Origin of the sequence: Variovorax sp. RCC_210, assembly GCF_041355175.1 — a bacterium.
Lineage (GTDB): Bacteria > Pseudomonadota > Gammaproteobacteria > Burkholderiales > Burkholderiaceae_C > Variovorax.
The window spans coordinates 1-57671 of sequence record NZ_JBFUPJ010000013.1 but is presented as its reverse complement, the minus strand read 5'-3'; the positions used below and the strand labels follow the sequence as shown (position 1 = coordinate 57671).

General features: G+C 64.9%; 47 protein-coding genes (1 of these 47 running past the window's edge). 35 read left to right on the top strand and 12 right to left on the bottom strand.

Features of this window, described 5'->3' with window-relative positions:
• From AB6807_RS28690 to AB6807_RS28620, 15 genes are all read left to right on the top strand, one after another.
• Positions 1 to 1368, top strand: partial view of a murein L,D-transpeptidase family protein gene (locus AB6807_RS28690; protein ID WP_371087227.1) — the 3' portion only. It extends 105 nt beyond the left edge of the window; only the last 1368 of its 1473 coding nucleotides appear in the window; the start codon falls outside the window, past its left edge; its stop codon occupies positions 1366 to 1368.
• Positions 1369 to 1802: 434 nt separating this feature from the next.
• Positions 1803 to 1982 (top strand): Flp family type IVb pilin, encoded by a 180-nt coding sequence (locus AB6807_RS28685; protein WP_371087226.1) that lies wholly within the window; start codon positions 1803 to 1805, stop codon positions 1980 to 1982.
• 35 nt (positions 1983 to 2017) lie between these two features.
• On the top strand, positions 2018 to 2500 hold the full coding sequence (locus AB6807_RS28680) for a prepilin peptidase (RefSeq protein ID WP_371087225.1): 483 nt from the start codon (positions 2018 to 2020) through the stop codon (positions 2498 to 2500).
• Positions 2501 to 2565: 65 nt separating this feature from the next.
• Positions 2566 to 3558: a Flp pilus assembly protein CpaB gene (gene cpaB / locus AB6807_RS28675; RefSeq protein WP_371087224.1), complete on the top strand. Its 993-nt coding sequence runs from the start codon at positions 2566 to 2568 to the stop codon at positions 3556 to 3558.
• Between the two features lie 41 nt (positions 3559 to 3599).
• Positions 3600 to 4964, top strand: a complete 1365-nt coding sequence (locus tag AB6807_RS28670) for a type II and III secretion system protein family protein (protein WP_371087223.1) — start codon at positions 3600 to 3602, stop codon at positions 4962 to 4964.
• 34 nt (positions 4965 to 4998) lie between these two features.
• On the top strand, positions 4999 to 6285 hold the full coding sequence (locus AB6807_RS28665; protein WP_371087222.1) for a CpaE family protein: 1287 nt from the start codon (positions 4999 to 5001) through the stop codon (positions 6283 to 6285).
• Positions 6286 to 6290: 5 nt separating this feature from the next.
• Complete coding sequence (locus AB6807_RS28660; RefSeq protein ID WP_116909430.1) at positions 6291 to 7607, top strand: CpaF family protein; 1317 nt, start codon at positions 6291 to 6293, stop codon at positions 7605 to 7607.
• Positions 7600 to 8595: a type II secretion system F family protein gene (locus tag AB6807_RS28655; protein ID WP_371087221.1), complete on the top strand. Its 996-nt coding sequence runs from the start codon at positions 7600 to 7602 to the stop codon at positions 8593 to 8595. The genes AB6807_RS28660 and AB6807_RS28655 overlap by 8 nt, the downstream gene beginning before the upstream one ends.
• Entirely contained in the window at positions 8592 to 9542 is a 951-nt protein-coding gene (locus AB6807_RS28650) for a type II secretion system F family protein (protein ID WP_371087220.1), read from the top strand. Before AB6807_RS28655 ends, AB6807_RS28650 begins: the two co-directional genes overlap by 4 nt.
• The gene (locus AB6807_RS28645) at positions 9539 to 10486 is read left to right on the top strand and encodes a hypothetical protein (protein ID WP_371087219.1); all 948 of its coding nucleotides are present in this window, start codon (positions 9539 to 9541) and stop codon (positions 10484 to 10486) included. Before AB6807_RS28650 ends, AB6807_RS28645 begins: the two co-directional genes overlap by 4 nt.
• The gene (locus tag AB6807_RS28640; protein ID WP_371087218.1) at positions 10483 to 10914 is read left to right on the top strand and encodes a DUF3613 domain-containing protein; all 432 of its coding nucleotides are present in this window, start codon (positions 10483 to 10485) and stop codon (positions 10912 to 10914) included. Before AB6807_RS28645 ends, AB6807_RS28640 begins: the two co-directional genes overlap by 4 nt.
• Before the next feature lie 39 nt (positions 10915 to 10953).
• A complete protein-coding gene (locus tag AB6807_RS28635) occupies positions 10954 to 11430 on the top strand; it encodes a TadE/TadG family type IV pilus assembly protein (RefSeq protein ID WP_371087217.1) in 477 nt (158 codons plus the stop codon).
• Complete coding sequence (locus tag AB6807_RS28630) at positions 11427 to 11921, top strand: TadE/TadG family type IV pilus assembly protein (protein WP_371087216.1); 495 nt, start codon at positions 11427 to 11429, stop codon at positions 11919 to 11921. Before AB6807_RS28635 ends, AB6807_RS28630 begins: the two co-directional genes overlap by 4 nt.
• Positions 11922 to 11976: 55 nt before the next feature.
• The gene (locus AB6807_RS28625) at positions 11977 to 14082 is read left to right on the top strand and encodes a TadG family pilus assembly protein (protein ID WP_371087215.1); all 2106 of its coding nucleotides are present in this window, start codon (positions 11977 to 11979) and stop codon (positions 14080 to 14082) included.
• A gap of 32 nt (positions 14083 to 14114) precedes the next feature.
• On the top strand, positions 14115 to 15539 hold the full coding sequence (locus tag AB6807_RS28620) for a sigma 54-interacting transcriptional regulator (RefSeq protein WP_371087214.1): 1425 nt from the start codon (positions 14115 to 14117) through the stop codon (positions 15537 to 15539).
• A 144-nt stretch (positions 15540 to 15683) separates the two neighbouring features.
• On the opposite strand, the gene AB6807_RS28615 is transcribed toward AB6807_RS28620, so the two are convergent.
• The 7 genes from AB6807_RS28615 to AB6807_RS28585 all read right to left on the bottom strand — a co-directional run bounded on the left by AB6807_RS28615 (position 15684) and on the right by AB6807_RS28585 (position 28952).
• Entirely contained in the window at positions 15684 to 17288 is a 1605-nt protein-coding gene (locus AB6807_RS28615) for a TolC family protein (protein WP_371087213.1), read from the bottom strand.
• Positions 17285 to 18601 (bottom strand): HlyD family type I secretion periplasmic adaptor subunit, encoded by a 1317-nt coding sequence (locus AB6807_RS28610; protein ID WP_371087212.1) that lies wholly within the window; start codon positions 18599 to 18601, stop codon positions 17285 to 17287. The genes AB6807_RS28615 and AB6807_RS28610 overlap by 4 nt, the downstream gene beginning before the upstream one ends.
• 39 nt (positions 18602 to 18640) lie before the next feature.
• Positions 18641 to 20458 carry a peptidase domain-containing ABC transporter gene (locus AB6807_RS28605; RefSeq protein WP_116909440.1) on the bottom strand — a complete coding sequence of 606 codons (1818 nt, stop codon included), beginning with the start codon at positions 20456 to 20458 and terminating at the stop codon, positions 18641 to 18643.
• Positions 20459 to 20549: 91 nt separating this feature from the next.
• Positions 20550 to 20879 carry a hypothetical protein gene (locus AB6807_RS28600; RefSeq protein WP_371087211.1) on the bottom strand — a complete coding sequence of 110 codons (330 nt, stop codon included), beginning with the start codon at positions 20877 to 20879 and terminating at the stop codon, positions 20550 to 20552.
• A complete protein-coding gene (locus tag AB6807_RS28595) occupies positions 20876 to 24049 on the bottom strand; it encodes a glutamate ligase domain-containing protein (RefSeq protein WP_371087210.1) in 3174 nt (1057 codons plus the stop codon). The genes AB6807_RS28600 and AB6807_RS28595 overlap by 4 nt, the downstream gene beginning before the upstream one ends.
• A 109-nt stretch (positions 24050 to 24158) precedes the next feature.
• Positions 24159 to 24662, bottom strand: coding sequence for a peptidoglycan-associated lipoprotein Pal (gene pal / locus AB6807_RS28590; protein ID WP_371087209.1), 504 nt, complete (start codon positions 24660 to 24662; stop codon positions 24159 to 24161).
• 81 nt (positions 24663 to 24743) lie between these two features.
• On the bottom strand, positions 24744 to 28952 hold the full coding sequence (locus tag AB6807_RS28585) for a hypothetical protein (protein ID WP_371087208.1): 4209 nt from the start codon (positions 28950 to 28952) through the stop codon (positions 24744 to 24746).
• A 310-nt stretch (positions 28953 to 29262) separates the two neighbouring features.
• Between AB6807_RS28585 and AB6807_RS28580 the strand changes: the two genes are divergently transcribed.
• A complete protein-coding gene (locus tag AB6807_RS28580; protein WP_116909445.1) occupies positions 29263 to 29697 on the top strand; it encodes a DUF1841 family protein in 435 nt (144 codons plus the stop codon).
• A gap of 68 nt (positions 29698 to 29765) precedes the next feature.
• Here AB6807_RS28580 and AB6807_RS28575 read toward each other — a convergent pair whose 3' ends face one another.
• Positions 29766 to 30776 carry a LysR substrate-binding domain-containing protein gene (locus AB6807_RS28575; protein WP_116909446.1) on the bottom strand — a complete coding sequence of 337 codons (1011 nt, stop codon included), beginning with the start codon at positions 30774 to 30776 and terminating at the stop codon, positions 29766 to 29768.
• Between the two features lie 115 nt (positions 30777 to 30891).
• On the opposite strand from AB6807_RS28575, the gene pcaH reads away from it, so the two are divergent.
• Both pcaH and pcaG read left to right on the top strand, forming a co-directional pair.
• A complete protein-coding gene (gene pcaH / locus AB6807_RS28570; protein WP_116909447.1) occupies positions 30892 to 31629 on the top strand; it encodes a protocatechuate 3,4-dioxygenase subunit beta in 738 nt (245 codons plus the stop codon).
• A gap of 20 nt (positions 31630 to 31649) precedes the next feature.
• On the top strand, positions 31650 to 32261 hold the full coding sequence (pcaG, locus tag AB6807_RS28565; protein WP_371087207.1) for a protocatechuate 3,4-dioxygenase subunit alpha: 612 nt from the start codon (positions 31650 to 31652) through the stop codon (positions 32259 to 32261).
• Between the two features lie 106 nt (positions 32262 to 32367).
• Here the strand turns inward: pcaG and AB6807_RS28560 are convergent, their stop codons facing one another.
• Positions 32368 to 33060, bottom strand: coding sequence for a cytochrome c (locus AB6807_RS28560; protein ID WP_116909449.1), 693 nt, complete (start codon positions 33058 to 33060; stop codon positions 32368 to 32370).
• A gap of 150 nt (positions 33061 to 33210) precedes the next feature.
• Here AB6807_RS28560 and AB6807_RS28555 point away from each other — a divergent pair, with 150 nt between their 5' ends.
• The 15 genes from AB6807_RS28555 to AB6807_RS28485 all read left to right on the top strand — a co-directional run bounded on the left by AB6807_RS28555 (position 33211) and on the right by AB6807_RS28485 (position 49864).
• Complete coding sequence (locus tag AB6807_RS28555) at positions 33211 to 34065, top strand: MoxR family ATPase (protein WP_093130390.1); 855 nt, start codon at positions 33211 to 33213, stop codon at positions 34063 to 34065.
• Positions 34066 to 34069: 4 nt separating this feature from the next.
• A complete protein-coding gene (locus AB6807_RS28550; protein ID WP_116909450.1) occupies positions 34070 to 34315 on the top strand; it encodes a hypothetical protein in 246 nt (81 codons plus the stop codon).
• 70 nt (positions 34316 to 34385) lie between these two features.
• Positions 34386 to 34973 (top strand): GNAT family N-acetyltransferase, encoded by a 588-nt coding sequence (locus AB6807_RS28545; RefSeq protein ID WP_371087206.1) that lies wholly within the window; start codon positions 34386 to 34388, stop codon positions 34971 to 34973.
• A gap of 17 nt (positions 34974 to 34990) precedes the next feature.
• On the top strand, positions 34991 to 36178 hold the full coding sequence (locus tag AB6807_RS28540; protein ID WP_116909452.1) for a VWA domain-containing protein: 1188 nt from the start codon (positions 34991 to 34993) through the stop codon (positions 36176 to 36178).
• Positions 36179 to 36287: 109 nt separating this feature from the next.
• On the top strand, positions 36288 to 38240 hold the full coding sequence (locus tag AB6807_RS28535) for an autotransporter assembly complex family protein (RefSeq protein ID WP_371087205.1): 1953 nt from the start codon (positions 36288 to 36290) through the stop codon (positions 38238 to 38240).
• Between the two features lie 8 nt (positions 38241 to 38248).
• Positions 38249 to 42376 (top strand): translocation/assembly module TamB domain-containing protein, encoded by a 4128-nt coding sequence (locus AB6807_RS28530; protein WP_371087204.1) that lies wholly within the window; start codon positions 38249 to 38251, stop codon positions 42374 to 42376.
• Between the two features lie 648 nt (positions 42377 to 43024).
• Positions 43025 to 43531, top strand: a complete 507-nt coding sequence (locus AB6807_RS28525) for a hypothetical protein (protein ID WP_371087203.1) — start codon at positions 43025 to 43027, stop codon at positions 43529 to 43531.
• Between the two features lie 80 nt (positions 43532 to 43611).
• Positions 43612 to 44589, top strand: coding sequence for a replication initiation protein (locus AB6807_RS28520; RefSeq protein WP_371087202.1), 978 nt, complete (start codon positions 43612 to 43614; stop codon positions 44587 to 44589).
• A gap of 338 nt (positions 44590 to 44927) precedes the next feature.
• Positions 44928 to 45158, top strand: a complete 231-nt coding sequence (locus tag AB6807_RS28515) for a hypothetical protein (protein ID WP_371087201.1) — start codon at positions 44928 to 44930, stop codon at positions 45156 to 45158.
• Entirely contained in the window at positions 45151 to 45510 is a 360-nt protein-coding gene (locus AB6807_RS28510; RefSeq protein ID WP_371087200.1) for a hypothetical protein, read from the top strand. The genes AB6807_RS28515 and AB6807_RS28510 overlap by 8 nt, the downstream gene beginning before the upstream one ends.
• Complete coding sequence (locus AB6807_RS28505; protein ID WP_371087199.1) at positions 45507 to 45899, top strand: antirestriction protein ArdA; 393 nt, start codon at positions 45507 to 45509, stop codon at positions 45897 to 45899. Before AB6807_RS28510 ends, AB6807_RS28505 begins: the two co-directional genes overlap by 4 nt.
• 55 nt (positions 45900 to 45954) lie before the next feature.
• Positions 45955 to 46530, top strand: coding sequence for a hypothetical protein (locus AB6807_RS28500; protein ID WP_371087198.1), 576 nt, complete (start codon positions 45955 to 45957; stop codon positions 46528 to 46530).
• A gap of 275 nt (positions 46531 to 46805) precedes the next feature.
• Positions 46806 to 47342, top strand: a complete 537-nt coding sequence (radC, locus tag AB6807_RS28495; RefSeq protein ID WP_371087197.1) for a DNA repair protein RadC — start codon at positions 46806 to 46808, stop codon at positions 47340 to 47342.
• 82 nt (positions 47343 to 47424) lie between these two features.
• Positions 47425 to 48720: a helix-turn-helix domain-containing protein gene (locus AB6807_RS28490; protein WP_371087196.1), complete on the top strand. Its 1296-nt coding sequence runs from the start codon at positions 47425 to 47427 to the stop codon at positions 48718 to 48720.
• Entirely contained in the window at positions 48713 to 49864 is a 1152-nt protein-coding gene (locus AB6807_RS28485) for a beta family protein (protein ID WP_371087195.1), read from the top strand. Before AB6807_RS28490 ends, AB6807_RS28485 begins: the two co-directional genes overlap by 8 nt.
• 161 nt (positions 49865 to 50025) lie before the next feature.
• On the opposite strand, the gene AB6807_RS28480 is transcribed toward AB6807_RS28485, so the two are convergent.
• From AB6807_RS28480 to AB6807_RS28470, 3 genes are read right to left on the bottom strand one after another with little or no spacing between them, the layout of a single operon-like run.
• On the bottom strand, positions 50026 to 51213 hold the full coding sequence (locus tag AB6807_RS28480) for a GIY-YIG nuclease family protein (RefSeq protein WP_371087194.1): 1188 nt from the start codon (positions 51211 to 51213) through the stop codon (positions 50026 to 50028).
• Entirely contained in the window at positions 51206 to 53326 is a 2121-nt protein-coding gene (locus AB6807_RS28475) for a DEAD/DEAH box helicase (protein WP_371087193.1), read from the bottom strand. The genes AB6807_RS28480 and AB6807_RS28475 overlap by 8 nt, the downstream gene beginning before the upstream one ends.
• Positions 53323 to 56121 carry a class I SAM-dependent DNA methyltransferase gene (locus AB6807_RS28470; protein WP_371087192.1) on the bottom strand — a complete coding sequence of 933 codons (2799 nt, stop codon included), beginning with the start codon at positions 56119 to 56121 and terminating at the stop codon, positions 53323 to 53325. Before AB6807_RS28470 ends, AB6807_RS28475 begins: the two co-directional genes overlap by 4 nt.
• A gap of 418 nt (positions 56122 to 56539) precedes the next feature.
• On the opposite strand from AB6807_RS28470, the gene AB6807_RS28465 reads away from it, so the two are divergent.
• On the top strand, positions 56540 to 56980 hold the full coding sequence (locus AB6807_RS28465; protein WP_371087191.1) for a hypothetical protein: 441 nt from the start codon (positions 56540 to 56542) through the stop codon (positions 56978 to 56980).
• On the top strand, positions 56977 to 57621 hold the full coding sequence (locus AB6807_RS28460; protein ID WP_371087190.1) for a hypothetical protein: 645 nt from the start codon (positions 56977 to 56979) through the stop codon (positions 57619 to 57621). The genes AB6807_RS28465 and AB6807_RS28460 overlap by 4 nt, the downstream gene beginning before the upstream one ends.
• Positions 57622 to 57671: the final 50 nt, after the last annotated feature.

Sequence of the window (57671 nt, the reverse complement as noted above, 5' to 3'; positions counted from 1 at the left end):
AAGGGTGCCGAAAAGAATGGCGGCAGGGCGGCCAGGTCCGCAGGCGCGGGCGCCGGTCGCTCCGCCGCCGGCGCGCGGGCTTCCGCGAAGGAAGCCAGGGGCGCCAGGGCTCAGCAGGCCCAGGCGCAGTCCCAGCAAGCGGCCCGTGGCAGGAAGAACGCTCAGGCCGCAGACAGCCGCGCGGTCGCAGCTACGGCCGCCACGGCCGCTGCGTCCGCCAGGCCCACGCGCCGCGCCGCCGCCGCCCCGATCCAGGAAGCCGGCAACGCCGAGGCCCGGCTGATCGCCGTGTACGAGATGTTCGGCCGCGGCCAGGCGCGCCCCGCACTGGCCAAGGCGCGCGACCTCGTGCGCGACTACCCGAATTTCCAGCTCGCGCAGCTCGTCTACGGCGATCTGCTCGCGGCCCAGGTGCCGCCGACCAACGCCCTGCCGGACACCGCCAGCATCGCCAAGATGCGCGGCAACCCCGCCATGAGCGACCTGCACGAAGAGTCCAGGCGCCGCCTGCAGGCCCTGCGCGACCGGCCACCGCCGAACACCGTGCCTTCGCAGTTTTTGGCGCTGTCCACGCGCAGCCGCTACGCCATCGCGGTCGATGCCTCGCGCTCGCGGCTGTACCTGTTCGAGAACACCGACAAGGGCCTGAAGCTCACGGCCGATTACTACATCTCCGTGGGCAAGTCGGGCACCGACAAGCTCGCCGAGGGCGACGCGCGCACCCCGCTGGGCGTGTACTACATCACCAGCAGCCTGGACCCCAAGTCGCTCAAGGACTTCTACGGCGCCGGCGCCCTGCCCATCAACTACCCCAACCCGTACGACGTGCGGCGCGGGCGCACCGGCGGCGGCATCTGGCTGCACGGCACCCCGCCCCAGCAGTTCGCGCGCGCGCCGCTGGCCAGCGACGGTTGCGTGGTCATGGCCAACCCCGACCTCAAGCAGCTTTTGCGCAAGGTGCAAATCGGTGCAACCCCGGTGGTGACCGCGCGCAGCCTGCAATGGATCACTCCGCCGCAGGCTGAAAAAGAAAGCCAGTCAATTACCAGCGCAATCAATGGCTGGAAAGAAGCCCGTGCCGCCGGCAATGAAGCGCAATTGAAGAAATTCTATTTGCCCGAATTCCAGCGCAGCAGCAAGAAGGCAACTGAGGGAATTGCAGCCGTCGACGACGAAGTGAAATACGCGCAGGGCAAGCGCGTGCAACTCAAGGACCTGTCGTACCTGCACTGGCGCGACGGCGACGACACCATGGTGGTTACCTTCGGCGAGGTATTCGAAGGTGACCGCAGCGGGCGCTCACGGCGCCAGTACTGGCTGCGCCAAGGCAGCGAGTGGAAACTGTTCCACGAAGAGATCCTGGGCTGACGCCCGGCTGATTCCCCCTTCTGAACCCCTGCGACCACCGGGGGCACCCCGCTGATTCGTGACTTTTTGCTCACGATTTTTGGCTTTCTGCGCTGTTACATCTGGCCCTTTGTGGCCTCGTGCTACGTAACACGTAACGCGTTTGTCCCCGTAACGCGCCCCTTTTGGACGTTCCGTGTGACGTAACACGCCCTCCCATCTTCATGGGAGGTGGGACGCTGCCTACAGAGGGAAGAATGACTTTCCGAGCCGACGACCAGCCGATCAGGTATTGCCTGGTACCACCTGGCGAGAGGCTGGCAGCCATCCTGCTTCTCCTTCCCCGTAGCACGACGAGTGCTGGCGACTTAGGGGTAACTGTTGTTGATACACAGAGTTACTCGGGATAACATTCACCTCGCTAGCCTTTGTTAACACTTCCTAAAGGGGAAATCATGCTCAGCTCTATTACTCGTTTTTTGCGCGATGAAGAAGGTGCGACTGCAATTGAATATGGAATTATTGCGGGGCTTATTTCGGTCGTGATGATCACAGCGATCACCGGCACAGGCGGCATTGGAGCAAAGCTGACGTCCATTTGGACCAACATCAAGACGGCCATTACTGCTGCATAAAGGTGCGTGCCCAAGCAATAGCATCGGTCTATTTGATGTGGTTGCTCCTCATAGCCACCTATGACTTCAGGCAACGCAGGGTCCCCAATTGGCTTGCGCTCGCAGGCGCCGTCATGGCGCTCACGGCGCTTGCCACCGGGGGCGGCCCCCTCGAGAACGAGTGGAAGCCCTCCCTGCTTGGCGCGGGCGTTGCGTTCGGGGCATTGCTGCTTTTTTATGTCTTCGGGCTTATGGGAGCTGGCGACGTGAAGTTTGCTGGCGCCCTTGGACTTTGGGTCGGCCTCGGGTCGCTGCTCCCTATCTGGATCATCGGAAGCCTTCTCGCCGGCTTGCATGCCGTGCTCTGGTTGGTTCTCCAGCGCTGGCCCCTCATGCCCAGGCTTTCGCAGATGCTTTTCGGGTCGCCATCGTCGGCTGTCGGCAGTACGCCATCGACGCGTGTGCGCTTCATTCCTTACGCGGCCTATCTCGCACTGGCCGCAGCGGTCTGGATGGTTTGGGGCCGACAGAGCGGATAAGCCGCTTGTCACCACGAGTTGTTCATCGATAGCTCTCCCGATTCCTCCCTCTCGACACGCCGTTCATGATCAATCTCACCAAAATCATTGCAGCCATTCTTGTGCTCCTGGCCCTCGCGCTCGGCGGCTACGCATGGATGCTCAGCCGCCAGGCCCCACCGCCCGTCGTCGCTGCCCCGGCTTCTGGAACCGCTCCCGCCGTCAAGCCAACGCAGAGCCAGACCTTCGCCGTGGTTGTCGCCACCAAGCCTTTGCCGGCGGGCCAAGCGATCGCCGCCGATTCACTCCGCGTGGAGCAACTGACGATCAACCCTGCAGGAGCTTTCCAGGAAACGGCGCCTCTCGCAGGACGCGTGCCGGTGATCGATCTCGGTGAAGGAACGCCGCTTGTCGAAGGCCAATTGGTCTCGGGACTGGCCCTGCGTGTTTCCGAAGGCGAACGCGCCATCGCCATCAAGGCCGATGAAACGATGGGCGTCGGCAACAAGGTTCAGCCAGGCGACTTCGTCGACGTATTCGTGATGCTCAAGTCTGATGGCAAGGACATCGACCGCAGTCAAGCGCGCCTGCTGCTCTCGCGCAAACGAGTGCTCGCCTATGGCAGCGTATCCATCGACGGTCTTGCCTCTAAGTCCGACAAAAGCGGCGCAGCCCAACAAGCTCAGCGCAGCGAGCCGGCCAGAACTGCCGTACTCGCGGTACCTGTGGACGACATCAACCGCCTGACGTTGGCCGAAAGCAGCGGGCGCCTGCTGCTTGCATTGCGCAATCCCACTGACATGTCCGAGCCTGATCCGAAACTCTTCGCCGAACTGCCTACAGCACTCCAGCCGCTACAGCCCAAGGCCGGCGAGGCGCGCCGGCCGCCGCTTGAAGGCCTGGACCGCGCGCAAGCCGGTCTCACCGCCGCCGACTTCGCGACGGGAGGCCAGCAGACCGCAGTACGAATGCCCGCCATCGCTGCGGCGCGAGCACCAATGGCTGTCACCAACAACGTCCGCCGCGGGCTTCAGGTCGAAGTCATTCGCGGCGACCGCAGCGAAACCGTTAATTACTGATCAGCGCAAAGCCCACGCATTCCATGCAGGAAACGAACAAGATGAAGCTCGCACATCGCGCGAAAGCAACCGCCTCGGCGCGTCCTCTGCGGCCTACTCTCGCAGTGTTGTGCCTGCTGGCACCGGGTGCATGGCCCGTGTTGTCAACAGCAGCCGACGCAGAGGCAGTGGCGTCACGTCCAGCGCTCCCACTGCGGGTCGACGCCGGCACGCAGAAGGAACTGCTGCTTGCCAGAGGCATTGAGCGCATGGCCATTGCGGATGAAACAGTCGCTGGTGTTTCGTTGACCCGACAGTCGCCCAATTCGCCAGCTGCACGCATCATCGTCACGGGCAAGGCCGCAGGCAGGACCACGCTGATGGTCTGGGAAAAAGGTCAGTCGAACGCCACCGTGTATGCGCTGGAAGTGCGGCGCCGCGCTTCCACTTTGACCGGCTCGCTCAACAGCATGGACGCTCACCAGGATGCGCGTGAAGCAGCCTCGGCAGCAGGCGGAGAAAAGACGATGTTGATCGACCGCTCCGTTGTTGACGTGCGCAGCAACACGGTGCAAGTAGAAGTCAAGATCGTCGAGTTCAACCGCAGCGTCCTCAAGCAAGCCGGCCTCAACATCTTCAGCACTCGTGCAAATTCCAACGGCTTCAGCTTCGGCGTCTTCACGCCGTCGTCGCTGGGCTCGGTGTCCTTCGCCTCCAACGGCGCCATCACGGGCGAGTACAACAACCCGCTCGCGCAAGCCTTCAGCCTGCTGTTCAACTTCGGCAAGGCAGGCCTCGGCCTGAACGTCGGTTTCCTCGAAGGCAACGGCATGGCGCGCGTGCTGGCCGAACCAACGCTGGTGGCTTTGTCGGGCCAGAGTGCGAGCTTCCTGGCGGGTGGCGAACTGCCGGTGCCGGCACCGCAGGGCCTGGGCACCACCAGCATCGAATACAAGCCATTCGGCATCGGCCTCACGCTCACGCCGACCGTGTTGTCGAATGAACGCATCGTGCTCAAGGTGGCCCCCGAAGCCAGCGACCTCGACTACACGAACTCGCTGAGCATCAATGGCGTCGCGGTCCCCGCCATCAGCACCCGCCGCGCCGACACCACCGTCGAACTCGGCGATGGCGAGAGCTTCATCATCGGCGGCCTCGTCAGCCGCACCACGACCTCGAACGCCGACAAGGTGCCCCTGCTCGGCGACATCCCCGTGCTCGGCGCCTTCTTCAAGCAGAACAAGTACCAGATGAGCGAGAAGGAGCTGGTGATCCTCGTCACGCCGCACTTGGTGAAGCCCATTGCACGCGGCACCGACCTGGCGCCGTACCTGCCCGGCGGCGCGGAGCAACGTGACGGCCCGGTGTGGCGCGCGCACCTGCTCGGCCCGGCATCCGGCACCACCGTGCCCGGCTTCTCGCGTTGAACAAAAAGAACACGCACAGCCGGTGGCCGATGCCATGAATGCTCCCCGCGACAACCTTCCCGAGACAGGCACCGAGACCTATCTCTTCGCCTCGTCCAGCGGCAGCCACATCACGTGGCTGACCGATGCACTCGGCAAGCTGGGCTCGGTGGTCGTGCTCGCACCCGATACGAAGTCGATCGACGAACGCATCGCACTGCTCGGCCCGGTGGCGGTGTTTCTCGATTTCTCGGGTGACAACGCCGCAGCCGCCATCGAGCTGCACCAGCGCCTCAAGCGCGACTGGCCGACCTTGCCCGTGCTGGCCACCGGCGTCTCGGCCGAGCCGGCGTCCATGCTCGCCGCGCTGCGCGCCGGCGTCGACGATTTCATCGACATGGCCGCGCCACCGGACGACGCCGTCAACACGCTGCGCAAGCTGCTCGACCGCCGCAGCAGCACGCAAGGCGGCATGCGCGGCTGCACGCTCGCGCTGCTCGGTGCGCGAGCGGGCATCGGCGTGACCACGCTCGCCACCAGCCTGTCGCTGATGCTCAACGACATGCTGTCACAAGTCACTCGCCCGCCGGGCCGCAGCGTGCGCCACGGCGTGGCCCTGCTCGACCTCGGCCTGCCTGCGCGTGACGGATTGCTCTACCTCGACACGCAGAGCGGCTTCAGCTTCGTGGACGGCGTGCGCAACCTGCGCCGCCTCGACCAGACCCTGCTGCACACCGCGCTGGCACACCACACGAGCGGCGTCGCGGTGCTGCCGCTGCCGCTGCCGACGAGCCTTGCGCAGATACGAGAGATCTCGCATGCCGATTCGGTCGCGCTCATCAAGCGGCTGGGCGATTTCTTCGACTTCCAGGTGGCCGATCTCGGCGGCTTCTCGACCATCGATTTCGTCGCGCAGACCGTGCAGGCCGCGCAGCGCAGTTGGGTCGTGTGCGACCAGAGCATCGGCGCCATCGTCTCCACGGCGAACATGCTCAAGGAATTGCGCGCACGCGGCATCGAGACCGACCGGCTGTCACTCGTGGTCAACAAGTTCGACAGCCATGTCGGGCTGTCGGCCAAGGACATCGCCGAGCGGCTCGAGCTGCCGTTGCGCCATGTGCTGCCCGGGCGCAGCACACAACTGATGGCGGCCGCGAGCCGCGGCGAGATGCTGGTGCGCACTGCGCGCAGCGATGCGTACTCGCAGGCCGTGACCGGCCTCGCACGCAGCCTGCACCAGGAATACATGTCGGAGTCGGGCCAACCACCGGCCAAGGATCCACGCTGGGTTGCGCTCATGTCGCAAGTCACCGGCCTGTGGAAGAGTTCACACGAAGGTTGAGGCCCATGTCCACAGATATCGAATTTGCCGACGACGACCAGGCGTTCGTCAACTCCCAGCAGTTCCAGGACATCAAGAGCTGGACGCATGACCATCTGCTGAGCCGCATCGAGGAACTCGGCGCGGAGTTCGGCCGCTGGTCGCGTGCGTCCATCCAGCAGTTCGTCGAGCTCGAGGTCGACAGCTTCGTGCGCCTGCGCCGCGTGCCGATCAACGACCGCGAGATGCAGCTCATCTCCGATGCGCTGACGAAGGAGCTCGCGGGCTTCGGGCCGCTGGAAGACCTGCTGAACGATCCGGCTGTGGAAGACATCCTGATCAACGGCTACCAGAACGTGTACGTGTCTCGCCACGGCATGCTCGAGCGCGAGACGGTGCGCTTCGCCGATTCGGAGCATGTGATGCGCATCGTGCGCCGCATCCTCGCGCCGCTCGGCCGCCGGCTCGACGAGTCGAATCCGATGGTCGATGCACGCCTGCCCGATGGCGGGCGCATCAACGTGATCATCGAGCCGCTGGCCATCGACGGCCTGTCGGTGTCGATCCGCAAGTTCCGCAAGGAGCCGCTCACGCCGGCCGACCTGGTGAAGCTCGGCACCTTCGATGCGAGCATGGCGCAGCTGCTCGAAATCGCGGTGCGTGCGCGCTGCAACATCCTGGTGAGCGGCGGCACCAGCTCGGGCAAGACCTCGCTGCTCAATGCGCTCGCCAGTTTCATCCCGGCGCGCGAACGCGTCATCACCATCGAGGACACGGCGGAGCTGTCGCTGGGCACCAGCCACGTCGTGCGCCTGGAAAGCCGCCCCGGCGGCTTCGACGGCACGGGCGTGGTGTCGATCCGCGACCTGTTGCGCAACAGCCTGCGCATGCGCCCCGACCGGATCGTGGTGGGCGAAGTGCGCGGCGCCGAAGTCATCGAGATGATGCAGGCCATGAACACGGGCCACGAAGGCTCAATGGGCACCATCCACGCGAGTTCGCCACGTGAATGCCTCTATCGGCTGGAGATGCTCGCGGGCTTTGCGGGCTACCAGGGCAGCGAAGTGAGCCTGCGTCGGCAGATTGCCAATGCCATCGATTTCATCGTGCAGATCGGGCGGCTGTCGAACGGACAGCGCCGCATCATTTCGCTGAGCGAAGTGACGGGCGTGAACGACAACGTGGTCGCGATGCAGGAGCTGTACCGCTACGAACCCGTCGCATCGCCTGACGGTGAAGAGCGCGACCGGTGGGTGTCGCTGGGCATTGCACCTCACTCGCCGAAGATCACGCGGTTCAGGCAGTCGCTGGCGCGCGCGCAGCAGGGGGACGGCCGTGCGTGAAGGGCTGCTCGTCGTCTTTTGCATCGCGCTGCTGTTCGCGGCGGGTGGGCTGCTGCTGTGGCAATGGGCGAAAGCGCGACAGGCACGGCAGGCAACGGAGCGGCATCTGAACCAGCAGATTCTGGCCAGTGCAGCAGGATCAGCGGCGGCACCGTCGTTATCGCGAGAGATGCCAGGCGAGGGCTTTGTCGCCGGCGTGATGAAAGACCCATGGCTTGAAGGCGAGGCCAGCGCGGCCGCAAAAGCCATACCCACCGGACTTTTGGAACGAGCCTTGCCCGACCGGCTGGCCGGTGTGATCGAACCGCGCTCAGCCGCCCTGGCCATCGGCGCCATCTTGGCGCTTGCGTCGCTGGCCGGCCTTTTTGGTGGTTGGTTGGCCGCGCTGAGTGCGCTGTGCGCACTGGTGCTAGCCGCCGCCTTCGTCGTGTGGCTGAAGCTGCAGAAGTTCCGCCGAAAGCTGGTCAGCCAACTGCCCGCCTACATCGACGCAATGGTGCGGCTGATCACGATCGGCAACTCCACCCAGGCGGCATTCCAACTGGCGATTGCCACCACGGCCGCGCCGCTGCGCGGTCAACTCGAACGCTCCGCATCGCTGGTTCGCGCAGGCGTGGATCTGGACCGAGCGCTCCATCAAACGGCCAGCAATGTGCGCGTCGAAGAAATGTTCCTTCTCGCGTCGATTCTCGGTCTCGGCGTGCGCTACGGCGGCCGCGCCGACCTGCTGCTGGAGCGAGTGGGCAACTTCATGCGCGACCGCGAGCAAGCCGAGCATGAGCTGATTGCAATGTCCTCGGAGACCCGGCTCTCGGCGTGGATCCTGGGGCTGATGCCAGTGGGCGTCGGCGCGTTCTTCATCGTCACCAACCCCAGCTATTTCATGGGAATGTGGAACGACGACACCGGTCGCAATATGGTCCTTTTTGCGGCAGGTTTTCAATTGTTCGGCGCCGCACTTCTCTACCGCCTGGCGAGATTGACATGACACTCACGTCCAATCAACTGGCAGCCCTGAGCCTTGTCCTTCTTGCGTTGGGCTTGATGGCAGGCGCGGGCGCGCTGATAGCAGCCGAGTTCCGGCGCGCGCGCAGCGGCAAGGTCATTGGCCGTGCAATTGACCAGGTCGTGTCGGCAAAGACGTCCACTGTTGCCAGCGACGAGCCGATCCCCATGAAATCGGATGTGGAACTCCCCTTCCATTGGCTCGACTCCCGGTTTGGCCGCGCGTTGGTCGCAGACGAAGACCGCAACCTCATCGACCAGTGCGGGCTCCCCTCGAAGCGCACGCAGCTGATCTTTTTGGTGACTCGTGTCCTGTTCGCTTTCCTGCTTCCTTCCATCGCCTACGCGGCGTGGAGCGAAGGGCATCCGCAACGCACCGTGGTCATGGTTTTGGCCGCCGCATTTGTGATCGGCTTCATGGCACCCAAGTGGGTACTCGGTCGCTTCGCTGCAGCACGCAGAGAGCGCGCAGCCCAGGAACTGCCACTGTTCATCGACCTGCTGCGCCTGCTGCAGGGTGTCGGTCTCAGCCTGGACCAGAGCCTTCAAATTATGTCCAGCGACTTCTCACACGTTTTGCGTGTCCTGGGCTACGAGCTTTCGCTGGCCAACGCCCAATACAGCCAGGGTCGTAGCCGCGAACACTCTTTGCAACGACTCGCCACGCTGCACAAGAACGAAAACCTCAACGGCCTCGTGTCGCTGCTGGTCCAAGTCGACAAGCACGGCGGTGCAGTCCAGGAGCCGCTGCGCGTCTTCAGCGATCGCCTTCGTGAACACCGACGCTCCGAGATGAAGGAGCGCATCGGGAAGATCACCGTGAAGATGACCGCGGTCATGGTCAGCACGTTGCTGCCGGCACTCATCATCGTCACGGCGGGACCTGCTTTTCTTTCCGTCTTCCGCTCACTGGGAATCGCAGCCAAATGAAAAACTTCACTGCTTGCGCGACCGAACGCCGGGCGCTTCTCATCGTTGCTTCCGCGTGCGTGGCGAGCGCCGCCCTGTTCATCTCGGGCTGTGCCAGCGTCAAGGACCAATATGCAGCCAGCGCCGACGCGCAACAGCGCATGGCCGCCGACGCAGCAGCGGACACAAAGGCAGGAGCGGCCGTCGACACCCAGGCCACGTACCTGCGGCTCGTGGAGCAGATGCAGCAGGAAGCGCTTTGGTTTGCTTCGCTCGCGCATATCGATGCCCTCGAACAGCGTTGGGGCGTGTCTCCGGATTCGACGCGCGTGCGCGCAGAAGCGCTGCGCCAGACAGGCCAGGCCACCGCGGCGGAAGCTGCGTACAAGCGCCTGATCGGCACGCCGCTGGAAAGCTCTGGTTACCGAGGCCTGGGGCTGCTGGCAGGAATGCGCGGTGACTACGCAGAAGCAGCACGCAACCTTTCGCAGGCGCAACGTCGTACCCCGACCGATCCACTGCTGCTCAGCGACCTGGGCTATGCGAACCTGCGCGCTGGCCTGGTCGAGGAGGCACGGTTGCCGCTCATGCAGGCGCTGCAGCTCAAACCCGACAGTGCGCAGGCACAGGCCAACCTCGCGCTCTATCTGGAGGTGACCCAGCAACGCGAGCAAGCAGCGGCACTGATGAACGCAAATCGCATGTCCGAAGCCACTCGCCTCGCGATACGCGATGCGGCGCAGCAGATTCGCCTGCAAGGCCGGCCGGCCGCTCCTGTTGCCGCCGCAGCACCTGCTGGTTCGCCCGCATCAGGCCGCGACGAACCGATCGTTTCGCCCCTCACGCTCAAGCCGTCCCGATGGTCTGAAACCATCAGCATCAGGACTGCCAGCCAGACTGGTTCATCAAACTTGTCCGCGGACCCACCTCTTTCATTGAACTCGACCTCACGAGGTATCCCATGAGCAAAAAATTTTGGGGCGCGCGCTCGATGCTGCCCGTCAGCGCCCTGACCACAGTGCTTCTGCTCGCCACGACAAGCGCCGCTGCACAGGTGCAACAGAAGGCCAGCGAGCCGGACGCCAAGGCCATCGCGACGGCGCAGCCGCCTGAGGTGTTGAGCAGAACCGTTGACTCGGAAATGCAATCCGGCGAATTGGAAGAGTTCGACTCGGAACCGCTTCGGGTCGGCGATGCCACGCAGAGTTTGCTTGCATGGCAACGCAGTGGCGAGATTGCCTCAGCGTCGCCGCGTCCCATCGCGGGCACTGTCGCCAATCGGAGCTACGAGCGCTATCTCAAAAGCTTCGAATTTGCGATTCCGGAGCACCTCGGCTCAACAGTGACGAAGTCCAATGGCGGCGCAGGCGGTACTTCTTCCGGGTCTCGCTAACTGCGCAAGCCCCGCCCTATCGCGAACCGAATGCCACACATGCGCAAGCCCGTGAGTCACCGGCGCCGCCAACGCGGCGTCTATGCGATCGAGTTCGCGTTCGTGTTCGTCATTGTTTTCACGCTGCTCTATGCAGTCATTTGCTATGGGTTTCTGCTGACGGCACGCCTGGGCTTGCAAAACGCGGCCGAAGAAGGCGCAAGGGCCGGGCTCAGGTATCAGGTCAATCTCGCCGCCAAGAAAACAGAAGCTGGAAACGTTGCCATCCAACGCGCGTCCTGGTTGCCCGACGCAATGAAAAAAAACCTGAGCGTCCAGGCCACGGTGTGCATGGCCGGTGAGGACGACTGCCTGAAATCGGCCACGTGCGGACAAGAGTGGAGTCGTCGTTGCCAGATGGTTGTGACCGTGACTGTGAATGACATCGGAAAGCTGCTGCCCCCCTTTCCCAGCTTTGCTCTACCCGATCAAATTTCGGGCAAGGCAAACATGCTGCTTGATGGGAGAGCACTTTGAAACCAGTTCGCATCATCAGAGCTTGCGCCCCAATTTCATCGCTCCAACGGGGAACAGCGGCAATTGAATTTGCCCTTGTTTTCAGCGTTTTATTTCTTGCGATCTACGGACTCATCACATTCGGTGGCGTGCTTTATGTACAGCAAGTCGTCGCACGGGCGGCGGAGGACGGGGCGAGGGCTGCACAACTCGCTCAACCCAATACCACACCGGAAGAACTCCGAGCGAATGTCTTGAGCGCGGTTTATCGGTCGCTCGCCCTCTCGTCAATTACACCTGCTTCAGCAGGCGCCACCAACTCATCCAAAGAAATATGGATTCGGGCAAAAATGCTCGAAGCACCGCCGGAGGTGGTTATTTCGCTCGGGAAGGTTGCCGTCAGAGTGAGCTACCCCTACAAAGCCAATCCGTTGTTGCCTCCGTTGCCGCTCACCGGTACTTGGATGCCAGAGCGTCTTTTCGGCAAAGCCACGGCAGCTACAGCCTCCTGAGCCAACAATGCGCTTATCTATTCAATCGTCCGCAAGACGACAAGTCGGATCAGTGGTGATCAACGCAGCCATTGCGCTGTCGCTCGTGGTGATCACCTTGATTGGTACCGAACTAGGCTACCTTTTCTATTTGAAACGGGAGTTTCAGAAGACCGCCGATCTCGCAGCGCTGGCAGGAGCGCAATCGATCACAACTTCAAGTTGCACGGACGCGACCAGCGCAGCCATTTCCAATGCCTCTCAAAATCTTCCCGTGGGATTTGCATTGACGGCGCAGGATATAACTTGCGGGCGATGGGATCCGGATCCTGCCAAGCCGGTACTGCCAAAACACTTTTCTGCCGGGGCACAGCCCTTCAATTCGGTTCTGGTCTCGCTCAGAAGAACGCCCCCGCTTCTTCTTCCCCAGATCCCCGGCAATTCCGGCCGTGAGATCACAGTAGAGGCCCTGGGGGCAGTGGCAGAGCCGGCTGCCGCCTTTTCTGTTGGCGCGCAACTGCTTCGCACTGATGGCAATTCGCCGCTCGGAAAAGTGCTTCAAGCCGTCGGCGTCGACATCACAAAACTGACGGTGCTGGACTCGGCGGGTCTCGCCGATGTGAAGATCACACCGGCGGGACTGCTGGAGGGGCTGGGACTTGACGTCGTCCTCGACGCCGGCGTGCTGACACCAACTGGCCTTGCGAAAATTCCAGAGGTTTCGGTCGGTCAGATCCTGACTGTTGCATTGAAAGCAGTCTCCGGAGATGCAGTGCTGACTGCATCGCTGACGGCGCTCAAAAACGAACTCGTCAACGTCGGCCTGGACAAAGTCACCTTGAATGTGCTGGCGCCGGATACGGGCGGCAACGGCCTCCTGACCGTGAAAGCACCCGACAGCACCAACGCTGCGGCGCTGCAGACTCAGATCGACCTGGGAAGCATCCTGCGCACCACCATCGGAATCGCGACTTCGAGCAAACGCGGTGTCGTCATACCTGGCTTGAATCTCCTGGGTCTTGTGGACGTCCAGGCCGGGGTCGTAGAGCCGCCTTCCATCGGCATTGGCGGCGTAGGCACCAAGGCTTACAACGCACAGGTTCGCGTGTATATAGATGTCGACTCGAACAACCTTCTTGGAGGCGTCTTGAGTCCATTGATCAGCGGCCTTCTCGGCACGCGCGTGCACCTGCCGATCTACGTCGACGCCGTGAGCGGGTTGGGGCAGATCTCCCAACTCGATTGCCTTGCGAATCCGCAGACTGCAACCATTGACGTCACGTCCTACATCTTGAAAGCGTGCGTGGGCAAAGTAGACGATCCCACAGTCCGCTTTTCGACCAAGAACCTGTGCACCGATCCCGGCGTTCTGCAGCCGGAGCGGCTGATTCAGCTACTCAATCTTCCGGTGCCTGCGGCCACAACGCTGCAATTGGACGCGCTGACGCAAAAAGACACGCTGACCCTTGCCGTGGGAGAGACCAAGTCCAGCCAAGCCAACCAGCTTGCCATCGGCACGCTTGTTTCCAATCTCGTCAACGCGCTGCTCAGCACGTTGAACCAGCTCCTCAACCCGTCCTCGGGCCCCTCCTCCAGCGACAGGGCCAACGCGTTGGCCGACTCGTATCTCAACGCCACGAAGAACGCGAGCGGTTTTTATGATGCGGACAAGGTGGTGGCGCTCCTCAAGAACGGCAGTCCCACTTCGCCAAGCCTCGGCGATTGGAATCGGACCGTAACTGTTCAAGACCCGTTGCTAGGCCTGTTCCCTGTGAACAAGACGATGTTGGTGTGGGACGTGCTGACGCTCCAAACCACGCCCTCGGGCGGTCTCCTGGGGCTGATTGGCCTTGGCCAGTCTTGCGCTGGCCTGCTTCAGCAGCTTCTGGCTTGGAACAGTTGCGTCAAGAGCAAGGTGGTTGACGCACTCAACTCTGCGCCCGCAGGTGTCGTCAACAATGCCGCCAGTCAACTGCCGGGAAGCACGACCTCGGGCAGCGGCGGAAATGCCGGACTTCTGCAAGCGCTCCTCAGCCCGGTTGTCGCGATCCTGAAACCCATCCTCGATGGCGTCGGTGTGCTGCTGTCGACGACGTTGAGCAACGTCCTGGGCATCGAACTTGGGCGCACCGACGTGAAGCTGAACGCGCTTCAATGCAGCCGCGCACAGCTGGTTTATTGAACACTCATCTCTGATACCGGTTCTCAGTTTCAATGACCTCCCCCCCCAACTTCGACGAACTCGACCTCTTTGTCTACGAAGGCAAAGCCGACATCCTCGACCGCATCGCGCGGTGCATGGCGAGCTTCGACGTCGAGGTGATCCGGGCCGACGGGCTCGCGACGCCCGAGCCTGAGCGCGGTGTTGCGCTGCGGCCTTGCGTCGCGGTGATCAGCGTCACCGTCATCGACGGCGGCGGGCTCGCGCAGGCGAGCGAGCGGCTGCAGGGCATGCCGGTGATCTGGGTGGCAGCAGGCTCGCGCGAGCGCGACTCGCGCACCTATCCGCCCGAGTACCTGCACGTGCTGCCCTACGACTTCACCTGCGCCGAGCTGCGCACGATGGTCGCGAAGCTGGTGCGCCAGCTGCGCGCGCGCGACGTGGCGCCGCAGGCGCCCGATGTGCTGGTCGCGCATTCCGAGGCGATGAAGTCGCTGCTGGCCGAAGTGGGCGCTTTCGCCGACTGCAACCACAGCGTGCTGGTGCGCGGCGAAACGGGGGTGGGCAAGGAGCGCATCGCGCAGCAGCTGCACCTGGGCCACCAGCACTACAGCAAGGGGGCGTTCGTGGCGGTGAACTGCGGCGCGATCCCCGACGGACTTTTCGAATCGCTGTTCTTTGGCCACACGAAGGGCTCGTTCACGGGTGCGGTGCACGCGCACCGCGGCTACTTCGAGCAGGCCACGGGGGGCACGCTGTTCCTCGACGAAATCGGCGACCTGCCGCGCTACCAGCAGGTGAAGCTGCTGCGCGTGCTGGAAGACAACGCGGTGACGCGGCTGGGTGCGACGGCGCCGCTGCGCGTCGACTTCCGGCTGGTGGCGGCCACCAACCGCAACCTGCGCGAGATGGTGGCCAGCGGCGAATTCCGCGCCGACCTGTTCTACCGGCTGGCGGTGATCGAGCTGCACGTGCCCAGCCTCGAAGAGCGCGGCGAGGTCGACAAGATCGCGATCTTCAAGGCGCTGCTGAGCAACGTGCTCGGCGACGCGCTGGAAGCGCTCGGCGAAACGCCGCACTGGCTGAGCGACGCGGTGGCGGAGACCTACTTTCCGGGCAACGTGCGCCAGCTGCGCAACCTCGCGGAGCGCGTGGGCGTGATCGCGCGGCAGCTGCACAGCTGGGACCAGAACCTGATCCAGCGGGCGATCGCGCTCACGCGCGGCACGCCGGCGCCTTCCATTTCGGCGGAGCGCAATGGCGCGGGCGGCGGTGGTGTCTCGCTCGACGGCTCCAGCGAGCGCAAGGGCTGGAACAGCAGCGAGCGCAACCGCATCATCGCGGCGCTGGAAATCAACGACTGGAAGCGCCAGGACACGGCGCAGCACCTGGGCATCAGCCGCAAGGTGCTGTGGGAAAAGATGCGAAAGTACCAGATCCTCGACGGCGAACCCGGTATCCCCGAAGACGCTAGCTAGGCTCGCCCCCAGGCAGGCTGCGCGCACTTCGTGTCGCTTCTCCTTCCCCCTACCGGGGGCGACACCTGAGGCCCGGCGAAGCCGGTTCCTCGGTGTCTCTGGAATTGGCTTCGCTTCGCTTGCCGCGGGTCAGGGGCTGGTTGGTCAGGGGATCGACAGGCGTTGCGACTTGCGCAGCGGCGGGTTGGCGGTGGCCACGCCCATTGCGCGTTCTGCCACGGGCTCGCTCGCGCATGTGGTGTTGCTCGAGATGCACAGGGTGCCCAGCAATCCGTCTTCGGTCAGCACCTGGCGTCGTGGGGCGCCGAAGAGGCGGTCGATCCAGCCGTTGAGGCCGGCGGGGTCCACGCGCAGTTCGCCGGTGGTGCGTGCCAGGCGCAACTCGGAGATGCGCAGGTCGAACACGCCGTCGATGTAGTCGAACAGCAGGGTGTAGTAGTCGAGCTGCGCGTCGAGCACCTTGGGCAGGGTCTCGCGGCCGAACTCCATGAGGCGACGCCGGCCGCGAAAGGCCTGGCCCGAGGTGCTGACGGCTTCCATCAGCTGCCGCTCGCGCTCGCGGCCGGACACGGTGCGCGCCCACGAGGCGGAGGTGAGCTCGAACAGGTTGAGCTTCACGCCCTCGAGCTTGGCCTCCTGGTTGGCGATTTCCGTGAGCGCGCTCTTCAGGCGCAGCTGCCGGTCGAAGCCGTTGCCGAAGTTCCAGTTGAGCTCGAAGGCGGCGCGCGTGGGGTCCTGCGGGGACACGCCGCGCGGGTCCTTGCTCTTCACCAGCACGGCGTCCAGCGTGGGGTAGAGGCTGGCGTCCTGCTGGTCGGCCAAGGCCCTGGCGCGCTCGATGCGGCCTTGCGCTTCGGCGATCTCGGTGCTGCGCGCCTCGGCGCGTCGCAGCGCTTCTTCCTGCGACGAGATGCGCCACTGCTGCGGCGCGGCGAGCACGGGCAGCGACTCGGGGTTGGGCGTGAACTTGAAGTAGTTGCGGAACTTGGCGATGGCCTCGTCGCGCTGCGCCGCAAAGTCCGACTCGCGCGCGGCCACCAGGGCGCGCCGCGAGGCGGCCATGTTCAGGTCGTTGTCGCCGGTCACGCCCAGTGCCACGCGGCGGGCCTCGGCCTTCGACAGCTCGGCCACCACCTCGGTGGCGCGCGCGGCGATCTGCTTCTTCAGGTCGAAGCGCTGCACCTGCAGGTAGGCGGTGAGCGCGTCCAGCACCACCTTCTGCGAGGTGGTGACGACGGCTTCGTCGTCGGCCTGGTTGCCGGCCTCGGCGGCGCGCTGCGCGGCGTTCATGGCGCCGCCGTCGAGCAGGCTCACGCGGGCCTCGGCGGTGAGCACGGTGTAGCCCTGCGTCTTGGCATTCTCGGCACCGCTGTTGTAGTTGCCCGAAGAAGTGCCGAGCTTGAAGCGCGGGTAGCGCGCCTGCTTGGCGGCGTCCACGCTGTAGCTGCTGGTGTTGGCGGCGGCCTGCGCGGTCAGCACCTCGGGGTAGTCCTGCGACAGCACGACCAGCGCCTGCTTCACCTGCTGGGTGTAGGTGCTGGCACCGAGCGACGGCGGGCTCAGGCGGCGCGCCGGCGCAAGCACGAGCGGCGGGCCGCCGTCTTGCGATGCGACCTCTTCACGCGCCTCCTGTACCTGCCGCGCTTCCTGCGCGAAGGCCGTGGGCGGCAGCGCAAAGCTCACGCACAGCGCTGCGCAGACAACACCGGAGCCCGTGCGGCGCCGGTCGAACGGAATGCGTGGCTTCATGGTTCGCGGAAGGCTTCGCGCCGCAGCTTGAGCACGGGTCGCAGGATGTACCAGATGAACGGATCGGTGCCCACGCGCAGGTCCACCTCCGACTCCATGCCCGCGGTGATGCGGTTCTCGTCGCGCCCCACGTGCGACTGCGACATGCTGATGAGCAGCCGGTAGTACGGCGCGCCGCTCGAAATGGCGGGGTCGCGGTCGGCGTCGGCGGCCACCAGCTTCACCTTGCCGTCCACCGCGCCGTAGCGCAGGTAGTCGTACGCGGTGATCTTCACTCGCGCCTGCTGCCCCACCTCGATGAAGCCGCGGTCGTTCGGGTTGAGCCGCGCCTCGACCATGATCTCGTCCTCGTCGGGCACCACTTCGAGAATGGCCTCGCCCGGCTTCACGACCCAGCCCGGGCTGGAGTTGCGCAGGCCCTTGACGATGCCGTCCGACGGCGCCTTCACCACGGTGCGCGAACGCTGGGTGCGCGCGCGCGCCAGGTCTTCGCTCAGGCTGGCGAACTGGCGCTCCACGGTGGCCAGCTCGTCCGATGCGCGGCGGCGGTAGCGGCCTTCGGCCTCGGCCATCTTGGCCTGCGACTCGGTGATGGCGGCGTTGGCCGAGATGACGCCCTGGCGCGCCACGGCGAGTTCGCTGCGCACGCCTTCGGCCTGTCGGCGCTTCTCGAGCACCTCGACCTGACCGACCAGCTTTTCGCTGAGCAGCTGCTCCGAAATTTCGAGCTCCTTCTGCATCAGCGCGAGCCGGTCGCCCAGGCCCTTGACCTTGGCCTCCTGCTCCAGCTTCTTGCTGCGCGCCTGCTCCAGGCCCGACACGGCACCGGCCATCACGCCGCGCTGCTCGAGCGCGCGCGCCTGGTAGGCGCCGCTCTCGCCCTCGAACACGTCCTTGTCGATGTCGGTGGCAAACGAGGCGCGGCTGAGCGGCTGGCCCCGGCTCTCGGCCATGAGGCGCACGCGCGTGGCCTGCGTGGCCGAGTAGCGGGCCGTCAGCTCCTCGAGGTTGAGGCCGCTGCCGCCCAGGTCGATCTCCACCAGCGACTGCCCGGCCTTCACCTTCTCGCCTTCTTTCACGAGCACGTTGCTGACGATGCCCCCTTCCAGATGCTGGATGGACTTGACGCGGTCCGACGGAATCACGCGGCCGGGCGCGACCACCACGGTCTCCATGGGAAAGCCCAGGCCGACGAGCGCCAGCACGCCCACGAGGCCGCCGACGATCCACTGCCGGCGCCGCCCCTGCGGCGAGTTGCGGGCCGCGCGCCTTTCGTTCTCGTCCTGAAGAATCTGCGGCAGGTCTGATTTCAAGTCGGGTCCCCGATCACTACGCGTCATGTACGGCCGGCGTCAGGCCATCGAGCGGGAGGCCGCGGCCCCCGCGCCGTCTTCCGAATCGCCCACGGCCACCAGCGGCTTGCGCACGCCGAACAGCTTGGGCACCATCTCCGCGGCCGAGCCCTGCTCCACATTGCCCTGGCCGGTGACGTGGTAGACCACGCTGGCCGCCGAGACGATGCGCAGCGAGTGCGTGACCACCACCACCGTGCGCACCTTGGCCACCGCGAGCAGCGTGGCCAGCAGGTTGCGCTCGCTTTGAAAGTCCAGGTCGTTGCTGGGCTCGTCGAGCACCAGCACCGAAGGCTTGCGCAGGAAGCTCATGGCCAGCGCGAGCTTGCGCCGCTCGCCCACCGACACGCCGGTGCCGCCCTCGCCCACGCGCGTGCGGTAGCCGTCGGGCAGGCGCGACAGGAAGTCGTGCGCGCCCGAGAGCTTGCAGGCCGCCACGATCTGCTCGTCGCTCTGGCCCGGCGCGCCGCGGCGCATCACGTCGATGAGCGGGCCGCCGAACCAGTACACCTCCTGCGAGAGGTAGCTGATCCAGCGCGAGAGTTCTTCGCGCCCGAACTGCGACAGGTCGTACTCGCCGATGCTGATGGTGCCGCGCGTGGGCTCGTACAGCCCCGACAGCAGCTTCACCAGCGTCGACTTGCCCGCGCCGTTGCGCCCGACGATCACGTGCAGGCCGCCGGGGCCGATATCGAGGTCGACGTTTTCCAGCACCGGCTGCTGCGCGGTCTCGCTGAAGCTGAAGCTCACGTCCTTGAAGGTGATGCGGCCCAACGGCTGCGGCAGCGTCATGCCGGTGGGCGGCTTTTCGACCGGCTCGCCCAGCACGGTCTCCAGGCGCTGCGCGGCTTCCTTCGCGGTGGCCAGCGAGCGCCAGTTCGACACCAGCCCGGCCACCGGCTGCAGCGCCTTCAGCGCGAGCATGTTGGAGGCGACCAGGCCGCCCACGGTCATCCATTGCTCCATGACCGAGATGGCGCCCACCGTCACCACCACCACCGAGAACACCGTGAGCAGCACGGTGGTGCCGTCGCGCGTGGTCTCGATCTGGCCGTTCTTGGTGAAGCTCTCGGTGAGCCAGGCGTTGTACGTCTGGCGCCACATCTCGATGGTGGGGCCGTCGTTGGACTGCGTCTTGAGCGTTTCGCGCGCGTTGCAGATCTCCGACGTCATGCGGTCGAGGCCGCGCCCGCGCTGCACTTCTTCCACGCGGCCGGAGCGCACCTCGTCGGCCCACCACCACGCCAGGAACGACATGATGGCCAGGAACAGCGCCACCACCGGCAGCACCGGCAGCGCGACGATGCCGATGACGATGAGCGCGAAGACGGCCATGGGCAGGTCGAAGATCGACTGCGCCAGCCCGCCGGTGACTGTGCCGCGCACCGAGCCCACGTCGCGGAAGTACAGCTGCCACGACGACGCGGGCCGCGCCTCGAGCGCGCGCAGCGGGCGCGAGAGCATCGAGTTGAGCAGCGCGCCCGACACGCCGTGGTCGATGATGGCGCCGGCATTGCGCAGCAGGCGCGAGCGCCGCGTGCGCAACCAGAACTCGATGCACAGGAAGAACAGGATGCCGCTCACCAGCGCGGCGAGCGTGGAGAAGCCGCTGCGCGAGAGCACGCGGTCATACACCTGCAGCAGGAAGATCGAAGGCAGCAGCCCGAACAGGCTGATGGGCAGCGAACGCCAGGCCGCGCTCTTCACGAGCGGGTACGCGTCGCGAAAGGCCGCGTTCAATGCACCCGCATACGGGCTGGCACCGGGCGCTTCGGGCGTGTCGGCGACCAGCTGGCTGGGCAAGAGGAACTTGATCATGGGAAAGGGCCGATCCGTCGGGCAATGACGCCTGCGTCATTATCAACTGTTACCCGATTGTTACAAGGCAAAAATTCACCCGATGTGCACATCAGCACACCGGTGTTTGCCCCTTCACCGGACCGGCCCGTTCCACTCGCTGCGGCCCGTGTGGCGCGGGGCTTCCCGTGGCCGCGCAACCGACCGCCTTCCCTGACCTGGACGCCTGCTTGACCTGGGGCAAACCCTCGGCGAACGCGAGCGCGATGTTGGCGCACAGCAGCATGCACACCACCCATGCGAACAGCAGCTGGAGCCAGCCGAGCCACCATCGGCGCGCGGACGGCTGCAGCGACTGGAGGGGTTGCAAGGGTTGCAGCGGCTGCAACGAGGCCGTGGCCTCGTGCTCGAAGTTCGGCTGCAGGAGCGCGTTCCATCTCATGGCAATGCTTTCAAAACCCGGGCGAGCCGGGACAGGCCGACGCCGGCGGAACTCTTCGCGAGCACCCAGTCGCCTGGCTGCAGGAGTCCGCCGAGCGCGGTCGACAAGTCGGACACATCGACGAACCAGTGCGAGCGCACCTTGGTGCGAATGCGCGCATGCAGCGCGCGCATCATCGGCCCGCACAGCAGCACGCGATCGGGTTGCGAGGCCAGCAGCTCGGCCTCCAGGTCGAGGTGATGGCGCTGCGCGGCGGGGCCCAGCTCCTGCATGTCGCCCAGGATGGCCACGCGGCGCGCGGGCTCGCAGGGCGCCTGCGACAGCAGCTCGAGCGCGGCGCGCATGGAGCTGGGGTTGGCGTCGTAGGTCTCGTCGATGAGCTTGAAGCTGCCGCCGCCGATGTGAATGGTGTGCAGCGCGCCGCGCCCGCCGGGCGGCTCGAAGTGCGCGAAGGGTTCCACCGCCGCGCCCAGCGGCAGGCGCAGGGCCTGCAGCGCCGCGAGCGCGGCGATGGCGCTGGCGCCCATGTGGCGCCCCGGTGCATTGAGCCGCAGCTGAAAGGGCTCGCCTGCCACCAGCGCCTGCACCTCGCCGTGGTCGAAGGCGAGCAGGCGCACGTCGGCCTCGGGGTGCTCGCCGTAGGTGAGCGTCTGCAGCTGCTGCTGCGCGGCCACTTCGGCGAAGGTCGCGAACTCGGGCATGTCGCGGTTCAGCACCACGGTGTCGCCCGGCGACATGGCCAGGAAGAAGCGGGCATCGAGCCGCGCGGCGGCTTCCGAAGGGCCGCGGTGTTTCTGCGACGCGGCCGACAGGCCCGTCACCACCATCAGCGAAGGCCGCACCAGCTGCGCCGACACCGGCATCTGCGAGCTGCCCAGCTCGAGCACCCAGTAGGCCGCATGGCGCGGCATGCAGGTCATGTTCCATGCAATGCCCGAGGGCATGCTGACGCTGCCTTCGGGCACGCCCACCTCGCCCCACACGGTGAGCGCGCTGGCGAGCATGGCGGCCACGGTGCCGCTGGCGGCGCCGCCTGCCGCGCCGTGGCCCACGCCGGCGCTGCTGCTGCTGTTGCCATTCGTCGCGCCGTTCACCGCACCGCTGCCCAGCACCGCGCACACGCGGCCCGTGAACTCGGCGCGCGCATGGTCGCCCAGCTCCAGCACCGCCTGCAGCACGTTGCCCACCTTGAGCACGGGCACGCGCTTGTCCAGGTGCGGCTTGGGGTCGGTGCACAGCACGGCCGCGGCCGGCTGCAGCACGCCCTTGAGCGTGACGGCGGCCAGCGCCGTCTTCGACGGCCGCGCCTGGTGGTCGAACACCACGCGGCCCTTGCGCATGTAAGAGCGCTGCGCCACGCCGGTGGCGCGCCAGCCGTCGTCGGGCTTGACCACCCACTCGCCGCCGGTGACGCGCGCCATTTCGCTCGCGGTCCAGGCGGCGCCGTCGTCGCGCGCGGCCGCGCCGGCACCGGTGGCGATGCCGCCCACGCTGTTCATGCCGGGCAGCGCGCGCCGCTCCAGCAGGTAGCGGTGGTACGCGGCAAAGCCCGACACGTACTGCTGCACGTCGTCGATGCGCACGCGGAATGAATGGTGGCGAACGAAGAACGAGCCCACCACGCTCGACGGCCGGCGGAAGTACATCGCGGTCTCGGGCCAGAAGAAGCCGTTGAGCAGGTAGTGCGCGCGGTAGTCCAGCGCGCGGTAGAACTTCTCGGTGTCCAGCTCGTCGAGCAGGTGCCGCATGGCGGGCATGCCTTCCAGGCGCTGCAGCATCTGCTGCGCGGCGAGCATGAGCTCCAGCAGCGTCGGAAAGGTGGTCTTGCGGTCGAGCACGAAGTCCAGGTAGCCCGCCACGTTCTGCAGCCCGAAGCGAAAGTACTTCTCCTGCGGGCTCCAGTGCGTGAGCTCGTTCACGCAGCAGCTCAGCCAGTGGTCGTGCGACTGCCAGTGCTGGCTGGCGATGAAATGGTCGAAGGCCCTTTCCACCACGGCCAGCCATTGCGGATCGCGCGTGAGGCCGTACAGGCGCATGAGCGCGAAGGCCGCCTCGCCGTCGTAGTAGATGATGCGCGAGGCCTGCTTCACCGCCAGGTCGCTCGCATGCAGCACGTGGTTGAAGCGGCCCGTGGCCGGGTCCTGCAACGAGACGATGCCCAGCGCGAGTTTTTCCAGCAGCGCCAGCCAGTGGCGCGTTTCCATCAGCTCGCAGTACTTCACCAGCGCGAGCACGCAGGCCGCGTTGCCGCCCAGCTTGATCTCGCCGCCGGTGTCGACCAGGTAGGACACCACGCGCCCGTCGGACAGCGTGTAGTCGCGGATCAGCGCGGTGGTGAGGTGGTCGAGCGCGCGCTCGATGGCAAAGCGCAAGGTCTCGTCGCGCGTGAGCTCCCAGGCCTCGAGCATGGCGTGCAGCGTGCTCGCGTGGCGCATGGCGTCGTAGGTCGGAATGCGGCGGTCGAAGCACGGAAAGTAGCCGTACACGAACAGGCCGTCGCTCTGCACCTGGCGCGCCAGGTAAGAAGCGCCGCTGCGCACCAGGTCGAGCACCGACTGCGGGTTGAGCGCGGGCAGCTGGCGCCGCCCCGCGTCGAGCCCCGTGCCGACCAGCTTGTGCACCACGCCGTCGGGCTGGCAGAACACGCCCACGGTGGCCAGCAGGTACACCGGGTGGTCAGCGGCCATCTCCAGCGGCGGCGTGCGCTCGAAGCGCGCCTGGCCGTACACCTCGAAGTTGCGCGGGTTCACCACCGAATGCGGAATGGTGGAGTCGCCGCTCAGCATGGCGTTGGCGTTGAGCTCCTGCTCGGTGAAGGCGAGCGCGAAGTCCTTGTCGAAAGCCAGGCCCAGGCGAAAGTAGTTGCGCTTGACAGCGGTGAGCTGGGTCTTGAACTGGGCCCAGTCCATCGGGCTCGCGCCCTCGACCCAGTCGATGCGCAGCCACGGCGAGACGATGCCGCGCTCGCGCACCCATTGCTCTACACGCTCGGCGCCTTCGCGCCAGGCGGTCTCGAAGTCGGCGGCGCGCGCGTGCACCACGTGGGCACGCTGCGAGCCGTCGCTGACGGAGAAGAACAGCGTGAACGCCGGGTACGGCGCCGGCAGTGCCGCGCACACGGACGCGAGGCGTTCGTGGCAGGCGTGGAGCTGGTCTGTGAAGGACATCATTCGGCCCCGATCGAGTGCGGGAAACCGTCCGCGCCCCTCATCTGCTCTCGCTTCGATGAGGTGGGCGCGGCGCGGAAACTGCCGTCGAAGTCATCGCGGTTGATCCGGTTCAGCGGTAGCTGAATTCGGCTCGGCGATTGAGCTGATAGCCCTCCTCGGTGGTTGCGGTCGACGCGGGCTTCTCGGTGCCCCAGCTGATGGCCTCGATGCGCTCGGCGGGAACGCCGAGCTGCGTGAGCGCGCGCTGCACCGAGTCGGCACGGCGCTGGCCGAGCGCCAGGTTGTATTCGCGCCCGCCGCGCTGGTCGGTGTTGCCTTCGATCACCACGCGGCTGGAGGTGCGGTTGCGCATGTAGCTGGCATGCGCCTCCACGATCTCGCGGTCCTGCGGGCGGATGTTGTATTTGTCGAAATCGAAGTAGACGATCTTCGAGACGCCGGCCGGTCCGTTCTGCACCGGCGGCGGCAGCGGCGGTTCCACCTTCGCCACCGCGCTCTTGGCCTTGTTGGAGTAGTAGTAGGTCGCATCGTCGCGGCCGCTCTTGGGGGCCGCGCAGCCCACGACGGCTGCGCCGAGCGCGACGATGGTGAGTATCCGGAAATTCTTTTTCATGACGATCCTTTCGAGGGACAGGCCGGTGGTGGCCTGTCCCTGGTGCTGCGACTCCCTCTCCCCTCCTTGCGATGTTCTTGATCAGCCCAGCAGGCCGTGCAGAACGTTCGTCACGGGAGACAGGGCGGTACCGACCGGGCTGTGCTCGACCAGGCTGGTGATCGGGGTCACCACGTCGGTCACCAGCGGGGCGACCGCGTGCTGCACGCTGCTCACCACGTCGGCCACCGGAGACGCCGCGCCCGACGAGCCGGCCAGGATGTCGGTCACCGGCGAGAGCGCTTCGGAGACCGCGTGCGTCGCGGTGGAGACCACCGGCAGCGCATCGGTCAGGCTGGTGACCGGCTCCAGGATGTTGGCCACCGGGCTGCTGCCACCGGTCAGGCCGCCGAGCAGGCTGCCGACCAGGCCGTCGTGGCCCAGCAGGCTGCCGACGAGGCCGTCGTTGCCGAGCACGCCGTCCAGCACGCCGCCGGCGCCGCCACCGGTCACGCCGTTGAGCAGGCCGCCGACCACGCCGTCGCTGCCGAGCACGCCGTCGAGCAGGCCGCCGGTGTCGCCACCAGTCACGCCGCCGAGGACGCCGCCCAGGAGGCCGTCGCTGCCGAGCACGCCGTCGAGCAGGCCGCCGGTGTCGCCGCCGGTCACGCCGCCGAGGACGCCGCCCAGGAGGCCGTCGCTGCCCAGCACGCCGTCGAGCAGACCGCCGGTGTCGCCACCGGTCACGCCGCCGAGGACGCCGCCCAGGAGGCCATCGCTGCCGAGCACGCCGCCGAGCAGGCCACCGTCGCCGCCGAGGACGCCACCCAGAAGGCCACCGTCACCGCCGAGCACGCCGCCCAGCAGACCGTCGCTGCCCAGCACGCCGCCGAGCAGACCGCCGTCGCCGCCGAGGACGCCACCCAGAAGGCCGCCGTCACCGCCGAGCACGCCGCCCAGGAGACCGTCGCTGCCCAGCACACCGCCGAGCAGACCACCGTCGCCGCCGAGGACGCCGCCCAGAAGGCCGCCATCACCGCCGAGCACGCCACCCAGCAGGCCGTCGTCGCCCAGCACGCCGCCGAGCAGACCACCGTCGCCACCGAGGACGCCGCCCAGCAAGCCGCCGTCACCGCCGAGCACGCCACCCAGCAGACCGTCGTCACCCAGCACACCGCCGAGCAGACCACCGTCGCCACCGAGGACGCCGCCCAACAAGCCGCCGTCACCGCCGAGCACGCCACCCAAGAGACCGTCGTCACCCAGCACACCGCCGAGCAGGCCACCGTCGCCGCCGAGGACACCGCCCAGAAGGCCGCCGTCACCGCCGAGCACGCCACCCAGCAGACCGTCGTCACCCAGCACACCGCCGAGCAGACCACCGTCGCCGCCGAGGACGCCGCCCAACAGGCCGCCGTCACCGCCGAGCACACCTCCCAGCAGGCCGTCGTCACCCAGCACGCCACCCAGCAGGCCATCGCCGCCGATGAGGTTGGCCACGCCGTCTGTCAGGTAGTCGACCTGCGTCGCCACGCCGTTGAGCAGCGCGCTCGTCGTGTCGGTGCCGAGCAGCTGGTCGGTCAGCGGGCTCACCAGGCCGCCCACGCCGCTGGTGACCTGGCCCACGAGGCCGTCGACCGGGTCGAGCACGTTGGGGTCGTTCGCCGTGAAGCTGGTGCCCAGCACCGGGCCCAGCAGGCCGTCGACCGTGTCGGTCAGGCTGTCGGTGAGGCCGACGACCGGTCCGAGCACATTGCCCAGGCCCAGGCCGCCGAGCACGCCGTCGTTCAGGCCGTCGACCAGGTTGCCGACCACGTTGTCGACCGGGTCGAGCAGCGCCGCGCCGGTGCCGGGGGTGCCGCCACCGCCGATGCCACCCAGCACGCCGCCGAGCAGGCCACCCAGCAGCCCGTCGCTGCCGAGCAGGCCGCCGACCGGGCCTTCGTTGCCCAGCAGGCCGCCCACGAGGCCGTCAGGTCCGAGCAGGCCGCCGCCGAGGCCGTCGCCGCCGAGCACGCTGCCCAGCGGGCCGTCGCCACCCAGCAGGCCGCCGAGCAGGCCGTTGTCGCCCAGCAGGCCACCCACGATGCCGTCGCCGCCCAGCAGGCCGCCGACCGGGCCGTCTTCACCGAGCACGCCGCCCAGCAGGCCGTCGTTGCCCAGCAGGCCGCCCAGGAGGCCGTCATTGCCCAGCAGGCCACCCACGAGGCCGTCGCCACCCAGCAGGCCGCCGACCGGGCCGTTGTCGCCCAGCAGGCCACCCAGCAAGCCGTCGTTGCTCAGCAGGCCGCCGAGGAGACCGTCGTCGCCGAGCAGGCCACCCAGCAGGCCTTCTTCGCCGAGCAGGCCGCCGACGGCACCGCCCAGCAGGCCGTCGTCGCCACCGAGCAGGCCGCCCAGCGGGCTGTTGGTGATGAGGCCGGAAATCGCGCCGTCCTGGCCGAGCAGGTTGTCGACCAGGCCGCCATGGCCCAGCAGCTCGCCGGTGAGGCCGTTGCTGCCCAGCAGGCCGGCCAGGGCGCCATCGCCGCCGAGCAGGCCGCCCACGAGGCCGTCGTCGCCCAGCAGGCCGCCCAGGGCGCTGTCGTCACCGAGCAGGCCGCCCAGCAGGCCGCCTTCGCCGAGTGCGCCACCCAGCAGGCCGCCGAGGGCGCCGTCGTCGCCGAGCAGGCCGCCCACGAGGCCGTCTTCGCCGAGCACGTTGCCCAGCAGGCCGCCCAGGGCGCCGTCTTCACCGAGCAGGCCGCCGACCAGGCCGTCGTCGCCCAGCAGGCCACCGACCAGGCCGTTGTCGGCCAGCAGGCCGGCCACCAGGCTGCCTTCGCCCAGCACGTTGTTCAGTACGCCGCCCAGGGCGCCGTTGGGGCCGGTCAGCTGGTCGGTCAGCGCGCCCAGGCCGAGGCTGTCGGTCAGGCCGCTGATGATGCCGTGGTCACCGATGAGGTTGTTCAGGCCGTTGTCCAGCGCGTCGGTCAGGTAGTCGACCTGGTGCAGCACCGAGCCCAGCACGGCGTTGGTGCCGCCGGCGCCCAGCAGGTTGTCCAGCGCGGGGCTCAGGGCGCCGCCCAGCAGGTGGGTGACGCTGCCGACGGTGTTGTCGATCGGGTCGAACTGGTTGGGGTTGTTCTCGGTGAAGGTGTCGCCGAGCAGCGGGGCGAGCACGTCGTCCAGCGTGTCGGTCAGGCCGTCGACCACGTTGGTGACCGGCGTGAGCGCACCGCCCAGGCCGAGCGCGCCGCCGACGGTGTCGATGACCTGGTGGACGAGGCCGTCGCCCGGATCGAGGAGGTGGTCTGCGTCTGCGTCTGCGTCTGCGTCTGCGTCTGCATCGGCGTCGGCATCTGCGTCGGCGTCGGCATCTGCATCTGCATCTGCGTCTGCGTCTGCGTCTGCGTCTGCATCGGCGTCCGCATCGGCGTCCGCATCGGCGTCAGCGTCAGCGTCAGCGTCAGCGTCAGCGTCAGCGTCAGCGTCCGCATCGGCATCGGCATCGGCATCCGCGTCAGCGTCTGCGTCCGCATCTGCGTCTGCGTCCGCATCTGCGTCTGCGTCTGCGTCTGCGTCTGCGTCAGCGTCTGCATCGGCATCGGCATCGGCATCACCGTCCGCATCCGCGTCCGCGTCGGCGTCTGCGTCCGAATCGGCATCCGCGTCCGACTCACCGGGCGTCGTGGGGGTCGTCGGCGTGGTCGGATCGTTCGGGCCGCCGGTGCCCACCAGGAACGGGGTCACGCTGTCGCTGCCGCCGCCACCGCCGCTGAGCGCGGCGCCCAGTGCCGCGGCACCCAGCGCGCCGAGCGCGAATTCACCCAGCCCGATGCCGCTGCCGGCCGCGAGCTTCTTGGTGACGGCCAGGGCAGCCGCGTCGGCGTCGCTGTCCGGGGGGGTCACCTGCAGGTCGCCCGAGGCGACATCCACGTTCACCTGTTCGAGGCCGCCGGGCAGCTTGGTCGAGCCGATGGTGGCGTCGGTGCCGCCGGTGAACACGCCGGCCAGCGGGGCCTTGTTGGTGGCCGAGCCGGGGAACAGCACGTTGGCATGGCCGTCTTGCGGCACGATCACGCGGTCGCCGGGCAACAGCGTCTGATTGCCATCGACGGGAATGCTGACACCGTCGCGCATCACTGCAACGCCCGGCGTGGCATTCGATAATGTGCCGACGCTGGCAGGGCCAGCGGCAGCGGGTGTCGCCGAGCTCACCGAGGCGGGGGCGCCCAGGGGAGTGACGGTGGCTTGAGCGAGAACCACAGGAGCTGCGCCAGCGGCGGCAAGTCCTTCGGTCGAATTGGTCGATGCTTGTTGAGCGGTCATGGCAGCCTCTGTGAGAAAAGATGTCTCTACAGGGGCAACATGCGTGCCGCTTTTTGCAGGTGCTCCGAGCCCCCCGTTACCCACCTCGCAAGCTATTGATTTTTATAGGTATTTTTTAAAATCACGGGTTTTCACGGAGGCCTGGAAACAGGTCGTAAGTACCTCAATCAGCGATTCGTTACGTAACGATGTAACGCCGTGTACCCGGAACGTCCGGCACAACTTGCGTGGCTTCTGCAGTGCTTTCGGTAGCGCGCGAAGCCGCCGCGGCGGCGCCAAGCCACAGCCCTTTTTCTTTCTTCTTCTATATATGTTCAATCCCTCCCAGGAAGACGTGCGCCGCTTCTTCTGCGACGTGTACGCCAAGCACCGCCAGGGCCAGCCCATGGAAGCGCTGGAAACCATTGCCGCCGGCTGGATCGACGAGCACCCCGAGTACCACGAGGACCTGGCCGATGCCGACGCGGCGGTGGCGCGCGTGTACGACGGCTCGAACGGGCGCGAGAACCCTTTTCTTCACCTGTCGATGCACCTGTCGATCAGCGAGCAGTGCTCCATCGACCAGCCGCGCGGCATCCGCCAGGCGGTGGAACTGCTGGCCGCGCGCCGCGGCTCGCTGCTGCATGCGCACCACGAGGCGATGGACTGCCTGGGCCAGATGATGTGGGAGAGCCAGCGCGCCGGGCGCCCGCCCGACGGCGAAGGCTACGTGGCCTGCGTGCAGCGCCGGGCGACGAAAGACTAGACGAAGGCGACCCCACCGGGCGCCCGAAAGGCTGAAAAGCTCAGCGACTGAATGACTGGCTGGCTGGCTTAGCCCGCCCGCTTCTTCCGCGCCGGCGACGGCACGGCGCCCTGCTGCTTCGCCGCCTCGCGCAACAGCGCGGCCATGGCCAGGCGCAGCGCCGATGGCTCCGCGTCGCTGCGCTGCAGCAGGCCGACCGGCTCCTCGGTGCCCGCGGTCTCGATGCGCAGGCGCACCAGGCGCCCTGCCGCCAGCTCCCCGCGCGCCGCGCCCAGCGGCGTGATCCACACCGCATCGGACACCGCCACCAGCGCGCTCGCCACGGCCACGTCCAGCGTCTGCAGCGCGTTGGTCGGCAGCACCAGGCCGCGCGCCGACAAGAAGCTCTCGGTGTTGTGGCGCGGGATGGTGCCCTCGCCGTACACCACCAGCGGGAAGCCCATCACCGCCTGCACCGACGCCGCCAAGGCCCGGCGCGCATGGGCAGGCGCGGCCAGCGGATGGCCCGCGCGCACCGCGAACACCAGCGGCTCGGTGTGCAGCAGCTCGAAGCTCAGCCCGCCCATCAGGCGCGGGTCGCTCATGCGGCCCACCACCAGGTCGAGCTCGCCGGCGCGCAGCTCGTCGAGCAGCGCGGCGTTGGCGGCGCTCTTCACCACGATCTGCACCTGCGGCCAGCCTTCGCGCAGGCGCGCCAGCGCCACCGGCAACAGGGCCGGCGCCACGCTGGGCAAGGCGCCGATGCGCAGCCGCTCGATGCGCCCGCCCGCGGCCGGGGCCACGGCCTGCGCGCTGGCGTCCAGCGCCTCCAGCACGCGCAGCGCGTGCGCCAGCAGTTGCTCGCCGGCGGCGGTGAGCCCCTGCACGCCGCGCCGCCCGGCGTTGCTGCGCTCGACCAGCCGCGTGCCGACGATGGCCTCCAGCTCCGACAGCGTCTTGGACACCGCCGGCTGGCTCAGCGCCAGCCGCTCGGCGGCGCGCGCGAGGTGGCGCTCCTGCGCCACGGCCACGAAGGAGCGCAGGTGGCGCAGCTGCACGTTGCGCAGGAAATCCTGGCGAAGGTCGACGGAGGTTTTCAATGCGCGTTGCTTAACCGCTGGTTATGGAGAACGTATCAATCTTCAATTTACATCATTGAACGGCGCTTCTAAAGTGGCGGCTTCCGGATTCGTCCCACGACAGGAGACAACGTTCATGTTGACCAAGACCAAAGACCTCGACGGCGGCGCATCGCCCGTCCTCACCCCGCGCGACTGGCAAGCCCACCCCAGCTACGTGTACCCGGGCTACAAGTCCACCATGAAGCGCGGCCCGCAGAAGCCGCTGATTCCGCTGAAGGCCTCGCTCGGCGAGCTGCAGCAGCCGGTGTACGGCCACGACAGCATCGGCGAGCTCGACCACGACCTCACGCGCAACGCGCGCAAGAACGGCGAGCCGCTGGGCGAACGCATGATCCTCACCGGCCAGGTGCTCGACGAACACCGCCGCCCGGTGGCCAACACGCTGGTCGAGCTCTGGCAGGCCAACGCCTCGGGCCGCTACGTGCACAAGGTCGACCAGCACGACGCACCGCTGGACCCCAACTTCCTGGGCGCGGGCCGTTGCCTGACCGACAGCGAAGGCCGCTACCGCTTCCTCACCATCAAGCCCGGTGCCTACCCCTGGGGCAACCACCCGAACGCATGGCGTCCGCAGCACATCCACATGTCGCTGTTCGGCCAGAGCTTCGCGAGCCGCCTGGTCACGCAGATGTACTTCCCCGGCGACCCGCTGCTGCAGTACGACCCGATGGTCACCGGCACGCCCGAGCGCTATCGCAACCGGCTGATCGCCGATTTCAGCCTCGACATCACCGAAGAGGGCTACGCGCTGGGCTACCAGTTCGACATCGTGCTGCGCGGCGCGGACGAAACGCCTTTCGAAAACCGCTGAGCCGCCAGGAGACACACACCATGCCATTGATGACCGCACAGGAAGCCGACTTCGGCCAGACCCCCTCGCAGACCGTGGGCCCCTACTTTGCATATGGCCTCACCGCCACGCAGTACGGCTACGACTTCGACCAGCCCTTCGACGCCGTGCTCGCGCTGGACAACGCCAGCGGCGAGCGCATTCGCCTGGAAGGCCGCGTGATCGACGGCGACGGCAACCCGATCAACGACGCGCTGGTCGAGATCAGCCAGCCCGACGGCGAAGGCCGCTACCCGCAAACGCCCGACGAGGCACGCGCGCTGGGCTTTCGCGCGTTCGGCCGCGTCGGCACCGGCACCACCGAAGGCAACCGCTTCGTGTTCCACACCGTCAAGCCCGGCGCGCAGGCCCCCGGCGAGGCACCGCACATCAACGTGATCGTGCTCATGCGCGGCCTGCTGCTGCATGCCTTCACGCGCGTGTACTTCGGCGACGAAGCCGCGGCCAACGCGAAGGACGAGGTGCTGCAGAGCGTGCCGGCCGACCGCCGCCACACGCTGATTGCCGAGCGCGTGGTGCAGGGCGGCGCGGTGAGCTACCGCTTCGACATTCGCATGCAGGGCACGGACGAGACGGCGTTCTTCGACGTCTGAGTACGCAGCACGCTGCGCACGGCTCGGGGAAAACCCGGGCATGAAAAAAGCCCGCTGCAAGCGGGCTTTGTTGTATGAGACTGAACCTTCGCTCAGCGCTCAGCTCTCAGTCCACGCGGTGGTGAATGCGCGACTCGGGCACCGTCTTCAGTTCGCCGGGCAGCGAGCTGATGTAGGTGGCCAGCGTCTTCAGCTCGGCAGTGGTGAACTTCTTCTCTTCGACCTGCTGGCCCATCACCGCGTTGGAGCGGCCCAGGTGCGCGTTGTTTTTCACGCGGTACGACTTGAGCGCGACGAACAGGTAGTCGGCGTGCTGGCCGGCCAGCTTGGGAACGGTGCCGTCGTTGGGCGTGTTGAAGTTCGCGCCGTGGCACTTGGTGCAGCTGTTGTCGGCGTTGCGGGTGATGAGCCCTTCGACGTTGGCCGGCGTTGCCTTGGCCAGCGTGGCCGGCGGTGCGCTGCCGTCCTTCAGGCCAAGCTGGCTGTAGTAGGCCGCGAGGTCCGCGATGTCTTGCTCGGTGAGCGTGTCGGCAATGGCGCGCATGGTGGGGTGCTTGCGGTCGCCGCCCTTGTACGCGGTGAGCGCGGCCGTGATGTAGGTGGCGCTCTGGCCCGCGATCATGGGCACCTTGTGGATCTCCGGGAAGCTGGCCTGGTAGCCGATGATGCCGTGGCAGCCCACGCACATCTGTACCTTCTTTGCCCCGTCCTGGGCCTTGCCAGTGACTTGTTGGGCTTCAGCCGAGACCGTCACGCAAGCGACAGCAAGGGCAAACATCGTGGTCAACAACTTGTTCATTTTGCGCGCACAATCTCGTGGAGAGTACAGTTTTTCGAATCAACATTCGATTATAGGCAGGGGTCCTCCGGATCCCTGTGCAGGCCAACCCTAGGCTGCACAACGCGCGTCGAGTGTGTTCTTTTCTCCACCCCAGCTTCCGTCTCACTCATGAAATTCCAGGGCTCAGACAATTACGTCGCCACGCAGGACCTGATGCTCGCGGTCAACGCGGCCATCACCCTCAAACGTCCATTGCTCGTCAAGGGCGAGCCCGGCACCGGCAAGACCATGCTGGCCGAGGAAGTGGCCCAGTCGCTCGGCCTGCCGCTGCTGCAGTGGCACATCAAGTCGACCACCAAGGCGCAGCAGGGCCTGTACGAATACGACGCCGTGAGCCGCCTGCGCGACTCGCAACTGAAGGACGTGGACGGCGGCGAGCGCGTGAAGGACATCCAGAACTACATCGTGAAGGGCGTGCTCTGGCAGGCCTTCACGGCCGACGAGCCGGTGGCGTTGCTGATCGACGAGATCGACAAGGCCGACATCGAATTCCCGAACGACCTGCTGCGCGAAATCGACCGCATGGAGTTCTACTGCTACGAAACGCGCGAGCTCATTCGCGCCAAGCACCGCCCGGTGGTGTTCATCACCTCCAACAACGAGAAGGAGCTGCCCGACGCCTTCCTGCGCCGCTGCTTCTTCCACTACATCAAGTTCCCCGATGCCGAGACGATGAAGCACATCGTCGCCGTGCACTTCCCCGGCCTGAAGCAGGAGCTGCTCACCGCGGCCATGAAGACCTTCTACGACGTGCGCAACCTGCCCGGCCTGAAGAAGAAGCCCTCCACCTCCGAGCTGCTCGACTGGCTCAAGCTGCTGGTGGCCGAAGACATTCCGCTCGAAGCGCTGCAGAGCAAGGACGACAAGGTCGCCGTGCCGCCGCTGGTGGGCGCGCTGCTGAAGAACGAACAGGACGTGACGCTCTTCGAGAAGCTCGTCTTCATGCAACGCAACAACCGCTAGGCCCATGAGCCGACAACCCCACTCCACCAGGCAACTGATGAAGCTGGGCATTGCCCAGGCGGTGCTCTTCGTGGTGGGCGCGCTGCTCGGCCGCGGGCTCGGGCTGCTGCTCGGGCTCGACGCCTTCGGCGCCGGCGGCTACGGCAAGCGCGAGATCTTCGGCATTGCGCTGGTCGGCCTGGGCGGCGGCGCCGGGGCGCAGGCGGCACGCCTCTGGTATGTGCACAAGTACGGCGACCCCAGGGCCTGAAGCCGACCGCGTTCCCACAGCAGTTCACAGCAGTCCACAGCAGTCCCCAGAGCAACCGAGAGAGTTTGAAATGGCGTTCGTCGAACCCGTCACGCTGAAGGCCCGCGGCATCGCGCTGGTGCCGCTGGCGCTGGGCCATGAAGAAGGCCTGCGCGCCGCGGCCGCCGACGGCGAGCTGTGGAAGCTGCGCGTCACCTCCGTGCCCGAGCCGCAAGACACGCGCGCCTACATCGAGACCGCGCTCGGCACCGCCGACCGCTTCGCCTTCGCCGTGACCGACGAGGCCACCGGCACCGTGCTCGGCAGCACCAGCTTCCACGACATGCTGCCCGCGGTGAAGCGCGTGGAAATCGGCTACACGTGGTACGCCGCGCGCTGCCAGCGCACGCACGTCAACACCACCTGCAAGCTGCTGATGCTCACGCACGCATTCGACGCGCTGGGCTGCCACGTGGTGGGCTGGCGCACGGACAACTTCAACTTCGCCTCGCAGCGCGCCATCGAGCGGCTGGGCGCGAAGCGCGACGGCGTGATCCGCGGCAACGCGATGCGCCGCGACGGCACCATCCGCGACACCTTCATGTACAGCCTGCGCGCGGGCGAGTGGCCGGAGGTGCGCGCGCAGCTGCTGTACCTGCTCGACAAGCCCCGCGCCTGAAACCAAAGGAGCGCCCCATGCTCATCGACTTCTTCTACACCCTGCGTTCGGCCAAGCTGCCGGTGTCGGTCAAGGAATACCTCACGCTGCTCGAGGCCCTGCAGGCCGACGTGGTGGGGCCCAACTCCGACGGCGCCTACGGCATCGACGACTTCTACTACCTCTCGCGCACCGCGCTCGTGAAGGACGAGAAGCACTACGACAAGTTCGACCGCGCCTTCGCCGCCTACTTCAAGGGCGTGGAGATGCTCACCGACTTCACCAAGGAAGTGCCGCTCGACTGGCTGAAGAAAACGCTGGAGCGCGAGTTCACGGCGGAAGAAAAAGCCAAGATCGAGAAGATGGGCTGGGACGAGCTCATGGAAACGCTCAAGAAGCGCTTCGAGGAGCAGAAGGAACGCCACGAGGGCGGCAGCAAGTGGATCGGCACCGGCGGCACCTCGCCCTTCGGCAACGGCGGCTACAACCCGCAGGGCATCCGCATCGGCGGCGCCGGCAAGAACAAGAGCGCGGTGAAGGTGTGGGACCAGCGCGCCTACAAGGACTACGACGACACGCAGGAGCTGGGCACGCGCAACATCAAGGTGGCGCTGCGCCGGCTGCGCAAGTTCGCGCGCGAAGGCAACGTGGAAGAGCTGGACCTGGACGACACCATCCACTCGACCGCGGCCAACGCCGGCTACCTCGACATCAAGATGCGGCCCGAGCGCCACAACAACGTGAAGGTGCTGCTGCTGATGGACGTGGGCGGCACCATGGACGAGCACATCGCGCGGGTGGAAGAACTCTTCTCGGCCGTGAAGACCGAGTTCAAGCACCTGGAGTTCTTCTACTTCCACAACTGCGTGTACGACTTCATGTGGAAGAACAACAAGCGCCGCTTCTCCGAGAAGTTCGCCACCTGGGACATCCTGCGCAAGTACAACAAGGACTACAAGCTGATCTTCGTGGGCGACGCCACGATGAGCCCTTACGAAATCTTGCAACCCGGCGGCAGCGTTGAATACAACAACGAAGAAGCCGGCGCCGAGTGGATCCAGCGGCTCACGCACACCTTTCCCAAGTTCGCGTGGATCAACCCCGAGCCGCAGGGCGTGTGGCAGTACCGCCAGAGCATCGGCGTGATGCAGCAGCTCATGTCCAACCGCATGTACCCGCTGACCCTGCGCGGCCTCGAAGAGGCGATGCGGATGCTGTCGAAGTAGCTTTCGAGGCACGGCAGGGCCAGGCAGGGCCGAGCAGGACGAGTAGGACGAAGCCGGCGATCTCGCGGGGCCTTCAGGAACCGCCGGTGCTTGCTGTCAGAATCCGCCCATGGTCAGGGCGGTATCCGTTTCTTCGCCGGCGTGGTGGCCGGCTTTGTTTTTTTCAGGCGTCCTGCTTCTGCAAGGCTGCAGCCTGCTGCCGGGAAAAGGCAAGGACCCGGCCGAAGGCCAGCCCGTGGCGGGCCTGGTGCGCGGCGGTTCGGCCGACACGGCCGAAACCAAAGACGGCGGCAAGGACGGCGACAAGACCGACAAGGCCAGGACCGACAAGCGCGACGCCTTCACCGTCGACGTGCGCGGCCCCGAGGACGTGCGCGACTACCTCAAGCTGCACCTCGAGATCCAGCGCTACCGCGAACTCGACGACCTGGGCGCCACCGAAATCTCCCGCCTCATGGTGGCCGCCGAGGCCAACGCCCGCGAGCTGCTGGGCACCCTGGGCTACTTCACGCCCACGCTGACGCTGGAGCTCAACGAAACGCCGCAGGGCACCAAGGCGCCCAGAGAAATCGTCATCACCGTGTCGCCCGGCGACATCACCAAGGTGAGCAACGTGCAGATCAGCTACGCCGGCCCCATTGCCGACGACGCCAGCGCCGAGGCGCAGCGCGACAGCATCCGCACCAACTGGGCCCTGCGCGCGGGCCAGCCCTTTACCCAGCAGGCCTGGGACGAGGCCAAGACCACCGCGCTGCGCAGCCTCACGGCCAAGCGCTTTCCCACCGGCAACATCGAGCTGAGCCGCGCCGAGGTCGATGCCGACCGCCACGAAGCGCGGCTGAACGCCACCTACCAGTCGGGCCCTGCGTACAAGTTCGGCCCGCTGGTGCTGCGCGGCATCCAGCGCTACGACCCCGACGGCGCGCGCCGCATCGCGCGCCTGCCCAGCGGGCAGGACTACGACCAGCAGAAGCTGCTCGACGCGCAGCAGCGCCTGGCCAGCAGCGGCTACTACGACTCCGTGTTCCTCACGCTGGACACCGAAAGCGGCAACCCGCTGGCCGCGCCCGTCATCGCGCAGCTGCGCGAGGCGCCGCTGCAGAAGGTGGTGGCGGGCGTGGGCTTCACCACCGACAACGGCCCGCGCCTGTCGCTCGACCATATTCACAACCAGGTGCCGCTGCTGGGCTGGCGCGCCGTGTCGCGGCTTTCGCTCGACCGCGACATCAAGTCGCTGAGCACCGAGCTCAAGGCCATTCCCGACGACCGCGGCTGGCAATGGTTCACCGGCGCCGAGCTCAAGAGCGAGCAATCGGGCAGCTACGTGGTCGACAGCGGCCGGCTGCGCGGCGGGCGCAGCAAGGCCAGCGACCACATCGACCGCAGCTACTTCCTGCAGTACGACTACGCGCAGAACCGCGGCATCGACGCGCCACCCTCGGCCTCCGCCGTGACCGCCAACTGGGGCTGGACCGGCCGCTACTTCGACGACAACGCCGCGCCCACGCGCGGCTACGGCCTGGCGCTGGAAGTGGCCGCGGGCTACACGCTGACCGGCGAGCAGGTGCCCTTCACGCGCACCTACGCGCGCTGGCTCGGCGTGGTGCCGCTGGGCTCCGCCGACGACAAGGAAAGCCGCGCGCGCCGCAGCCGCCTGCAACTGCGCGTGGAAGCGGGCGCCGTCGCCGCGAAAGAGAGCGCGCAGATTCCCTCCACGCTCATGTTCCTCACCGGCGGCGACACCACCGTGCGCGGCTACAGCTACAAGCAGATCGGCACCGTGCGCCCCGACGGGCAGATCGTGGCCGGCCGCTACCTGGGCGTGATGAGCGCCGAGTGGCAGCGCCCCTTCGTCTACAAGGACAAGCTCACCGCCTGGGAGAGCGTGATGTTCGTCGACGCCGGCGCCGTGGCCGACAAGCCCGGCGAGCTCAAGCCCAAGGTCGGCGTGGGCGTGGGCGCGCGCTGGCGCAGCCCCGTGGGCCCGGTGCAGGCCGACCTGGCCTACGGCGTGGACACGAAGAAGTTCCGCCTGCACTTTCGCCTCGGCTTCACTTTCTGATGGCCTCGATGCAGAACGACGCCGACACCCACCCGACGCCTGAGCATTCACCGGTGACTGCGCCGGTCCCTCCCGCCGTGCGCCGCTCGCGCGCACGCCGCGCCGCGCGCGCGCTCGCCTGGACCGTGACCGCCCTGCTGCTCGTGGTGCTCCTGCTGGCCGCGGGCGCGTGGTGGTACCTGGGCTCCAACAAGTCGCTGGCCTTCGCGCTCGCGCAGGCCGCGCAGCGGCTGCCCGCCGGCCAGACGCTGGAAAGCCGCGACGTGACCGGCTCGCTGCGCACCGGCGGCCACATCGGCTGGCTCAAGTACCAGAGCGAGAGCATTGCCGTGGAGGTGAACGACGCCACCATCGGCTGGCAACTGGCGCCGCTGTTCCAGCGCAAGGTGCAGCTTGGCGAAGTGCATGCGAAGCAGGTGCTCATTGAAAAACGCGGCACGCCCGGCACCGAGCCCACGAAGCCGCTGGAGCAGATCGTGCTGCCGGTGGAGGTCGAGCTGCCGTTCCGCATCGACGAGGTGCGCTGGGCCGGCCCGCCGGTGCTGCAGGCGCTGAACCTGTCGGGCACCTACACCTTCAACAAGGCCTCCGAGCACGCGCTGGAGGTCAAGGGCGTCGACATTGCCGACGGCCACTACAGCGCCCGCGTGAAGCTGCAGGGCCCCGCGCCCATGGCCATCGACGCCGCGCTCGACGGCCGCGTGAAAGCGCCGCTGGCCGAGGACCACCAGATCGACGTGCTGGCCGCGGCCACCGTCAAGGGCACGCTCGCCACCGCCGACGCGCGGCTGCAGGTGGCCGCCGAGCTGAAGCCCGCCGAAGAAAACGCCGACGCCCCCATGGAAGCCAGGCTGCAGGCGCAGATCGCGCCCTGGCTGCCCCAGCCGGTGATCGACGCCAAGGCCGACCTGCGCAACGTCGATGCATCGAGCCTGTGGCCCGGCGCGCCGCAGACGCAGCTGACCGGCACCGTCGAGCTGCAACCCGACGCCGACACCGGCCCCGCCGCGTGGAAGGCATCGGCCGACATCCGCAACGCCCTGCCCGGCCCGTGGGACCAGGAGAAGCTGCCCGTGGAGCAGGTGCAGGCCAGGGTCGGCTTCGACGGCACGAACTGGACCTTTCCCGAAGCCACCGTGCGCGCGGGCGGCGGGCGCATCGACGCGGCCGGCAAGTGGAGCCCCGCGCCGTCGCCCTGGCAGGCCCAGGCCACCGTGCGCGGCGTGCGGCCCGGCGCGCTGTACACCGAGCTGTCGGGCGCGCCCGTGAGCGGCACGCTCAAGGCCGAGCAGGTCGACAGCACCATCACCTTCGACGCCGCCCTGCGCGCCGAAGGGGGCGCGGGCAGCAAGGCGCTGCCCGGCTTCGCGCTCGACCGCGCGCTGGCCCAGGGCCAGTGGAAAGACCAGGTGCTCGACCTGCGCACGCTGCGCATCGAGGCCCAGCGCGCCAGCGTCGACGGCAAGCTGCAGGTGCGCGTGGCCGAGCAGGCCGCCAGCGGCAAGCTCGCGCTGGTGCTGCCGGGCGGCAGCGCGCAAGTGGAAGGCCGCATTGCCCAGACATCGGGTGGCGGCGACATCAAGGCCAGCATCGACGACGCCGACACCCTGCAGCGCTGGGTGCAGGGCCTGCCCGGGCTCTCGGGCGTGTTCGCCGGCGCCAGCGCCAAGGGCTCGGCCAAGCTGGACGCCAGCTGGCAGGGCGGCTGGCAGACCATCCAGCGCCGGCTCGAGAACGCCAACGCGCCCGCGCAGCGCGGCATCACCGAGCCCAGCCTGAAGGCGATGCTCGGCGTGCCGCGGCTGGACCTGACGCTGCCCGCGACCCCGGCCAACGCAACGGCCGCCGCCGTGCCCACTGTCGTGCAACTGAAAGACCTGCGAGCCGACCTGGCCGGCAGCCTCGCGCAGGCCACGCTCACGCTCAAGGGCGAAGCCACCACCGGCACGCAGAAGATCAACATCGACACCCGCGCCAGCGGCGGCATTGCCGGCCCTGGCCAATGGCGTGCCGCGCTGGCCAGCCTGAAGCTGCAGGCGGCGGACAGCGCCCGCCCCGGCGACCCGTGGGTGGTGGAGCTGGGCCGCGAGGTGACGGCCACCATCCGCAGCACCACAGGGAATTCGCCGCGGCTCGACGTGGAAGCCTCCGCCGCCACGGCCACGCTGCGCGGCCCCGTGCCCGGCACCGTGCGCATCGAGTGGCAGCCGCTGCGCTTCAGCCAGAGCGGCGCGGCGCCCAACCGCGTGTTCCGCGTGCAGTCGAAGGGCGAGCTCAAGGGCCTGCCGATGGCCTGGGCCGGCGCGCTGGGCGCCAACGCCACACTGGGCGAATACGGCATCAGCGGCGACCTGATGTTCGATGGCGACTGGGACATCGACGCCGCCGACACCCTGCGCGCCAAGGTGCGCATCGCGCGCCAGAGCGGCGACATTCGCGTGCAGGCCGGTGAGGCCGCGCTGGTGACGCGCATCGTCAGCACCGGCACGGGCACCGCCAGCGAACGCACCATGAACGCGGCCACCGCCAACGGCGACGCCCCCAGCACCCCCGCCGGCCTGCGCCAGGCCGAGCTGCGGCTGGACGCCGAAGGCGAAGCCGTGCGCGCCACCCTGGCCTGGGACAGCGAGCGCGCCGGCAAGATCGACGCCGACATCAGCACCCGCGTGCAGCAGCGCGCCGGCGGCTGGCAGTGGGCGCCCGACGCGCCGCTGGGCGGCACCATCAAGGCCGCGCTGCCCAACCTGGGCGTGTGGTCGATGCTGGCCCCGCCGGGCTGGCGCATTGCCGGCACGCTGGACGCCAGCGCCACCCTGTCGGGCAACCGCGCCGTGCCGCGCTGGAACGGCACCCTGGGCGCCGACAAGCTCGCGCTGCGCGCCCCCGTCGAAGGGCTGGACCTGCGCGACGGCCGCCTGCGCGCCACGCTGAGCGGCGACAGCGTGCAGATCACCGAATTCACCCTGAAGGGCGGCGCCGGCAGCACCGCGCGCATCGCCGGCCAGAGCGGCAACCGCAGCACCGCCGCCAGCGAGGCCCGCACCGACGGCGGCACCCTCTCGGCCAGCGGCAGCATGAACTGGGGGCCCGCCAGCGGTGCCGCATCGGGCATTCGCATGGCGCTGCAGGGCCAGTTGCGCGGCCTGCGCGTGCTGGTGCGCACCGACCGGCAGGTCACGCTCTCGGGCGACCTGCAGGCCGGGCTGGACAACGGCCAGTTCCGCGTGCGCGGCAAGCTGCGCACCGACCGCGCCGTCATCATCCTGCCCGACGAGACCGCGCCCAGCCTGGGCAGCGACGTGGTCGTGCGCTCCGCCGCCAAGGACCGCGAGGCCGCCGAGGCGGCGCAGCGCGACGCGGCCCGTGCGCAGGCGCAAGCCGCGCAGGACGCCAAGGCACCCACCGCGCAGACCGCCAAGCCCCCGGACATCGTCGTCAACTTCGACCTGGGCGACGACTTTGCCGTGCAGGGCCGCGGCATCACCACCCGGCTGGAGGGCGACCTCGAGATTCGCAGCACCAGGCTCAACGCCCCGCCGCGCATCACCGGCGAGGTGAAGACCGTGAAGGGCCAGTACCGCGCCTACGGCCAGCAGCTCGACGTGGAAACCGGCGTGGCCCGCTTCAACGGCCCGTTCGACAACCCGGCGCTCGACATCCTCGCGATTCGACCGAACCTGTCGCAGCGCGCGGGCGTGCAAATTACGGGCAGCGCGCAGTCGCCGCGCGTGAAGCTGTATTCGGAGCCCGCGCTGTCCGATGCCGAAACGCTGTCGTGGGTCATCCTGGGCCGCGCCTCGGCCACCAGCGGCGGCGAGTCGGCCTTGCTGCAGCAGGCCGCGCTGTCGCTCATCGGCAAGATCGGCGGCAGTGGCAGCGGCGGCAGCCTGGCCAGCCGCTTCGGCCTGGACGAGCTGGGCTTCAAGGGCCCGGGCAGCGGCGGCGACCTGCGCGAATCGGCGGTCACGCTGGGCAAGCGGCTGTCGAAGGACTTCTACCTGACCTACGAACGCAGCCTGGGCGGCACCTTCGGCACCATCTTCATCTTCTACGACCTGACGACCAAGCTCACGCTGCGCGGGCAGGCGGGACAGACGAGCGGGGTGGACCTGATCTATACGGTGAAGTACGACTGAGGTCGCGGGCGAGGCGCTTCAAGCTGGTAAAGTGCGGGCCGCTGCCGGCCCCGACGAACTTCGACGTCAACGAGGGCCACGCCTGCCACGGCAGGCACCACACAGCGTCCATAGTTCAACGGATAGAACGGGCCCCTCCTAAGGGGTTAGGGGGCACCCCAATAGGTCCTTAACTCCTTGATTTATAAGGGATTCACTCCCTTTCTGTCCGCCCCAATCCTCTCTAATCCACCCGCGTCTTGTCCCAAATTCGTCCCGGAATGGGCCTGGAAAATGGTCGGGATTGATGGCTCGCAGCGACGTGCGGGGAAGATGAAAAATGGTGCCCCCGGCAGGAATCGGACCTGCGACCTATCCCTTCATCCCACTTCGGCTTTCGCCGCCACATGACGTGTTCGTGGGCTGGACTATGCCTTTGCCATTGACCACCGCGAAGCGGTCATGCAGGCCTGAGCCGTCTAGTCTCTACACCTTCCCACAGGGTGGGCTTGGCTCGGCGTTGCCACGGGCTTGGCGCCCAGAGGGTTCACCGAATTTGACTCAATTCACGCAGGCGCTTTCGCAGCCAGGTGCCCAAAATTTAGGAGGGGATCGCTCTATCCACTGAGCTACGGAGGCACGGTTGCCAGTGTACCAAGAGCAGTGACAATGCCCGACATGAGACCGGAAAAACAAGCGCTGATCGACTATCTGATGAACAAGACGGGCGGCGCACTCGTCATGACTCCCGACGAACTGGCCTTGGAAATCCGCGTGTCTGCCAAGCAGCAGAGCAAGCTACGCAAGGAGTTCAAGTTTCCCATTCCGTACCAGAACACGGGGCGGAAGGTTTACTACTCGCTCTACGCCGTTGCAGATTACCTGCTGGACGGCGTGACTCGCGACGTAGAGCCCGCTGCGGTGCCGGACTCGGCCAAGCAACCCTCTGCGGCCGCAGGAAAGGCCGGCAAACCTCGGAGCCGCCCGGAGGACATGTCTCAACTGTTCATGCTCAGGAACTTCCTCGCCGCGCTTGAAGAACAGAAGAAAACCATCGACCCCCTGATCGACTATTTCTCCAGGTATGTCGACGCCGCGACGATGGCCGAGAAGCTGGACGCCGCACTTGCAGTGAAGAAAGAGAAAGTCGTCATGCGCGCGCCTTGGCAAGACTGAGCAGAGCGCCGCCGCCCTCCTCGATTTGACTTTTCCGTTTTTGTCCTGTTAGTTGTGTTCATCACAACCAACAGGCAAGGATGAACCAGCAGCTCCAAGACTTCTACACCCACCTCAACACGGCCGTTCTCACCACGAACGACTTCGCCGAAGGCACCCGCTACCGCAAGCGCGAGAAGGTCGACCAGTTCGCCTATTGCGCGCTGAATCCGATGTACAGGTCCTACCTGAGCCTGGACTTGGACTTCCCCGGTGCGGCCCATCGGTTTGAAGAGCTGCACGTGCCCGTGCCGACCATCGTCACCACCAACCGGGCGAACGGGCACTGCCACTACCTCTATCGCCTCGTCACGCCTGTCGCGTATCACGACAAGGCCAGAAGCCAGCCGCAGGACTACTTTGAGGCCCTGCAAGACGAGATGACCCGGCGCCTCGGTGCGGATGCTGCCTTTACCCACACCCTCACGAAGAACCCGCTGCATGACCGCTGGATCGTGGAGACCTACCCGGCCCAGTACCACCTGAGCGACTTCGCCGAGTACTTTGAACTGCCGCCCCGGAAAATCGCTCTCCGCCTGCGGGGCGATGGGACCTCACGAGGCCGCAACCACGAACTGTTCAACACCTTGCGGTTCTGGGCCTACGGCGCCGTCCACAGCCACACCAGCGAAGAAACCTGGCTGACCACCGTCCAGCATCAGGCCACCGCCATCAATGCTTGCTTCACTCGGCCTTTGTCGTTCAAGGAGGTCAGAGACACGGCCAAGACCACAGGGCGATGGGCCTGGAAGCACCGCCATGAACTTCATGTTCGTCCCAAGGTGCTGAACTTCACCGACGAGACCGCCACCGAGCGCATGCAGGCTGGCGCCGAGTACACCAATCAGAAACGCCGTCAGAAGGCCCAGGACCTCATCAGAGCCGCCGTTGAGGAACTGCTGCCCCTCTACGGCGATGAACTGGGCACTCGCCTGCTTGCCACCCACACAGGTCAGAACATCAAGACCGTTCGCAAGTACCTGCCCGCCACTCTCCACGCCGTCAAAAGCGGCGATTAGCCACAAAACCGCAATCCCAGCCACTTCCACAATTCGAGACCACCACGGCGTCGATCAGGTAATTAGGCGATGGCTTGAAATAAGGAGTTGAAATGAAAGCAGGCCGGCGAAGCCCGAAAGCGCTGAAACAGGCGTTGTCTGATTTGATTGAAGGGCGCACCGAAGGGGAAATGAAAAAAGCGGAGAATTGCCGAAATTCGACAATTTAATCAATTCCAATTCAATTCAGACAATTTTCAATTTAATTGCAATTTAGTTGGAGATACATGATTTAATCTATTGACTTAATTGTTTAATAGTTATATTATTCGTCCTGTTCAATAACAAGGAGGAATTCAATGAACAAATCAAAAGGAAATTCCGGTCAATACGAAGTGCGGCTGACCACCGTTGTCACGACATCCACCACGTGGATTGTTTCGGCGAATAGCGAGGGGCATGCCGAAAAGCGCGTTCGCACCATGAACCTGGGTCTGCTCCACGAGGCACAGACCGACTGGGACAGCGGCGAGGAAGAGTTCGTGACGGTTCGTAGACTGGCCTCTATTCAGGAGGTCAGCCATGAGTAAGCACAATTCATCCACTCGAAAAAATGGCAATGCAAAAGACGACCGCGCCAGTTTGGCGGGGACTGTCGCCTGTGCCAATCAAATGCTGAGCCTGTGCAAGACTGAAAAATTCTCGCTGACGGACCTGGGCTTGCACTTGCTGCTGTCGGGACATGGAGGGCAGCTCGACCGGCTGATAGAGATGGCTTCGCCGTCGGAGTTCGGACTGGCTTGCGAAATACTAATGCGCACTGCCACCCTCAAGGGGGGCGACCTGAGCGAGGTGGCTTATTTCCATGCCGAATATGCCGAAGGCGGCGGAATTCAGGTGGAAGTGGTGGGTCTTCGCCACTCTGCGAAGGATGTGCAGTGACCGGAATTGGCGGCAGCGCCAATCCCCGAAATTCAGCTATTGCAGAAATCCTGAGGGTGGCCCGCGTACCGAAAGGCCAAAGCAGGCGGTGGTATCGCCTGCTTGAAGAGCTGGACAGTTGGGAACTGGCGGCGGTCTTCTATCTGGTGGATACCTGCAATCTGTCGTTGGCGACGGCCTTCGACGGGATGGACGATGTGCGGCTTCAAGAGGGGGCACTCGAAGATGTCGCACGGGAGCTGTTCGACGACTGCTACCTGTCAACCATCCCGGAATCGGTGCACTCGTACATCGATTACGAGCAGTTCGCCTATGACTGCCGTATCGGGGGCGACCTGAGGGAGTTCCGGTTCGACGGGACGACCTACACCTGCACTAGCGGGCATTGAGCATGAGGGGAGGCGGCCGGTCCGCCTCTTTTATCACTACAAAGAGGAGACAAACATGAAAAATGATGGGGTAGAAGCGGTTGTAGTTGCCGGGACAGATTGGCACCACTGGTACGAATGCGACGAAGACGATGAGCAGGATGACCATTTCCCGCATTCACATCGGAGATACCAATGTGACGAGTGCAATCTGGATTACTACAGTGAGCTGAGCGACGACGATATCGGGATGCTGATGAGCCAGCTTGAAGTCACTCCCCGAATGCAGGCATGGAGATTGGGCCACTTTGACGATAGGCATCTGCAAGAGCTTGCGACCATATTGGACAAAGGGATGCTCGTGGAGCCTTGCTTTGAGTCGGCGCGGCTGCCTTGGCAGGCCCACCTGCAACTCATTCACTTCGGTAATCCGGGAGTTAGTCGTTGCCTGGTGGAGCACATGCTGCGACAAGGAGTGAGCCGAGAAAACATTCTGGAAGCCCTCGCCAGCGACGACGACATTCAGGGCGAAGAGAACATCGAACCGATGTTTGCCAGCCTGCTTCGCGACTGCGAGAAAACCGTGCTGCATGAACGGCTGATGGGGCAGTTGGGGGCGAAAGTCTGTCGCGAGAAGAAAGTGAAAATCTGAACTTCAGCAAGTGCGTCGCGACATGGATTCGGTCACCCGGTGGAGCCCTCGCTTCGCTCGCGCCGGCATGTTCCACATGCCAAGTCAAAACACAGGTGACGTTGGGGGTGAGCGGGCTTGCTGTTCCCTTTCACCGTAGCACGTCGTTGTCGCTGTCAAGGTCTGCGGCTGCTGCGCACCCTTGCGTCCTGCCGGCCGTCTTCGAACCCCGACAACTGCGCTGCGGCGTGCTGCTTCCGGTCTCGGGCAATTCCGCCTGATTCACGGAGCCGACCATGGCACACGACCTCTTCTCATCTCTCGATTCGTTCACGACTTCCTACGCCGACACTTCGGCGCTGCTGGTGCGTGATGTCGCAGGCAGCTATCGTCCGGCAGGCGACGATGAAATCCTGAAGGCCGCTCAAACGCTGCTGGCAAGCCGGGTGCGTGGCACCGATACGCTGTCGTCGCCGCAGATGGTCAAGGACTTCCTCAAACTGCGCTTGGCAGGGTTGGAGCACGAGGTGTTCGCAGTCCTGCACCTGGACTCGCAGCATCGGGTCGTGGAGTACGTGGAGATGTTCAGGGGCACGGTCAGCCAAACGTCGGTCTATCCACGCGAGGTGGTCAAGGACGCGATGAAGCGCAACAGTTCGGCAGTCATCTTCGTGCACAACCATCCTTCGGGCAGTGCGGAGCCATCGCGGGCGGACGAGATGCTGACTCAAACGCTGAAATCGGCGCTGGCGCTGGTGGATGTGCGGGTGATTGACCACATCATCGTGGCGGGCTGTTCAACGCTGTCCATGGCGGAACGGGGGCTGCTGTAAACGCCGGAGCCTTCGGGCTCATTCGCCGCGCGGAAACTGGGAAGCGCTATTGCACAACACATTTGTTGTGTAGAATAACGTCGTGCCCTCCCCAACTCTCATTTCTACTGATCGCCAAGCCCGTGAGCTTGAAGCCGAGATCGAGCGCGTCTCGCACGCTTTGTCGTCAGAGCAAACCCTCAAATCGATCATCGATGGGCTGCCTGAACTTGCCATTGAAGGTATCCGACGTTCCCTGACGACGGAGAAACGCGAGCTATCCAAGATGCTGGAGGCTTATCGGCAAGCTCAAAACGGCAACGCCGAACCAATGAAAGAACAGGCAGGAGCCGACCTGGGTGACCTTCTGATCGTCGCCAGGCTGGCCCAAAATTGGAAGCAGAAGGACCTAGCCAGGAAACTGGGTTTGCAGGAGCAGGCGATTCAGCGCTGGGAATCGGACCGGTATCGCAACATCAACCTGGCCAACTACATGAAGGTGGCGCGGGCGTTGTCCGTAGAACTATCAGCCGAGTTCCACTCTGCTGAAGTTTCCAAGTGGCTGACCTCGCCTGATCTGAATCCTGTCGAGGTGCAAAAGGTCTTGAAGCATGCGCGTGCCCACGGGTGGTTCGATGGGCAGGATTCAGACGAAGAAGACGCGAAGAAGCGCCTGATTCGCTACGTGACCGAGCATGTTGGGCGTTACGGAACGCCATCGCTCCTGCGGACGGGTATCAACGTCAAGGACCATTCTGAAGATTGGGTGTTGCTGTCGTGGAAGGCGCATGTCACTCGTCGCGCGGAAAGCATTATCGAGAGTGAGCGGTTGTCTTACCGGCCGTTGGATGTGTCTTGGCTCAAGCAGTTGGCCAAGCTCAGCACGGAGGACGATGGACCTTTGAAGGCTCAGGCACTGTTGAAGTCGCACGGCATCGTGCTCATCGTCGAGCGCAACATTCCGGGCATGGAAGTCGATGGCGCCGCTTTCCTCGTTGATAGCATTCCAGTCATTGGCCTGACGCTCAGGCGCGATGCCCTGGACAACTTTTGGTTCACGTTAATGCACGAGGTAGCCCACGTCATCCTGCACTATAGAACTGGTCTCGCATCCGGCTTCTTTGATGACGTGGAGCATGTGGAACCGGATGAGTTCGAGCAGGAGGCCAACAAGTTTGCGTCCGACTTGTTGGTGTCTGAGGAGGTGTGGTCGCGTTCGCCCGCACGAATTGCTAAGACCGCCGCGCCGATTGAAAATCTGGCCAAGCAACTGCGCATCGCGCCGGCCATCATCTTTGGTCGTATCCGCTTCGAACGCAAGAACTACACTATTTTTTCGGACAAGATCGGCCGTAGCGCGGTCCGCAAGCTTTTTCTACCCGAGGTAGCATATGAGTAGCCACAAGAAGTTCATCTATCTGCCAGCACTGCGTATGAAAAAGGGGGAGTTGGAAGGGCTATTGTGGTTGCGTGAGGATGTCGCCGATTGCGTCATCCCCATGCTGATCGTGCCGCCAGCCTTGGATCGCAGCAGCCCGAGCCAGGAATCTCTTTTTGCTGCGAGCAAGGCCATGCCCGATGTAGGCGGCGTGCTATCCAAGTATTGGGTTCACCGACCGGCCTTCGTCGATCCCCGGGTCCTGTTCAAGGAGTACGGCGCAGATAACTCCGTCAACTGGCTTCCCACACTATTCAGTCGTGCCCGCAATATGGGCGTGCTCGCCATTCCCGTTGCCAGCCTGGTGACGTTGGAGACGGTGGGAGCTGCCGGCTTCAAGGCGGCGATTTCAGCCGGCGACGAGTTGAAGTTCGGTTTGTCCATTCAGTCCGGCGACATGACTGACCCCAACCTGGGCGCCCGGGTTCAAGCCGTGCTGAACGACCTAGTCTTGAAGCCCTCGCAGTGCGCCGTCATTGCAGACTTCACCGATGCTGATCTTTCTGAGCCGTCGTTCGTGGCACCCATCATCGGCGGCTCGCTGGAACAGTTGCAAGGTTTAGGACAGTGGCAAATGGTCGTCTTCCTGGGTACGAATTATCCCGAGAAGAATCCTGCCAAACCCGGCCAAACCTTCATCCAACCGCGCAATGAATGGCATGCCTGGACCGAGGCTGTCAAGTTTGATCCGTCAACGGCGCAGCAGATGGTGTTCGGAGATTTCGCGGCTGATAGTGCCAAGATCGACTTCAAGGCGGGACGGGCGCAGCCGATCCGTCACAACCGCTACACCACCGCATCGAACTGGCTTGTGGTTCGAGGCGAAAGCGAAGGCTCTGACTACGAGGTTATGAAGGATGTCTTTGAGCGCGTCGTGAACAGCGGGGAATTTTCGGGGGAGACATTTTCCAACGCTGATGCATACATCTTCGACGTGGCTCGCAACAACGCGCCAAAAGCGGGCAATGCGACGACTTGGCGTCAAGTGAACACGACGCATCACATCACGCGCGTGGTCGCCGACATTGCCGAGGTGCGCAGGATTCCAATTTCCCGACTGCCCAATGCGCCCATAGGCGTTCAACGGACCTTGCTGGATGCCTAGCCATCAAGGAGTTCTTCCGGAGGAGAAGCGATATAGCGGGCGCCTAACATTAGGCTGGTGACGACGAAATCCTGAAGGGGTAATGGCAGCGCCTTAGGCTTTTTTCTATGTTCAGTGACGATATGATTGCTGGCGAACTCGGAGCAAGCTGATCGGCGCGTTCATGCGCTGGTGGTCAGTCTTGCACTTTCCTTGTCGTACACCATCTCAGCAATTGATCCGTCCCGGATGCATTGCACCGCCTCATCAATCACATGCAGGGGTACTAGGAACCATTCACGGGGCTTAACTGGATTTCCGAAGCGATCCGCTATCGTCAAGTCCAGTTGAACAGCGCTGAATAGACGATGAAAAATGTTCTCGAGCCGTGTCCGGTTCAGGTTATGCAGCTTGTAGGTTGCTACAACCTCTACACCAGCCAACAAATATGTCGCGTCCTTGTCTGCGGCCGCGATACGGCTCTCCACCCTCCCGCCGGTGACACCAATTTTGTGGATCAATTCGCGATGTTCCGCGACGAACGGGTGGCTAGAGCAACTCCGCAGTACGTAGATGGTCCCGGACTGAATGTCATCAGGCTCAGCTCCCTCCCCGAACAGCGGACCCATGCCGGGATCTGAGAGGCGCCGGCCTGTCTCATCCTTGTACAGTGCTCGCTGCAACGAGCGGCGCAGCAGGTTGCTTTCGGTGCCGTTGGCGTAGATGACGCGCAAGCGCGCATCGCTTTCGCCGTTCGGGGCCTTGATCGTGTCGCCGACCTCGGCCACGTAGGCAAGCTGGCCGCCTACGACGAAGTAGTTGCCATTGAAAACGCTGGCATCGCGACCAAAAGGAACGGCCCTGCGCACGCCGGATTTCAGGTCACGTTCCACCTGCTCGAACAGGGGTTGGAAAAGATCGAAGTCCTTGCACGGAATGCGGTCTGCCACCTCTTCAGCCGCGCGCTTCTCGGTACTGGACCTGACGTGCCGAAGCACAGTGATGTCGCTGGCGTCCGCAGGCTCCGCGCTAACACCCAGCTCGGCCAGAAGAGCATCCTCGTCCAAGGCGTCGACATCAGTATTTGCCCCGGTGGCGCCGCCCAGCAGCCCCGGGGCATCCAGCCCTGCCAATAGCGCCTGCACCTCCGGCAACTTGCGCAACTGGTCCAGCCTCACTGCGTAGAGCCGCTCGAAGATGTCACCGCTCTCGCTATGCTGGGGTGCCCGCCCGTGCGTTTTGTAAAAACGCAGGACGTCCTCAAAGCCCGCGATGATGCGTTCCTCAAGGGGCGTGTGACTTGAAGCCTTGCGTGGCGTCGCATCGACGCCCAAAGCGTCCAACAGTTCGTCATCGTCTAGGTCAGTCATTGCTGGACTCCCCTTGCGCCTGCGCTGCCTTGGCCTGGGCGCGATATCGCGCGAAAGCTGCCACGCCTTCTGCCATGCGCTTTTCCCAGGCATCGGCCGAGTTGATGTCGGGCAAGCGACCGCGCTCGTTCTTGAACTGCAAGGCACGCTTTGATAGGTCGCGCGCTTCTTCCTCCGGGATGCTCACTTTCTTTGCCGCAATGGCGGCCTGCACTTGGCGCAGCGACTTCTCGTCCATCGCCTTGGCCAACACCGAGTAAGCGGCGTCAAAGGGGTTAATGCTGTCGATCAAATCGATGTCCAGATCGCGCACGTTGACAAACTTTCGTACGCCGTCCAGCAAGGCTGTACTGCCCTGCACCGTGCTACCGCCAGCGTCGGCTTGGGCCAAGGCCAGCTTGGCTTGCTGAGTGATATTCATGGCGGCGATGGCGTGCTGCCGAATGGCCTCTTGGTCGGCCTCACTCAGCTCCGGGTACCGCTCGCGCACGATCTTACCCATGCGCAGCTGAGTCAGCTCTTCAGGCACGGTGTTTTCCTTGTCGAACAGGCCGCGTTCCAGTGCGGTCTTGTCCTGCAAGAAGCTGGTGACCACCTCGTTCAAGTCTTCCTTGCAAATGCGGGTGGCCTCTGGCGTCTCAGGCTCGGCCAGGCCATTAATCTCGACGTGGTATTGGCCGGTGGCCTCGTTCACGCCGACGTTGGTGCGGCCATCTTGGTAGCCTTCTCCGCCGTTGTAGACAAAGCCGTCCTGCGCGCCGGCGTTCTTTGGCGTGAACTCATAGCGCGGCGCCAGCACCTGCTCCATCAGTAGGCTGGCCGAGATGGCTTTGAGCATGTCGTTCACGGCCTCGGTCACGGCGGATTGCTCAGCCGTCGGCTCGGCGATCAGGTTGGTGAAGCGCGAGCGCTCCTTGCCCTTGGCGTCACGCGTGGCTCGGCCGATGATCTGCACGATCTCGGTCAAACTGCTTCGATAGCCAATGGTCAGCGCGTGCTCGCACCAGATCCAGTCGAAGCCCTCCTTGGCCATGCCCAGCGCGATGATCACGTCCACATGGTCGCGATTGTCTTTTTGCGCCGGATCTTTCAGCGCGCCCAGCACCCGCGTGCGCTTGGCCGCGTCGCTGTCATCCACCAGGTCCGCCACCTTCAGCACGCGGCCCTCTTTGGTCTGCACGAGATGGAAGCCCGTAACGGGGTCAACACCATTCCAGGTGCCCAGGCCATGCATGATCTCGTCCACCTCGCGCTGCTTATCCTTCAGGCTCTCGCGCGCGTTTACGTTGGGGATGTGGACGATGGTCTTCAGCGCCGGGTCCAGCACCTTCGTCACGGCATCCACATACGGCCCGGTATAGAAGAAATAGCCGATGTCCAACGACTTGAGCCACTGGTATCCGTTGAGCTGCTCGTAGTACGTGTAGGTAATCGTCTCGAAGCGTGATTCGTCGGCGGGGCCAAGCACCGCCTCGCTATCGCCACGGAAGTACGAGCCCGTCATGGCCACGAGATGCACCTTGTCGCGGGCGATGAAGGCACCCAACTGGCTACCCAACACGTTTTCCGGGTTACTGGAGACGTGGTGAAACTCGTCGATGGCGATCAGCCGGTTGTCAAAAGCCGCGATGCCCATCTCTTCCACTGCGAAACGGAAGGTCGCATGAGTGCAGACCAGGACCTTGTCGCTGCTGGCCAAGAATTGGCCCACCGCACCCACCTTGGACTTGGCCGCACGGGGCTCATCGCCACCTGGCGCGTTGCACAAGTTCCACTGCGGGGCCACCTGCCAGTCCCAGTAGAAGCCGAACCGAGTCAAGGCTTCGTCCGCAAAGCTGCCGCCGATGGACCGCTCAGGCACCACAACGATGGCCTGTTGCAAGCCCTGGTTGTGCAATTTGTCCAATGCAATGAACATCAGCGCGCGGGACTTGCCCGAAGCCGGCGGCGATTTGATCAGCAGGTACTGCTCACCGCGCTTGGCATATGCGCGCTCTTGCATGGCGCGCATGCCCAGCTCGTTGGCTTTGCTGGATGCACCTGTGCGCGCCGTTGCGATGGACACCGACGGAACGGTGTAGGCATTGGTCGGATTGTTGGCTTGATCGCTCATGATGTCTTGTTTCTCCCCTTGGCTGCCTTCGCGGCGGGCTTTGCCTTCTCGGCAGCCGTCATCTTGGTATAAAGCTCAAATAGCTTTTCCAGCCGCTCGGTGTCGTTCTTGAATCGGCGACCGACGTAGATACGCTCCAACACCTCGTCATTGCGTTCGTGGGCGTGGCGGAGGTTTTCCGGCATGGTTTCCGGGTCGTATAGGTCGGCGATGGTGGCGGGGAAATGAGCTTCTCTGGCCACCAGAATATCTTCGGCGCACTGCGCCAAGTCGGCCTTGTTTTGCTGCGTAAGAAGAGGGACCGGAAACGTGTTCCAGCCCAGGGTGTTTGAGTATCGGTAGCGGGTCTCTAGCTTGCCGCAGACAGTGGCGATCCAGATAAGATGCAGGCGGGAGACAATTAACGAGAGGAGGTGTAAATCGTCTTGATAGATCACCAGCGAGGGCGCCATAGCGATATCTGACTCTCCTACGAGATCGCAGGGATAGTAGTGGCGATTCTCTGAGGACAACTGAGCCACCACGATCTTGCGACAAGGTTCAAACCTGGACTCATCGAATCGATGTGGCATTGATGCAAGTGCTTGCGTCGCAGCCTTGGTACTAGCGGCGCGCATCGCACTGACTGCGCGCAGTCGCGTTGCAATGCCGGGTAGTCTCTCCGCGACAGCAACTTCTTCATCTGGAACAAGTAGCGCATAGCGGAGGATCCCGCGAATCAGCTCTTGGCCACCTACCAAGCGGCTTAGATACCGAGCAGCGTGCGGAGCACTCTTCAGCAGGCGATGACGCTCTTCCCCTGACAAGACCAGATTCCCACCATCGGTAAGCTTGTCACCGGATAACATTTCAGCCAGTTTGGATAGCTGCTGGTCGCGCGACTTCACGAAAATGTCGCGAGAGTTAACTAAGTAGGGGTTGATGTTCTGTACCGTTGACTCGAGGAGTTGTCCATTAGCTTCGGAGAAGATACGACGATTTTTGATCGATCCCTCAAGCGCTATACCGACAATGGCTACAGTCACGCCAGCGTTATGACTTGCAAGATTTGACCACTTGAACGACGTGTGTGCGAAAGAGATTCGATTGCCGGTGTCGAAGATCAGCGGCCAGAGAATCGGTACTTGCTGCCCTTGGCAGATTGAGTTTGTAGTCACAAACGCCGCTGCACTCGGCGATTGCTCTCCGTAGTCAGCAGCTTTCATAAGCCATGCAGTGACAAAGTCCAAAGACCTTGAGGCCTTCGTGCGAGCACCGAAGACTGCGCTTACATCTGCCTTTTGTGCAGCGCTCTGAAACTTGTATCCCAAATAGGGTGGATTTCCGCATATATACGTCTCCCCACCCTCGTTTTCAAAATCAATCTCTGCCTGATTGTGCGGCGCTTCAAACAGGTCGTCTGCCATTACTCTTACCCCCATGCCCGTAGGTGGGCAGACGCTAAGCCAATCAAGTCGTAGGGCATTGCCACAGACGATCCAGTTTTGCGCGTCGAGCGGCAGAAATTCAGCCAGTGCATCCTTCTGCCCGCGATACAGCACATCGCACTGAAACTCAGCAATGATCAGTGCCAGACGTGCAATCTCGGCGGGGAAATCCCGAAGCTCGATACCGCGAAAGTTGGTCAGCGGAATCTCACTGCCCAGATGCAGCTCACCTCTGCGGCGGTTGATCTCGGACTCGATCTCGCGCATCTGCTTGTAGGCGATGACCAGGAAGTTGCCTGAGCCACAGGCCGGGTCGAACACCCGGATGCGCGACATGCGCTTGCGCAGATTCAACAACTTGCGCTCGTTTTCAGCGGCCTCGGCCAGCGCCGCCCTTAGGTCATCCAAGAACAGCGGGTTCAACACCTTCAAGATGTTGGGCACGCTTGTGTAGTGCATACCCAGGGCGCCGCGCTCCTCGTCGTCGGCCACCGCCTGGATCATGCTGCCGAATATGTCGGGATTGATCTCGCGCCAAGTAAGGGCACCGGCGTGCATCAGGTATGTGCGCGCCATGCGCGTGAAGCGCGGCACCTCGGTGCTGCCAGAAAACAGGCCGCCGTTCACGTAGGGAAAGCCGTTAGCCCAGTTGGGCAAACGTGGCACGCCGGTGGCGCGGTCGCCCACTTTAATGTTCATCGCGCGAAAGATTTCGGACAGCACCTCGTGGGTGTTGCTGCCATCGCTGGCGCTCATCTGATCCACGGTATGGGTGAACAGGCCTTTGCCGTTGAAGATGTCAGTGTCTTCGGCAAAGAAGCAAAACACCAGGCGCGCCATGAAGTGGTTCATGTCGCTACGGCGTTCGTCCGTGGCCCAGGCCGGATTCTCGCGCAGCAGTTCGACGTAGAGCTTGTTCAAGCGCCCTGTGGCGCGTACGTCGATGGGGTTGTCCTTGATCTCCTTGATGGTGGAGATGCCAGCCAAGGGCAGCAGGAAACCAAAGTGGTTCGGGAAGTCGGGGAAGAGGCTGGCGATAGTTTCGCCGCTGATCAGCTCTTCAGCCTCCAGCGTCTGGCCGTCGGTTGCAAGGATGAACTTGGCCTTGGCTTTCGTCGTTGCGGGGCTGGCACGTAGGGCCCTGAGCGTATTACCCACGGTACCGACTGCACAAACGGCGAGATGAATGTTGTTCCGCAACAGCACGCCACCGGCCACGTCCGAGGCGTTGTTGTTGCCCGTGCGGAGGCGTTTAAGCGTGGTGTCTTTGTTCCCGAAGGCTGCTAGAAAAGAGTATGGGAACTCAGCCGAATCAAAGGGCTGGAGCGCCAATTCCGAAAAGGCTTGTTCAATTTCTACTGCGTTCATGCGTCTGAGATGTTTTTGCGCATCAGCATGCACAGCACCACGCCGATGCGTCGCTCTGGCAAGTTCGTAACATTGTCGCAGGCTGCACAGCGTTCCGTTCCAGTTGCGATGTGAAATTCACCTGGCGGCACTGGACACGTCGGACAGATTCTTGTACCTCAACCATTGAGCCGGCCGCACATCCGGAGAACGATCCGCCTGTCGGAAACAGTCCACCGGCTCTTGCATTCCCGTCGTCATCTGCTTGAATGAAATCAGGGAGTGAGCGAAGAGGAAAGAGGGAGCAAGGTCAACCTATCCGCCGTTGGCGAACAGGTCCTTGATGGGGTTCCCCCATACCCCTCTTGTCTTCACCCCCCGATGGCGCTCAAGCAGTGCGCCGGCACGGCACATAACAACAACAAGAAAGGACGCCGCCATGAACGACATCACCATACCGCCCGCCGACCATCACGAGGTCGCCATCACCAAGCAAAAGCCCGGACAGGCTGGACACGATGGACAGCAACATCTGCGCACCCGCCGCGTAGAAACCAGGGTCTCCCCCGACGAGCACGCCACCATCTGCGCCCGCGCCTTGTCGCAAGGGTTCGGCAGCGTCGCCCAGTATGTTCGCCAGCAAGCCGTTCATGGCAGTGATGCCGACTCACCGTTCAGCAGTCAGCACGTGTTGTTGGCTTGCCAGGCCGAACTCAACGACATCGCCGGCCATGTGAACCAGATCGCACGCCACCTCACTGAAGGCGAGCCCTTGGACGAGGAAATGCTCATGATCATGATGCAGGTCCTGGACCTCGCCGAAGAAAACCTGAAGCGCATCACGAAGGAGAGCACGGCGGCGACTGCGGAGGTCGCGTGATCGTCCGTATCTTCAAGTCGGGCACTTCCAATGGCGAAGCACCGGTCAACTACCTGCTCAGCATGAAGGACCACACGGGCCAGCCTCGCGATGTCGCGCCCGAGGTGCTGGAAGGTCATCCCGCCACCACCATTTCGGTCATCAACGCCATCCAGCGAAAGCACCGTTATGTGTCCGGCGTGCTGGCATTCCGGGACGATGAGAAGCCGACCCGTGCGCAGATGTACGAGGTGATTGACTCGTTCAAGAAGACTGTGGCGCCGGGCTTGTCTGACCGTCAGTTCAACAGTCTGTTCGTGCTGCACACTGAGAAATCTAACGTCGAAGTGCACTTCATTTTTCCAATGACTTCATTTTGCGAATCGTCACGAGGAAAACGACTCAATGTGCACCCGCCCGGAGCCCGCAATCTCGCCCTGTACGAAGCTTTCACGCAGGTAACGAACCACAAGCTGGGCTATGGACAGGTCGTGCCCGACACGATGCGCGCCGCTATCTCGGTGACCGACCGCAAGCTACCCAGCAGCAAGGGCAAACGGCGTTCCGCCCATCTGCTCCAACACGAGATCGTCCAGGCTGTCCAGGCCGGCCAAGTGAAGAACAGGAAAGAGTTGGGTGAGCGTCCAGTTCACCCATCTTGAGTTCCCCTCCCGCGCGTAGGAGCCTCGTATCCACTTAACTTAGGTGGATA

Excerpts from the sequence above, each read along its gene's own strand:
- AB6807_RS28470 (WP_371087192.1), bottom strand. The coding sequence starts at position 56,121 with ATGAACGCAGTAGAAATTGAACAAGCCTTTTCGGAATTGGCGCTCCAG.
- pcaG (WP_371087207.1), top strand. The coding sequence starts at position 31,650 with ATGCCATTGATGACCGCACAGGAAGCCGACTTCGGCCAGACCCCCTCG.
- AB6807_RS28535 (WP_371087205.1), top strand. The coding sequence starts at position 36,288 with ATGGTCAGGGCGGTATCCGTTTCTTCGCCGGCGTGGTGGCCGGCTTTG.
- AB6807_RS28515 (WP_371087201.1), top strand. The coding sequence starts at position 44,928 with ATGAACAAATCAAAAGGAAATTCCGGTCAATACGAAGTGCGGCTGACC.
- AB6807_RS28600 (WP_371087211.1), bottom strand. The coding sequence starts at position 20,879 with ATGAGATGGAACGCGCTCCTGCAGCCGAACTTCGAGCACGAGGCCACG.
- AB6807_RS28530 (WP_371087204.1), top strand. The coding sequence starts at position 38,249 with ATGCAGAACGACGCCGACACCCACCCGACGCCTGAGCATTCACCGGTG.
- AB6807_RS28685 (WP_371087226.1), top strand. The coding sequence starts at position 1,803 with ATGCTCAGCTCTATTACTCGTTTTTTGCGCGATGAAGAAGGTGCGACT.
- AB6807_RS28510 (WP_371087200.1), top strand. The coding sequence starts at position 45,151 with ATGAGTAAGCACAATTCATCCACTCGAAAAAATGGCAATGCAAAAGAC.
- AB6807_RS28560 (WP_116909449.1), bottom strand. The coding sequence starts at position 33,060 with ATGAACAAGTTGTTGACCACGATGTTTGCCCTTGCTGTCGCTTGCGTG.
- AB6807_RS28500 (WP_371087198.1), top strand. The coding sequence starts at position 45,955 with ATGAAAAATGATGGGGTAGAAGCGGTTGTAGTTGCCGGGACAGATTGG.
- AB6807_RS28550 (WP_116909450.1), top strand. The coding sequence starts at position 34,070 with ATGAGCCGACAACCCCACTCCACCAGGCAACTGATGAAGCTGGGCATT.
- AB6807_RS28640 (WP_371087218.1), top strand. The coding sequence starts at position 10,483 with ATGAGCAAAAAATTTTGGGGCGCGCGCTCGATGCTGCCCGTCAGCGCC.
- AB6807_RS28645 (WP_371087219.1), top strand. The coding sequence starts at position 9,539 with ATGAAAAACTTCACTGCTTGCGCGACCGAACGCCGGGCGCTTCTCATC.
- AB6807_RS28650 (WP_371087220.1), top strand. The coding sequence starts at position 8,592 with ATGACACTCACGTCCAATCAACTGGCAGCCCTGAGCCTTGTCCTTCTT.
- AB6807_RS28680 (WP_371087225.1), top strand. The coding sequence starts at position 2,018 with ATGTGGTTGCTCCTCATAGCCACCTATGACTTCAGGCAACGCAGGGTC.
- AB6807_RS28540 (WP_116909452.1), top strand. The coding sequence starts at position 34,991 with ATGCTCATCGACTTCTTCTACACCCTGCGTTCGGCCAAGCTGCCGGTG.
- AB6807_RS28480 (WP_371087194.1), bottom strand. The coding sequence starts at position 51,213 with ATGACTGACCTAGACGATGACGAACTGTTGGACGCTTTGGGCGTCGAT.
- AB6807_RS28585 (WP_371087208.1), bottom strand. The coding sequence starts at position 28,952 with ATGACCGCTCAACAAGCATCGACCAATTCGACCGAAGGACTTGCCGCC.
- pal (WP_371087209.1), bottom strand. The coding sequence starts at position 24,662 with ATGAAAAAGAATTTCCGGATACTCACCATCGTCGCGCTCGGCGCAGCC.
- AB6807_RS28635 (WP_371087217.1), top strand. The coding sequence starts at position 10,954 with ATGCGCAAGCCCGTGAGTCACCGGCGCCGCCAACGCGGCGTCTATGCG.
- radC (WP_371087197.1), top strand. The coding sequence starts at position 46,806 with ATGGCACACGACCTCTTCTCATCTCTCGATTCGTTCACGACTTCCTAC.
- pcaH (WP_116909447.1), top strand. The coding sequence starts at position 30,892 with ATGTTGACCAAGACCAAAGACCTCGACGGCGGCGCATCGCCCGTCCTC.
- AB6807_RS28620 (WP_371087214.1), top strand. The coding sequence starts at position 14,115 with ATGACCTCCCCCCCCAACTTCGACGAACTCGACCTCTTTGTCTACGAA.
- AB6807_RS28525 (WP_371087203.1), top strand. The coding sequence starts at position 43,025 with ATGCCCGACATGAGACCGGAAAAACAAGCGCTGATCGACTATCTGATG.
- AB6807_RS28475 (WP_371087193.1), bottom strand. The coding sequence starts at position 53,326 with ATGAGCGATCAAGCCAACAATCCGACCAATGCCTACACCGTTCCGTCG.
- AB6807_RS28595 (WP_371087210.1), bottom strand. The coding sequence starts at position 24,049 with ATGATGTCCTTCACAGACCAGCTCCACGCCTGCCACGAACGCCTCGCG.
- AB6807_RS28660 (WP_116909430.1), top strand. The coding sequence starts at position 6,291 with ATGTCCACAGATATCGAATTTGCCGACGACGACCAGGCGTTCGTCAAC.
- AB6807_RS28520 (WP_371087202.1), top strand. The coding sequence starts at position 43,612 with ATGAACCAGCAGCTCCAAGACTTCTACACCCACCTCAACACGGCCGTT.
- AB6807_RS28555 (WP_093130390.1), top strand. The coding sequence starts at position 33,211 with ATGAAATTCCAGGGCTCAGACAATTACGTCGCCACGCAGGACCTGATG.
- AB6807_RS28580 (WP_116909445.1), top strand. The coding sequence starts at position 29,263 with ATGTTCAATCCCTCCCAGGAAGACGTGCGCCGCTTCTTCTGCGACGTG.
- AB6807_RS28545 (WP_371087206.1), top strand. The coding sequence starts at position 34,386 with ATGGCGTTCGTCGAACCCGTCACGCTGAAGGCCCGCGGCATCGCGCTG.
- AB6807_RS28605 (WP_116909440.1), bottom strand. The coding sequence starts at position 20,458 with ATGATCAAGTTCCTCTTGCCCAGCCAGCTGGTCGCCGACACGCCCGAA.
- AB6807_RS28485 (WP_371087195.1), top strand. The coding sequence starts at position 48,713 with ATGAGTAGCCACAAGAAGTTCATCTATCTGCCAGCACTGCGTATGAAA.
- cpaB (WP_371087224.1), top strand. The coding sequence starts at position 2,566 with ATGATCAATCTCACCAAAATCATTGCAGCCATTCTTGTGCTCCTGGCC.
- AB6807_RS28465 (WP_371087191.1), top strand. The coding sequence starts at position 56,540 with ATGAACGACATCACCATACCGCCCGCCGACCATCACGAGGTCGCCATC.
- AB6807_RS28670 (WP_371087223.1), top strand. The coding sequence starts at position 3,600 with ATGAAGCTCGCACATCGCGCGAAAGCAACCGCCTCGGCGCGTCCTCTG.
- AB6807_RS28665 (WP_371087222.1), top strand. The coding sequence starts at position 4,999 with ATGAATGCTCCCCGCGACAACCTTCCCGAGACAGGCACCGAGACCTAT.
- AB6807_RS28615 (WP_371087213.1), bottom strand. The coding sequence starts at position 17,288 with ATGAAGCCACGCATTCCGTTCGACCGGCGCCGCACGGGCTCCGGTGTT.